The sequence below is a fragment of the Streptomyces sp. HD genome (assembly GCF_028369295.1).
In the GTDB taxonomy this organism is placed as follows: domain Bacteria; phylum Actinomycetota; class Actinomycetes; order Streptomycetales; family Streptomycetaceae; genus Streptomyces.
Genome location: NZ_JAQMYP010000062.1, coordinates 1 through 56,857, shown reverse-complemented (window position 1 = coordinate 56,857; position 56,857 = coordinate 1). Strand labels below are relative to the sequence as shown.

The 56,857-nt window shown below is 70.8% G+C and carries 55 protein-coding genes and 1 tRNA gene (1 of these 56 cut by a window edge); 26 read left to right on the top strand and 30 right to left on the bottom strand.

Annotated elements, in window-relative coordinates; genetic code table 11:
* Both POF73_RS39720 and POF73_RS39715 read left to right on the top strand, forming a co-directional pair.
* Positions 1 to 511, top strand: the final stretch of a protein-coding gene (locus POF73_RS39720) for a penicillin-binding transpeptidase domain-containing protein (protein WP_272124244.1). Its footprint begins 1,130 nt before the window's first position; 511 of the gene's 1,641 nt are visible here — the last part of the coding sequence; its start codon lies off the left edge, out of view; its stop codon occupies positions 509 to 511.
* Between the two features lie 103 nt (positions 512 to 614).
* Entirely contained in the window at positions 615 to 2,297 is a 1,683-nt protein-coding gene (locus POF73_RS39715) for a penicillin-binding transpeptidase domain-containing protein (RefSeq protein ID WP_272124243.1), read from the top strand.
* A 106-nt stretch (positions 2,298 to 2,403) separates the two neighbouring features.
* Here the strand turns inward: POF73_RS39715 and POF73_RS39710 are convergent, their stop codons facing one another.
* Positions 2,404 to 2,766: an SsgA family sporulation/cell division regulator gene (locus tag POF73_RS39710; RefSeq protein ID WP_272124242.1), complete on the bottom strand. Its 363-nt coding sequence runs from the start codon at positions 2,764 to 2,766 to the stop codon at positions 2,404 to 2,406.
* Between the two features lie 169 nt (positions 2,767 to 2,935).
* Between POF73_RS39710 and POF73_RS39705 the strand changes: the two genes are divergently transcribed.
* From POF73_RS39705 to POF73_RS39680, 6 genes are all read left to right on the top strand, one after another.
* Positions 2,936 to 3,994 (top strand): energy-coupling factor ABC transporter permease, encoded by a 1,059-nt coding sequence (locus tag POF73_RS39705; RefSeq protein WP_272124240.1) that lies wholly within the window; start codon positions 2,936 to 2,938, stop codon positions 3,992 to 3,994.
* A gap of 1 nt (position 3,995) precedes the next feature.
* Complete coding sequence (cbiQ, locus tag POF73_RS39700; protein ID WP_272124239.1) at positions 3,996 to 4,757, top strand: cobalt ECF transporter T component CbiQ; 762 nt, start codon at positions 3,996 to 3,998, stop codon at positions 4,755 to 4,757.
* Positions 4,745 to 5,512 carry an energy-coupling factor ABC transporter ATP-binding protein gene (locus POF73_RS39695; RefSeq protein WP_272124238.1) on the top strand — a complete coding sequence of 256 codons (768 nt, stop codon included), beginning with the start codon at positions 4,745 to 4,747 and terminating at the stop codon, positions 5,510 to 5,512. Before cbiQ ends, POF73_RS39695 begins: the two co-directional genes overlap by 13 nt.
* A complete protein-coding gene (locus POF73_RS39690; RefSeq protein WP_272124237.1) occupies positions 5,509 to 5,970 on the top strand; it encodes a MarR family winged helix-turn-helix transcriptional regulator in 462 nt (153 codons plus the stop codon). Before POF73_RS39695 ends, POF73_RS39690 begins: the two co-directional genes overlap by 4 nt.
* Positions 5,971 to 6,102: 132 nt before the next feature.
* Complete coding sequence (locus tag POF73_RS39685) at positions 6,103 to 6,552, top strand: organic hydroperoxide resistance protein (protein ID WP_272124236.1); 450 nt, start codon at positions 6,103 to 6,105, stop codon at positions 6,550 to 6,552.
* Between the two features lie 102 nt (positions 6,553 to 6,654).
* Positions 6,655 to 7,812 carry a serine hydrolase domain-containing protein gene (locus POF73_RS39680; RefSeq protein WP_272124235.1) on the top strand — a complete coding sequence of 386 codons (1,158 nt, stop codon included), beginning with the start codon at positions 6,655 to 6,657 and terminating at the stop codon, positions 7,810 to 7,812.
* Positions 7,813 to 7,845: 33 nt separating this feature from the next.
* Here the strand turns inward: POF73_RS39680 and POF73_RS39675 are convergent, their stop codons facing one another.
* Complete coding sequence (locus POF73_RS39675) at positions 7,846 to 8,121, bottom strand: DUF1876 domain-containing protein (protein WP_272124234.1); 276 nt, start codon at positions 8,119 to 8,121, stop codon at positions 7,846 to 7,848.
* 234 nt (positions 8,122 to 8,355) lie between these two features.
* Between POF73_RS39675 and POF73_RS39670 the strand changes: the two genes are divergently transcribed.
* The 3 genes from POF73_RS39670 (at position 8,356) to POF73_RS39660 (ending at position 11,354) form a co-directional block, all read left to right on the top strand.
* A complete protein-coding gene (locus POF73_RS39670) occupies positions 8,356 to 9,864 on the top strand; it encodes a purple acid phosphatase family protein (protein ID WP_272124233.1) in 1,509 nt (502 codons plus the stop codon).
* Between the two features lie 19 nt (positions 9,865 to 9,883).
* Positions 9,884 to 10,600, top strand: a complete 717-nt coding sequence (locus POF73_RS39665; protein ID WP_272124232.1) for a class I SAM-dependent methyltransferase — start codon at positions 9,884 to 9,886, stop codon at positions 10,598 to 10,600.
* A 226-nt stretch (positions 10,601 to 10,826) separates the two neighbouring features.
* Positions 10,827 to 11,354 (top strand): DUF1062 domain-containing protein, encoded by a 528-nt coding sequence (locus POF73_RS39660; protein ID WP_272124231.1) that lies wholly within the window; start codon positions 10,827 to 10,829, stop codon positions 11,352 to 11,354.
* A gap of 91 nt (positions 11,355 to 11,445) precedes the next feature.
* Here the strand turns inward: POF73_RS39660 and POF73_RS39655 are convergent, their stop codons facing one another.
* The 8 genes from POF73_RS39655 to POF73_RS39620 form a co-directional block, all read right to left on the bottom strand.
* Positions 11,446 to 11,724, bottom strand: a complete 279-nt coding sequence (locus POF73_RS39655; protein ID WP_272124230.1) for a hypothetical protein — start codon at positions 11,722 to 11,724, stop codon at positions 11,446 to 11,448.
* 1 nt (position 11,725) lies between these two features.
* Positions 11,726 to 12,868: a type VII secretion target gene (locus tag POF73_RS39650; protein WP_272124229.1), complete on the bottom strand. Its 1,143-nt coding sequence runs from the start codon at positions 12,866 to 12,868 to the stop codon at positions 11,726 to 11,728.
* A gap of 18 nt (positions 12,869 to 12,886) precedes the next feature.
* Positions 12,887 to 13,297, bottom strand: a complete 411-nt coding sequence (locus POF73_RS39645; RefSeq protein WP_272124228.1) for a hypothetical protein — start codon at positions 13,295 to 13,297, stop codon at positions 12,887 to 12,889.
* A 174-nt stretch (positions 13,298 to 13,471) separates the two neighbouring features.
* A complete protein-coding gene (locus POF73_RS39640) occupies positions 13,472 to 14,317 on the bottom strand; it encodes a DMT family transporter (RefSeq protein WP_272124227.1) in 846 nt (281 codons plus the stop codon).
* Positions 14,314 to 14,814, bottom strand: a complete 501-nt coding sequence (locus POF73_RS39635; protein ID WP_272124226.1) for a YbaK/EbsC family protein — start codon at positions 14,812 to 14,814, stop codon at positions 14,314 to 14,316. Before POF73_RS39635 ends, POF73_RS39640 begins: the two co-directional genes overlap by 4 nt.
* Positions 14,815 to 15,160: 346 nt before the next feature.
* Entirely contained in the window at positions 15,161 to 15,805 is a 645-nt protein-coding gene (locus POF73_RS39630) for a hypothetical protein (RefSeq protein ID WP_272124225.1), read from the bottom strand.
* A 120-nt stretch (positions 15,806 to 15,925) separates the two neighbouring features.
* Positions 15,926 to 18,160, bottom strand: coding sequence for an MMPL family transporter (locus tag POF73_RS39625; RefSeq protein ID WP_272124224.1), 2,235 nt, complete (start codon positions 18,158 to 18,160; stop codon positions 15,926 to 15,928).
* A gap of 263 nt (positions 18,161 to 18,423) precedes the next feature.
* Positions 18,424 to 19,026 carry a TetR/AcrR family transcriptional regulator gene (locus POF73_RS39620; RefSeq protein WP_272124223.1) on the bottom strand — a complete coding sequence of 201 codons (603 nt, stop codon included), beginning with the start codon at positions 19,024 to 19,026 and terminating at the stop codon, positions 18,424 to 18,426.
* A gap of 169 nt (positions 19,027 to 19,195) precedes the next feature.
* Between POF73_RS39620 and POF73_RS39615 the strand changes: the two genes are divergently transcribed.
* Positions 19,196 to 22,537 carry a S41 family peptidase gene (locus POF73_RS39615; RefSeq protein WP_272124222.1) on the top strand — a complete coding sequence of 1,114 codons (3,342 nt, stop codon included), beginning with the start codon at positions 19,196 to 19,198 and terminating at the stop codon, positions 22,535 to 22,537.
* Positions 22,538 to 22,576: 39 nt separating this feature from the next.
* On the opposite strand, the gene POF73_RS39610 is transcribed toward POF73_RS39615, so the two are convergent.
* The 5 genes from POF73_RS39610 to POF73_RS39590 form a co-directional block, all read right to left on the bottom strand.
* Positions 22,577 to 22,894 carry a DUF6980 family protein gene (locus tag POF73_RS39610; protein ID WP_272124221.1) on the bottom strand — a complete coding sequence of 106 codons (318 nt, stop codon included), beginning with the start codon at positions 22,892 to 22,894 and terminating at the stop codon, positions 22,577 to 22,579.
* 98 nt (positions 22,895 to 22,992) lie between these two features.
* The gene (locus tag POF73_RS39605) at positions 22,993 to 23,190 is read right to left on the bottom strand and encodes a hypothetical protein (RefSeq protein WP_272124220.1); all 198 of its coding nucleotides are present in this window, start codon (positions 23,188 to 23,190) and stop codon (positions 22,993 to 22,995) included.
* A gap of 88 nt (positions 23,191 to 23,278) precedes the next feature.
* Positions 23,279 to 24,172 (bottom strand): SDR family oxidoreductase, encoded by an 894-nt coding sequence (locus tag POF73_RS39600; protein ID WP_272124219.1) that lies wholly within the window; start codon positions 24,170 to 24,172, stop codon positions 23,279 to 23,281.
* On the bottom strand, positions 24,169 to 25,104 hold the full coding sequence (locus POF73_RS39595) for an alpha/beta fold hydrolase (RefSeq protein WP_272124218.1): 936 nt from the start codon (positions 25,102 to 25,104) through the stop codon (positions 24,169 to 24,171). The genes POF73_RS39600 and POF73_RS39595 overlap by 4 nt, the downstream gene beginning before the upstream one ends.
* Positions 25,101 to 26,765, bottom strand: a complete 1,665-nt coding sequence (locus POF73_RS39590) for a flavin-containing monooxygenase (RefSeq protein ID WP_272124217.1) — start codon at positions 26,763 to 26,765, stop codon at positions 25,101 to 25,103. The genes POF73_RS39595 and POF73_RS39590 overlap by 4 nt, the downstream gene beginning before the upstream one ends.
* Before the next feature lie 140 nt (positions 26,766 to 26,905).
* On the opposite strand from POF73_RS39590, the gene POF73_RS39585 reads away from it, so the two are divergent.
* Positions 26,906 to 27,550, top strand: a complete 645-nt coding sequence (locus tag POF73_RS39585; protein ID WP_272124216.1) for a MerR family transcriptional regulator — start codon at positions 26,906 to 26,908, stop codon at positions 27,548 to 27,550.
* Between the two features lie 172 nt (positions 27,551 to 27,722).
* Positions 27,723 to 29,102 (top strand): recombinase family protein, encoded by a 1,380-nt coding sequence (locus POF73_RS39580; RefSeq protein ID WP_334313656.1) that lies wholly within the window; start codon positions 27,723 to 27,725, stop codon positions 29,100 to 29,102.
* A gap of 61 nt (positions 29,103 to 29,163) precedes the next feature.
* Here the strand turns inward: POF73_RS39580 and POF73_RS39575 are convergent, their stop codons facing one another.
* On the bottom strand, positions 29,164 to 29,967 hold the full coding sequence (locus POF73_RS39575; protein WP_272124215.1) for an exodeoxyribonuclease III: 804 nt from the start codon (positions 29,965 to 29,967) through the stop codon (positions 29,164 to 29,166).
* Positions 29,968 to 30,044: 77 nt separating this feature from the next.
* Between POF73_RS39575 and POF73_RS39570 the strand changes: the two genes are divergently transcribed.
* On the top strand, positions 30,045 to 30,521 hold the full coding sequence (locus POF73_RS39570; RefSeq protein WP_272124214.1) for a GNAT family N-acetyltransferase: 477 nt from the start codon (positions 30,045 to 30,047) through the stop codon (positions 30,519 to 30,521).
* Positions 30,522 to 30,525: 4 nt separating this feature from the next.
* Here POF73_RS39570 and POF73_RS39565 read toward each other — a convergent pair whose 3' ends face one another.
* The 8 genes from POF73_RS39565 to galU all read right to left on the bottom strand — a co-directional run bounded on the left by POF73_RS39565 (position 30,526) and on the right by galU (position 37,456).
* Positions 30,526 to 31,683, bottom strand: a complete 1,158-nt coding sequence (locus tag POF73_RS39565; RefSeq protein WP_443049719.1) for an MFS transporter — start codon at positions 31,681 to 31,683, stop codon at positions 30,526 to 30,528.
* A 142-nt stretch (positions 31,684 to 31,825) separates the two neighbouring features.
* Positions 31,826 to 31,899, bottom strand: a tRNA-Ala gene (locus tag POF73_RS39560).
* Between the two features lie 91 nt (positions 31,900 to 31,990).
* A complete protein-coding gene (gene sepX, locus POF73_RS39555) occupies positions 31,991 to 33,241 on the bottom strand; it encodes a divisome protein SepX/GlpR (RefSeq protein ID WP_272124212.1) in 1,251 nt (416 codons plus the stop codon).
* A gap of 206 nt (positions 33,242 to 33,447) precedes the next feature.
* Entirely contained in the window at positions 33,448 to 34,095 is a 648-nt protein-coding gene (locus tag POF73_RS39550; RefSeq protein ID WP_272124211.1) for a GNAT family N-acetyltransferase, read from the bottom strand.
* Positions 34,096 to 34,115: 20 nt separating this feature from the next.
* Positions 34,116 to 34,616 (bottom strand): MogA/MoaB family molybdenum cofactor biosynthesis protein, encoded by a 501-nt coding sequence (locus POF73_RS39545; protein WP_272124209.1) that lies wholly within the window; start codon positions 34,614 to 34,616, stop codon positions 34,116 to 34,118.
* Positions 34,613 to 35,140 carry a cyclic pyranopterin monophosphate synthase MoaC gene (gene moaC / locus POF73_RS39540; protein WP_272124208.1) on the bottom strand — a complete coding sequence of 176 codons (528 nt, stop codon included), beginning with the start codon at positions 35,138 to 35,140 and terminating at the stop codon, positions 34,613 to 34,615. Before moaC ends, POF73_RS39545 begins: the two co-directional genes overlap by 4 nt.
* Positions 35,141 to 35,226: 86 nt before the next feature.
* Positions 35,227 to 36,549 (bottom strand): molybdotransferase-like divisome protein Glp, encoded by a 1,323-nt coding sequence (glp, locus tag POF73_RS39535; RefSeq protein ID WP_272124207.1) that lies wholly within the window; start codon positions 36,547 to 36,549, stop codon positions 35,227 to 35,229.
* Positions 36,550 to 36,553: 4 nt separating this feature from the next.
* Positions 36,554 to 37,456 (bottom strand): UTP--glucose-1-phosphate uridylyltransferase GalU, encoded by a 903-nt coding sequence (galU, locus tag POF73_RS39530; protein WP_272124206.1) that lies wholly within the window; start codon positions 37,454 to 37,456, stop codon positions 36,554 to 36,556.
* Between the two features lie 94 nt (positions 37,457 to 37,550).
* Between galU and POF73_RS39525 the strand changes: the two genes are divergently transcribed.
* The gene (locus POF73_RS39525; protein ID WP_272124205.1) at positions 37,551 to 38,165 is read left to right on the top strand and encodes a 5-formyltetrahydrofolate cyclo-ligase; all 615 of its coding nucleotides are present in this window, start codon (positions 37,551 to 37,553) and stop codon (positions 38,163 to 38,165) included.
* Positions 38,166 to 38,223: 58 nt separating this feature from the next.
* Here the strand turns inward: POF73_RS39525 and POF73_RS39520 are convergent, their stop codons facing one another.
* Positions 38,224 to 40,992 carry a penicillin acylase family protein gene (locus POF73_RS39520; RefSeq protein WP_272124204.1) on the bottom strand — a complete coding sequence of 923 codons (2,769 nt, stop codon included), beginning with the start codon at positions 40,990 to 40,992 and terminating at the stop codon, positions 38,224 to 38,226.
* A 273-nt stretch (positions 40,993 to 41,265) separates the two neighbouring features.
* On the opposite strand from POF73_RS39520, the gene POF73_RS39515 reads away from it, so the two are divergent.
* From POF73_RS39515 to mscL, 6 genes are all read left to right on the top strand, one after another.
* A complete protein-coding gene (locus tag POF73_RS39515; RefSeq protein WP_272124245.1) occupies positions 41,266 to 42,759 on the top strand; it encodes a potassium/proton antiporter in 1,494 nt (497 codons plus the stop codon).
* A gap of 249 nt (positions 42,760 to 43,008) precedes the next feature.
* Positions 43,009 to 44,304 carry an MFS transporter gene (locus tag POF73_RS39510; RefSeq protein WP_272124203.1) on the top strand — a complete coding sequence of 432 codons (1,296 nt, stop codon included), beginning with the start codon at positions 43,009 to 43,011 and terminating at the stop codon, positions 44,302 to 44,304.
* 67 nt (positions 44,305 to 44,371) lie between these two features.
* Positions 44,372 to 44,704: an FmdB family zinc ribbon protein gene (locus tag POF73_RS39505; protein ID WP_272124202.1), complete on the top strand. Its 333-nt coding sequence runs from the start codon at positions 44,372 to 44,374 to the stop codon at positions 44,702 to 44,704.
* A gap of 101 nt (positions 44,705 to 44,805) precedes the next feature.
* Positions 44,806 to 45,648 (top strand): S-methyl-5'-thioadenosine phosphorylase, encoded by an 843-nt coding sequence (locus tag POF73_RS39500; protein WP_272124201.1) that lies wholly within the window; start codon positions 44,806 to 44,808, stop codon positions 45,646 to 45,648.
* A 370-nt stretch (positions 45,649 to 46,018) separates the two neighbouring features.
* On the top strand, positions 46,019 to 46,498 hold the full coding sequence (locus POF73_RS39495) for a hypothetical protein (protein WP_272124200.1): 480 nt from the start codon (positions 46,019 to 46,021) through the stop codon (positions 46,496 to 46,498).
* A 129-nt stretch (positions 46,499 to 46,627) separates the two neighbouring features.
* A complete protein-coding gene (gene mscL / locus POF73_RS39490; protein ID WP_272124199.1) occupies positions 46,628 to 47,086 on the top strand; it encodes a large conductance mechanosensitive channel protein MscL in 459 nt (152 codons plus the stop codon).
* 52 nt (positions 47,087 to 47,138) lie between these two features.
* On the opposite strand, the gene POF73_RS39485 is transcribed toward mscL, so the two are convergent.
* Positions 47,139 to 47,321 carry a hypothetical protein gene (locus POF73_RS39485; RefSeq protein ID WP_272124198.1) on the bottom strand — a complete coding sequence of 61 codons (183 nt, stop codon included), beginning with the start codon at positions 47,319 to 47,321 and terminating at the stop codon, positions 47,139 to 47,141.
* A gap of 91 nt (positions 47,322 to 47,412) precedes the next feature.
* Here POF73_RS39485 and POF73_RS39480 point away from each other — a divergent pair, with 91 nt between their 5' ends.
* The 4 genes from POF73_RS39480 to POF73_RS39465 all read left to right on the top strand — a co-directional run bounded on the left by POF73_RS39480 (position 47,413) and on the right by POF73_RS39465 (position 52,052).
* A complete protein-coding gene (locus POF73_RS39480) occupies positions 47,413 to 48,651 on the top strand; it encodes a low temperature requirement protein A (RefSeq protein ID WP_272124197.1) in 1,239 nt (412 codons plus the stop codon).
* A 65-nt stretch (positions 48,652 to 48,716) separates the two neighbouring features.
* Positions 48,717 to 49,745, top strand: coding sequence for a P1 family peptidase (locus POF73_RS39475; protein ID WP_272124196.1), 1,029 nt, complete (start codon positions 48,717 to 48,719; stop codon positions 49,743 to 49,745).
* 171 nt (positions 49,746 to 49,916) lie between these two features.
* Positions 49,917 to 51,128: a L,D-transpeptidase gene (locus POF73_RS39470; protein ID WP_272124195.1), complete on the top strand. Its 1,212-nt coding sequence runs from the start codon at positions 49,917 to 49,919 to the stop codon at positions 51,126 to 51,128.
* A 177-nt stretch (positions 51,129 to 51,305) separates the two neighbouring features.
* Positions 51,306 to 52,052, top strand: a complete 747-nt coding sequence (locus tag POF73_RS39465) for a DUF6227 family protein (protein ID WP_272124194.1) — start codon at positions 51,306 to 51,308, stop codon at positions 52,050 to 52,052.
* Positions 52,053 to 52,067: 15 nt separating this feature from the next.
* On the opposite strand, the gene POF73_RS39460 is transcribed toward POF73_RS39465, so the two are convergent.
* The 4 genes from POF73_RS39460 to POF73_RS39445 all read right to left on the bottom strand — a co-directional run bounded on the left by POF73_RS39460 (position 52,068) and on the right by POF73_RS39445 (position 56,556).
* Positions 52,068 to 52,322: a hypothetical protein gene (locus tag POF73_RS39460; RefSeq protein WP_272124193.1), complete on the bottom strand. Its 255-nt coding sequence runs from the start codon at positions 52,320 to 52,322 to the stop codon at positions 52,068 to 52,070.
* 143 nt (positions 52,323 to 52,465) lie between these two features.
* Positions 52,466 to 54,574 carry a PTS fructose transporter subunit IIABC gene (locus POF73_RS39455; RefSeq protein ID WP_272124192.1) on the bottom strand — a complete coding sequence of 703 codons (2,109 nt, stop codon included), beginning with the start codon at positions 54,572 to 54,574 and terminating at the stop codon, positions 52,466 to 52,468.
* A 250-nt stretch (positions 54,575 to 54,824) separates the two neighbouring features.
* Positions 54,825 to 55,772 (bottom strand): 1-phosphofructokinase, encoded by a 948-nt coding sequence (gene pfkB, locus POF73_RS39450; RefSeq protein ID WP_272124191.1) that lies wholly within the window; start codon positions 55,770 to 55,772, stop codon positions 54,825 to 54,827.
* 22 nt (positions 55,773 to 55,794) lie between these two features.
* Positions 55,795 to 56,556 (bottom strand): DeoR/GlpR family DNA-binding transcription regulator, encoded by a 762-nt coding sequence (locus POF73_RS39445; protein WP_272124190.1) that lies wholly within the window; start codon positions 56,554 to 56,556, stop codon positions 55,795 to 55,797.
* Positions 56,557 to 56,857 lie beyond the last annotated feature (301 nt).

The window sequence follows — 56,857 nt, the reverse complement described above, 5'->3', positions numbered from 1 at the left end:
GGCCGAGCTGCGGTTCGGGCTGCGCGGGGGCAACTGGAAGACCGGCATCAGCTCCTTCGACGGCCGGGTCCCCGCCTCCACCGGCCCCGACCGCGCGGCCAACGCCATCGGCCAGGGCCAGGTCCAGATGAACCCGCTGACCATGGCGTCGGTCACGGCCACCGCGATGACCGGCGAGTTCCGGCAGCCGTATCTCATCTCGCCCCAGCTCGACGGCCGCCCGCTCGCCACCGCCGAGGGGCTGCGGGCGAGCACCGCCGCCCAGCTGAAGCAGATGATGCGGCTGACCGCGACCGCGCCCAAGGGCACCGCGGTGAACATCATGTCGGGGCTCGGCGGCGACATCGGTGCCAAGACCGGTTCCGCCGAGGTCGACGGCAAGGCCACCTCTGACAGCTGGTTCACGGGTTTTCGTGATGATGTGGCCGCCGCGGCGATGACCCAGCAGGGCGGCCACGGCGGCGACGCGGCCGGGCCGATTGTCGCAGCCGTGCTACGAGCGTCCGGCTGAACTTATCCCTCGCTGCGCGGGACTCTAGGGTGGGCGTCGTCGTTGGTATGCGTGAGGTCGGCGGGGCGGCGGGGGCCCCTGAATACGCGAGGGAACGAAAGCAGTGGGCAACAGAAGACGCGTCGCCGAGCGGCGGAGGACCAACCCCGCCGTGCTCGGCGGGATGATCGCCGTGGTCGTCGGTGGCGCCGGGTTCGGCGCCTACGCGCTGTTCGGCGGCGGTGCCGTCGCCGACAGCCGTACGCAGTCGACGTCGGCGAGCAGCGACGACAAGGCGAAGCCGGTCAAGACCGGCCCGCTGTCGGCCGAGGAGGTCACCTCCGCGGCCGAGGCATTCCTCACCGCCTGGCAGCAGGGCAAGGTGACCGAGGCGGCCGCCGCCACCGACGACACCGCCGCGGCCAAGGCCCTGCTGACCGGCTACGGCAAGGACGCCCACATCAGGGACGTCACCCTCACCAAGGGCACCCGCACCGGCGACAAGGTCCCCTTCTCCGTGAAGGGCACGGTGTCGTACGACGGCACCAGCAAGCCGCTCGCGTACGACAGTTCGCTGACGGTCGTCCGGCGCGCCGAGGACGGCAAGCCGCTGGTCGAGTGGCACTCCGCGGTCGTCCACCCCGATCTGGAGGACGGCGACACCCTGGTCACCGGCGAGTCCGGCACCCCGCCGGTCAAGGCGCTGGACCGGGACGGCGGCGAGCTGACGGAGAAGGAGTACGCCTCGCTGGGCTCGGTCCTGGACGGGCTGCGGGAGAAGTACGGCGACAAGGCCGGCGGCAAGGCGGGCATCGAGCTCCAGGTCATCCGGGGCAAGGAGTCCAAGAAGGCCGAGCTGTCCGACAAGACGCTGCTGGAGCTGAGCGAGGGCACGCCGGGCACGGTGAGGACGACGCTGAGCCCGGCGCTGCAGGCCGCCGCCGAGAAGCAGGTGTCCGCGAAGCCGAAGGCGTCGGTGGTCGTGATGCGTCCGTCGACCGGCGAGATCCTGGCCGTCGCCAACTCCTCGCACGGCTTCAACACGGCCTTCCAGGGCTCCCTCGCCCCCGGCTCCACGATGAAGGTCATCAGCTCCTCGCTGCTGATCGAGGAGGGCCTCGCGTCGGCGGACAAGCAGCACCCCTGCCCGAAGTACTTCACGTACGGGCACTGGAAGTTCCAGAACGACGACAAGTTCGAGATCAAGAACGGCACCTTCAAGGCGAGTTTCGCCCGTTCCTGCAACACGGCCTTCATCAGCCAGGCCGGCGAGCTGGACAACGACAGCCTGACCAAGGAGGCCCAGCAGGTCTTCGGCCTCTCCCTCAACAACTGGTCGGTCGGCGTCCCCACCTTCGACGGCTCGGTCCCGGTCCAGTCCCAGGCCCAGATGGCGGCCTCGCTCATCGGGCAGGGCGGGGTGCGGATGAACCCGCTGAACATGGCGTCGGTGTCGGCGACGATCAAGACGGGCACCTTCAAGCAGCCCTATCTGGTGTCCCCGACGGTCGACAACCGCACCCTCGCCACCGCGTCCCGCACCATGTCGGCGTCCGCGCTGTCACAGATGCGTGAGCTGATGGCCTACACGGCGGCCTACGGCACGGCGGCCGAGGCGATGTCCGGGGTCACCGGTGACGTCGGTGCGAAGACCGGCTCGGCGGAGGTCGACGGCCAGAAGAAGCCGAACGGCTGGTTCACCGCGTACCGGAACGACCTGGCCGCGGCGGGCGTGGTCCAGTCGGGCGGCCACGGCGGCGACACGGCGGGCCCGATCGTGGCGGCACTGCTGAAGATGGGGGCGTGAGACGGCGCGGCGGTGACCGGCGAGGACATCTTCTTCGTCATCACGTGGCCGGACGGCAAGAGGGGCCGCCAACGGGGCCGCCGAGGCGCGGCCCCCGAGCTGTCGGCTAGCGAGCCACGGGCTGAGTCGCCGCGAGGTAGGTGCGGCGCAGGAACCTCATCAGGGCCTTCGACTCGAACTGGACCACCGACACCCCCTGCGCGGAGTGGAACTCCACGACGGCCTGCACCCTCCCGCACGGCCAGACCCGTATCTCGCCGCTCTCTGCCGGAGCCCGCAGCCCCTGCTCCAGCAGGGAGCGCGAGAACGTCCACTCATGGGCCTCACGCCCGGGCAGCCGCACCCGCACCGAGCGGGGATCGGTGTCGGGGTCGTACCGCAGGACCACCGGTACGGCGTCCTGCTCCTCGGTCAGGATGTCCGCGTCCGTGACGATGTGGGCTTTCGCGTACTGCTCGACTACAGACATCGGACGGCCCCTTACCCTGCGTGACCTGTGCGGAAGCTGTGCCTTCGCTCCCCCTCCAATGTCGCATATCTTCCTGATTGCGCCCCCTTGGGCGGGCTTATATCGCATGTGCGATACACAAGCTCCTCGCTCTTGCAAGTGGTTCGCATTAAGCCACTATCATCGAACGGTGCACGTACCTGACGGATTCATAGACGCTCCCACCTCGGTCGCGACCGGCGTGGTCGCCGCTGCCGCGGTAGCCGTGAGCCTGCGCGGCGCGCGCCGTGAGCTCGACGAGCGGACCGCGCCGCTGGCCGGTCTGGTGGCCGCGTTCATCTTCGCGGTGCAGATGCTGAACTTCCCCGTGGCGGCCGGCACCAGCGGCCATCTGCTCGGCGGCGCACTCGCGGCGATCCTCGTCGGCCCGTACACGGGGGTGCTCTGCGTCTCCGTCGTCCTGCTCATGCAGGGCATCCTCTTCGCGGACGGCGGTCTGACCGCGCTCGGCGTGAACATCACCAACATGGCGATCGTCACCACGGTCGTCGCCTACGCCGTCTTCCGCGGCCTGGTGAAGGTGCTGCCCCGCAGCCGCAGGTCGGCGACCGTCGCCTCCTTCGTCGCCGCCCTGCTGTCCGTACCGGCAGCCGCGCTGGCCTTCACGCTGATGTACGCGGTCGGCGGCACCACCGATGTCTCCATCGGCAAGGTCGCCACGGCCATGGTCGGCGTGCACCTGCTGATCGGCATCGGTGAGGCCGCGATCACCGCGCTGACCGTCGGCGCCATCATCGCCGTACGCCCGGACCTGGTGCACGGCGCCCGCGATCTGCGTCAGCGCCTGCAACTGCGGGTCAACGGCGGGCTGGTGGACGTGCCCGCCGCCGAGCCGGCCGTCCCGGTCGCCGCCCGCTCCCCGCGCAAGGTGTGGGCCGTCGGCCTCGTCACCTCCCTCGTCCTCGCCGGGTTCGTCAGCTTCTACGCCTCCGCCAGCCCGGACGGCCTGGAGAAGGTCGCCGCCGACCACGGCATCGACAAGAAGGCCGAGGGCCACACGAACGCCGACTCCCCGCTCGCCGACTACGGCGTCAAGGACATCACCGACGCCCGACTCTCCGGCGGCCTCGCGGGCGTGATCGGCGTCGGCGTGACCGTGGTCGCGGGCAGCGCGGTGTTCTGGACGGTGCGCAGGCGCCGTACGGACAGCGTCTCGTCCACGAGCACCACCGCCGGCACGAGCGCCTGACATGGGCGCAGGGCACGCACACCGGCTCTACCGGCACGGGCACTCGCCCGTGCACGCCCTGCCTCCGCACACCAAGCTCGCGGCGGTCTTCGCGTTCGTGGTGGTCGTGGTGTCGACGCCGCGGGAGGCGATGTGGGCGTTCGGCCTGTACGCCGTGCTGCTCGGGCTCGTCGCGTACGCGGCCCGGGTGCCCGCCGGGTTCCTGCTGAAGCGCCTGCTGATCGAGGTGCCGTTCGTCGCGTTCGCGGTGCTGATGCCGTTCGTGGCGGAGGGCGAGCGGGTCGAGGTGCTGGGCATGTCGCTGAGCGTCGGCGGACTGTGGGGCGCCTGGAACGTCCTGGCCAAGGGCACCCTGGGCGTCGCCGCCTCGGTCCTGCTGGCCGCCACGACCGAGCTGCGCGAACTGCTCCTCGGCCTCCAGCGGTTGAAGCTGCCGCCGCTGCTCGTACAGATCGCGTCGTTCATGATCCGGTACGGCGATGTCATCACCGACGAGATGCGGCGGATGCGCATCGCCCGCGAGTCGCGTGGCTTCGAGGCGAAGGGCGTACGCCACTGGAGTGTGCTCGCGAAGTCGGCGGGCGCGCTGTTCATCCGGTCCTACGAGCGCGGCGAGCGTGTGCATCTGGCCATGGTCAGCCGCGGCTACACCGGTTCCATGCCGGTGATCGACGAGGTGACCGCGTCCCGGGCGCAGTGGTCGTACGCCCTCGCGCTCCCCTTCGCCGCCCTCGTCGTCTGTCTGCTGGGATGGTCGCTGTGACGGAACCGAACCTCTCCCTGGAAGTGGCCGGCCTGGCCTTCGCCTACCCCGACGGCCACCAGGCCCTGTTCGGCGTGGACTTCTCCATCGCGCGCGGCGAGCGGGTCGCGCTGCTCGGGCCGAACGGCGCCGGCAAGACGACCCTCGTGCTGCACCTCAACGGCATCCTGACCGGCGGCACGGGCACCGTGAAGGTCGCCGGGCTGCCCGTCGGCAAGCAGCACATGGCGGAGATCCGGCGCCGGGTCGGGATCGTGTTCCAGGACCCGGACGACCAGCTGTTCATGCCGACGGTCCGGGAGGACGTGGCGTTCGGGCCTGCGGCGGCCGGGCTGAAGGGGCCGGAGCTGGAGGAGCGGGTCGACCGCGCGCTGGAGCGGGTCGGCATGGCGGAGTTCAAGGACCGTCCGCCGCACCACCTCTCCTTCGGCCAGCGGCGCCGGGTGGCCGTGGCGACGGTGCTCGCGATGGAGCCGGAGATCCTCGTCCTGGACGAGCCGTCCTCCAACCTGGACCCGGCCTCCCGCCGTGAACTGGCCGACATCCTGCGCTCGTTGGACGTCACCGTGTTCATGGTCACGCACGACCTGCCGTACGCCCTTGAGCTGTGCCCGCGTTCGCTCGTCCTCAGCGAGGGCGTGATCGCGGCGGACGGCAGGACCGGCGAGCTGCTCGCGGACGACGCGCTGATGAGCGCGCATCGGCTGGAGCTGCCGTTCGGCTTCGATCCGCGGTCCGTGACAATGGGCGCGTGACGCATCAAGAGGACGCGGGCTCGCTGCTCCTGGACGACCAGCTCTGTTTCGCGCTGTACGCCGCCCAGCGCGCCGTGACGGCCGCCTACCGCCCGCTCCTCGACGAACTCGGCCTGACGTACCCGCAGTACCTGGTCCTGCTGGTCCTGTGGGAGCGCGGCGAGACGACCGTCAAGGAGCTGGCCGCCGCGCTGCGGCTCGACTACGGCACGGTGTCGCCGTTGCTGAAGCGGATGGAGTCGGCGGGGCTGGTCCGCCGGGAGCGCGCCGCGCGGGACGAGCGCTCGGTGCTGGTCGCGTGTACGGGGCGGGCGGAAGAACTGAGGGAGCGTGCGGCGCACGTACCCGGCAGGCTGCTCGCGGCCACGGGGCTCGGCGGTGCGGAGGTCGCCCGGCTGCGTGCGGAGCTGTGGCAGTTGGCCGAGAAGGCGCAGGGCAGGGCGGACCACGACCGCTGATCTCGCATTACCCACAGTTACTACCCCCGGGTAACAGCGGCCTCGTCACCGGCAAGTACCTTGTGCACGATGTAATTGTGTGCGCCCACGCGGCGGAGCCGCACATTGATACAGCCTGGGGGAGGGCCCACCATGACCGACGACGGCATCGCACTCGACACCCGTCCGACGAAGATCATGTACGTCGCCGAGGCCACCGCGCACGGCGGCCGGGACGGCTATGTCACCAGCCTGGACGGCCAGATCGACCTCAAGGTCGCGATGCCGCCGGAGCTGGGCGGCGACGGCCACGGCACCAACCCCGAGCAGCTCTTCGCGGCCGGCTACAGCTCCTGCTTCCACAATGCGCTGATCCTGGTCGGCAACCGCGAGGGCTACGACCTCACCGGATCCACGGTCGCCGCCAAGGTCGGCATCGGCCCCAACAAGCACCGCGGCTACGGCCTCGCGGTCGCCCTCAGCGTCTCCCTGCCGGTCCTGGACGCGGACCTCGCGGCCAAGCTGGTGGACGCCGCGCATGAGATCTGCCCGTACTCCAACGCGACCCGCGGGAACATCGACGTCACGATCCTGCTCGGCTAGCGAGACGTCGGCCACACAACGGAATCCAAGGCCGCACCCCCGTGTTGGGATGGCTGTCGAAGGCGTACGAGACGCGCGAGACGGTCGCAGAGGGAGCACGGCGTGGACGTGAACGGCACAGTGGCCGAGGGCTTCGAGCCGGTCAGGGAGGCGTTCGCGCGGAACTTCGACGCGCTCGGGGAGCGGGGCGCCGCCGTCGCCGTCTATCGCGACGGGCGCAAGGTCGTCGACCTGTGGGCCGGGACGAAGGACGTCGACGGCACGGAGCCGTGGCAGCACGGCACCGCGCAGGTCGTGCGCTCGGCGACCAAGGGCGTCGCCGCCGCCGTACCGCTCATCCTGCGGCAGCGTGGGGAGCTGGACCTGGACGCGCCGGTCGGCGAGTACTGGCCGGAGTTCAAGGCGCACGGCAAGGAACGGCTGCTGGTCCGGCACGTGCTGAACCATCGCGCCGGGCTGCCGGTGCTCGACCGCCCGCTCACGCCCGAGGAGGCGCTGGACCCGCACCGCGGTCCGGCGGCGGTGGCCGCGCAGGCGCCCGCGTGGGATCCCGGCACCGACCACGGCTATCACGCGCTGACGTACGGCTGGATGCTCGACGAGCTCGTGCGGCGGGTGACCGGACGCTGGGCCGGCGAGTGGCTCGCGGCGGAGGTCACCGGGCCGCTCGGTGCCGACCTGTGGCTGGGGCTGCCCGAGTCGGAGGCCGGCCGGGTGGGCCGTACCGGACGGGTCGAGGGGCCCGAGCCGGCGGGGGCGCTGCGGGCACGTCCGAAGCGTTCGGTCACCGAGGCCTACGAGGACCCGGACTCCCTCACCCGGCGGGCGTTCGCCGCCATCACCCCCTTCCCCGACCAGAACGACCCGGCCTACCGCGCCGCCGCCCTCCCCGCGACGAACGGCATCGCGACGGCCGACGGTCTGGCCCGCGTCTACGCGGCGCTGATCGGCGAGGTCGACGGTGTACGGCTCCTCGACCCGGCGACGGTCGAACTGGCCCGCGCCGAGGAGTCGTCGGGCCCCGACCGTGTCCTGGTCGTGGGCACCCGCTTCGGCCTCGGCTACATGCTCCACGGCACCGCGTCGCCGCTGCTGGGCCCCGGCTCCTTCGGCCACCCCGGGCGCGGCGGCGCCCTCGGCTTCGCCGACCCGGAGACGGGAATCGCGTTCGGCTATGTGACGAACGGCTTCCGCAAGACGGTGACGGCGGATCCGAGGGCGCAGGCGTTGGTACGGGCGGTGCGGGCGGCGGTGGCGTAGCGCCCGGCCGGGTGGCGCGGGTGGCGCGCGGTTTCAGACGTGGATCGGGTGCGAGGTGCGCCCGGACGCCGAGTCGATCTCGCCGTGCGCCTTGGTGAGCATCTGCATCGCCAGTTCGTTCAGCGCCCTGGCGGCGGCGATCTCCTCACCGACACGTGGCTGATTCGCGTCCGTGTGGTGCCGTGTCGCGTGCCCGTGGGCCCGTACCTCGGTGCCGTCGGGGAGACGCACCAGCGCGACCGCCCTGGTGTGGGTCTCGTCCTCCTGGAACTCCATCTCGACATGCCATCCCACTGTGGTCTGCATCATGACGATCACCTCCGGAAGCTCTGCTTCCAGGGTGCGCCTCGGAGGGCGCCGCAGACCAGCCGGAGGAACAAAGACCCCAACTAGGGATCAGTGAGACTGGGCACACTCCCTTCGGTGACCGCCTTCGCCCTGCTTCCATGGAGATGTCGCGTTCCACGGAGATGTCGCGCACCGGACCTGGCCCCGCCGCCACCGTCACCTCCCCCGTTCACCGCACTGGGCCATATCGAGGACATGCGCTGCTGCTTCTCCGCTCACCTCCCCGCACTCGCGGCACTGTCGGCCTTCCCCGGCCCCTGCGAGGTGCTGCGCTCCGGTGCCCGCCTCGCCCCCGCCCTGCTGCGCTCGGCCTCCGTCGCCGTCCAGCGGGCCCGCACGCATCACCCCGACGACCTGACCGCCGTCAATCTGGAGCTGGTCACCCTCACCGAGGACAGCGCCGTCATCACCTGGTACACCGGCATCCCCGGCACCGACGACGGCCTGGGCCACCCCCTCCCCGCGATCACCGAAGGCGAGGTCTTCTACGGCACCCACCCGTCCCGGCTCAACCGCGTCGCCTCCGAGGGCCGGCCCACCGCCCACCACCAGGTCGAACTGACCGGCCTGGAGCCGGGGCAGACGTACTACTACCAGGCCCGTTCCCGGGGCATGGCCGCCACACCGACCCCGCTGCACCTGGTGCGCGGCAACGCCGTGGGCACCTCGACGTTCGGGTTCGGTTCGAAGGGCGGGCCGTACTCCTTCACCACCCCGCAGCCCCCGCCCGGCCGGCACCTGCTGTCGGTCGCGCTCTGCAACGACCTGCACCTCGGCGAGACCACCGCGGGCCTGATCGGCGGTCTGCCCCTGCCGCGCGGCGTGGTGCAGCAGCCGGGCCGCGCCCCCTATCCGGAGCTGATGAGCCGGGCCCTGGTCGAGGAGGCCCGGCGGCGCGGGGCGGACGTCCTGCTGGCCGGGGGCGACATCTCGGCGGGCGGAGGAGCGCACGACCTGCGCGAGGCCCGGCGAATCCTGGACGGGTTCGGCACCCATGGGCAGGACTACTTCGTCGTACGCGGCAATCACGACCGCTCCCGCAGCGACGGCTCGGGGGACCACGCCTTCCGCACCGCCTTCCCGGCCGGGGGCGGCGGGCCGGGCTACTTCGCCCATGACCTCGGCGGGCTGCGGATCATGGGCCTCGACACCTACGACAAGTCCGGCAACGGCGCGGACGCGGGCGGGCTCGGACCCGAGCAACTGTCATGGTTCCGGAGTCGGTTGAGCGAGGCGCCGGACCAGCCGACACTGGTCTTCGGCCACCATCCGCTGACCGTGCGGGACTCCGTGTTCCCGGTGACGCGCGGCCACTGCCTGGAGCGCCGCCAGGCCCGTGCCGTCGTCGACGCCTACGCGTCCGCGCCCGGCGTCTTCCTCCACCACGCGGGCCACACGCACCGCAACAAGCGCACGGTGCTGGTGCGCGCCCCGCACGTCGCCCAGCAGGAGGTGGCCGCCGCCAAGGAGTACCCGGGCGGTTTCACCCTGCTGCGCATCCACTCCGGCGGCTACGCCCTCAACCACTACAAGGCCGGTGATCCGGCGGCCCGGCAGTGGAGCGAGCGCAGCCGACGGGTCGCCGCCGGTCTGTGGCCGCACCACGCCCTGGGCCGTTCGGTCACCGACCGCAACAGCGTCACGGCGCACGACCTGTCCGGCGTCACCCGGCTGTCACTCGGTGCACAGAGCGCGCGACAGTGAGTGTCCGTAGCATCGGAGCATGGCGACCCTCTGGGACCTCATGCAGGACTGCATCCCCGACGACCACGCCCGTCAGGTCACCTCGCGGTACTACGTCGACGAGGTGATGGGCGCCCGTGGCGCCCCCGGGCTGGTCGTCGACCTGGGCTGCGGCCGCGGCACCTCGGCCCGGCTGTTCCGCAGGCACGACCCGCGGGTGCGCTGGGTCGGGGTCGACATCCGGGACTCACCCGAGGCCGGCCAACGCACCCCGGGCGGTGACCCGGTGGTGCACTACGACGGCGTCCACCTCCCCCTCGGCTCGGACTCGCTCCCGCTGGTCTACTCGCACCAGGTCTTCGAACACGTCGCCCGGCCACGCGAACTGCTGGCGGAGATCGCCCGGGTGCTGAAGCCCGGCGGCCGTTTCATCGGGTCGACGTCCCAGTTCGAGCCGTACCACTCCTTCAGCCTGTGGAACTACACGCCGTACGGCTTCCGGGTCCTGGTCGAGGAGGCGGGGCTCGCCCTGGAGGAGATCCGGCCCTCGCTCGACGGCGTCGCCCTGATCATGCGCAGCTATCTCGGCCGCCCGCCCGAGTACAGCCGCTACTGGGACGAGCAGTCCCCGCTGAACACCGAGATCGACCAGTGGGCGACCCGGAACGGCCGCCGCCGGACGGCCCTGGTGAACCTGCGCAAGCTGACGTACTGCGGCCAGTTCGCGTTCCGGGTGGCCAAGCCGGCGCTCCCCTGACGTCTGGCGTTTGCCCCCTGGCGTTCGAAAACCGGTGGAACGGCCGCGCTGTGCGCCATTAGCGTGCTGCCGACCCGAGTCGTCCAGGCAAGGACGTGCCGTTGTACACCGTGTGAGACCTCCCGAGAGCTGATCTGTCGCGCGTCGCGCATCCGCGCCGCGCTGCTTCCTGCTGCGGACTTCTCACTGAAACCGGTGTACTTCTGTGCTCAATGACTGGGTGGTCATGCCCACCTGCCTGCCGGCCGTCCTCCGCCGTTGCCACGCGTGCGCGTCGGAGCGTTTCCGGGCCAACGGCAAGTTCCGTGTCAACGCCAACCACAAGCTCCTCGACGCCTGGCTCCTCGCGCTCTGTGCCGTTTGCGGGGACACGGCGAAGCTCACGGTTCTGGAGCGGATGAACGTGCGCTCCGTACGGCCCGAGCTGCTGGACCGGATGCACGCCAACGACCCTGCCCTGGCAGCCGAGTTGCTCCAGGATCCGGTCGTGCGGCGGCGTAATCGGATCGCCCTCGACTGGGACGGCGCCTGGCGCCTCGACACCGGCGGGTCGGATCACCTGGACCGCGAGGTGATCGACGTGTCGGTCCGCTTCGCGGCGCGGATCCCGGTCCGGCCGGTGCGGCTGATAGCCGACGGCTGCGGTCTCTCGCGGGCCGAGGCCGGGAGGCTGATCTCGGAGGGCAGGCTCGTCTCGGCGGTCCGGCTGAGCGGCAGGCTGTCCGGCGACTTCACCTTCACGCTGAAGCGTTGAAGTGCTGAAGTGCTGAGGGCTGAGGGCTGAGCCGCCGCGGTCAGCCCTCAGCCCTCAGCCCTCATGAGCAGGGGCCTATTGGCCACGGGACCTAGAACAACGCCTCAAGCCCGCCGACCAGCGGCAGCGGGGCGATCGCCAGGACCAGCGCCGCGAAGGCCAGCCCCGGCCGGATGTCCCGCTTGCCCAGGTGGCCCGCCACCGCGGCGACGGGCGGCAGGACGCAGAACACCAGGAAGCTCCAGTGCCAGCCCTCCTCCTTGGCGAAGAAGAACATGAGGGCCAGGTATGCGGGGAGGGCTGCCGCGGACATCATCCGGGCGCGGGAGAGGAACATCTCCAGGTTCTCGCCCGAGGAGGGGAAGGACATCTCAGGCGACCACTCGGTTGTCGTAGCCGGCGGAGCTGGCCTCGGGGAAACCGTCGGCCGACGAGAAGCCGTTGACCGCCGCGGACAGCACCGCCCCGAGCGTGGTGATGGCCATCATGGTCGCGTCGAACGCCTTCACAAGAGCGGCGAACCTGTCGATGATCATGACGGCCTGGGCCGCCGCCAGGGCGAACATCGCGGCGGACGCCACCTGCCCGCCGACCGGGATGGCGTTGACCGCCGTGGCCGCGGCCATGTTGGCCATCCAGATGATCGCCATGTCGGCGATGAAGACGACTCCGGACTTCAGGAGTTCGGCCAGCTGGAAGACCTCCTGTGCCGCCGCGTGGTAGCACTGCCTCAGGGACTCGAAGGTGTCCTTGAAGTCGGCGAGTTTCTTGCTGAACTCGTCGAAGTAGACCTTCGCGGCGTCATAGGCATTGCCCTGCCAGGTCACACCGACATTCGTGGTGCCCTTTTTCAGGTTCGCGGCCACCGCGTCGCAGAACGAGCCGAGGTTCGACCAGACTTCGGCGCAGTCCTTGTACTTGGTCCAGTCACCCAGAACCCAGTTGTTGATCTCGCCGAAGATGTCGTAGCCGCAGAGCAGTTTCACCGCCTCGACGGCCACGGTCGACGGGCTGCCCAGGTCCAGGACGGTGCCGAGGGTCTTCTGGACCGGGTTCATCACGTATTCGTCGGCATGCCCCTGGCCGTACGCGATCAGAGGGTTGTCGCTGTCCCCGTCCGGCTTCTTCAGGGTGGCCGACGCGTCCTGCGCATCGGCGAAGTCACTCCCGCTGCCGCCCCCGGAGGGTGCGCCCCCGCCGCCCTTGGAGCCCGGGTAGGTGGCGTCCATCTTCGAGGCGGTCTCGGTGTCCGTCTCCCGGTAGTACTTGGCCGACTTGGACAGTTCCGACTGCGAGGAATTGAGGACGCTCTGCGCCTTCCTCAGAGCCTTCTTCGCGGATTCCACGTACTCGTCGTGGCTTCCCGCGACCATGTCCCAGAGGGCTCCTCCGACCGCCTTGTCGATCTGCGTGTTGTTGCTCGCGTAGTCGACGGCCTTCGTGGCGCCGTCGGCACCACGCGACACAAGCGAGGCGAACCCCTGGATCGCGTCCGGCTCTACTTCAAATCCCACAGTCGGCTCCTGCCCCCGTCAGTACAGTGACCAGCCCCGGCCCTCGTGCCGGGACTTGTGGCCGGCGCCCTTTTCGGGCGCCGCGCGTCGTTCCTCGTCGATCTGCTCCTGCTCGGCCGCGATCGCCCGCCTGCCCTCTGCGGCCAGTTCCTCGCGCTCGGCCTCGGAGAGCGAGACCCACTTCTCCGTCATGGGGGCTGCCTGCTCGATCAGCTGGTCGGCGTACGCGGACACGTTCATCGCGTCCCGTAGACCGGACCGCCCGGAGAGGACCTCCTGTGCCATCTCCTTCAGAGCGTCGCCGCCGTGCCCCGCGGCGAGGGTCTCCAGGGACTTGCGCAGCAGCCTCGCCTGCGCCGGGTCGCCCTGGGACATCTCCAGGAGTTCGGAGTCGTCGAACCGCTTTCCCGAATCCGGCTCCTCGGCCACATGTCCTCCCTCAGACAGATCACAGATGCCGACCATTTTGAATCTACGGTGCCTGGCGCAACACCTTCGATGCACAGGAATCACAGATCCGTCACAGGCCCCGCGCGTGACGGAAACGCGGCTCCGAACAATACGGCAGACCCAAATTGACCAATAATGCCCGACTTTGGAGGCCTAACCCGCGTGCAGCATCATCCCGATGCCCAGCACCAGCAGTGCCGCCGCCGCGATCCGGGACGCCCCGAAGCGCTCCTTGAAGAAGACGGCCCCGATGGCGGCCCCCACGATGATCGAGGACTCCCGCAGCGCGGCGATCGGCGCCAGCTCCGCCTTGGTCTGTGCCCACAGGACCAGCGCGTACGCGGCGACGGACAGCGCGGCGCCGAGCAGACCGACGGCGGCGAACGGGCGCAGGGTGGCGACGGTCCGGCCGCGCAGGCGCCAGATCGTGTACGCCGGGATGACCAGCCCCTCCAGCGCCATCAGCCAGGCGATGTAGCCGAGGGACGACCCCGAGGCCCGAACGCCGAGCCCGTCGAGGACGGTGTACGCCGCGATGCTCAGCCCGGTCGCCAACGCCGCGCCGATCGCCGCCCAGTTGGGCCGGCGCCCGCGCAGCCCCCACAGGGCGACGCCGGTGAGTCCCGCGCAGGAGACGGCGATCCCGGCGGCCGCCCATCCGTCCGGCACCTCATGGGCGACGAGGGCGGCGAGCACGGCGACGACGAGCGGCGCGGTGCCGCGTGCGATGGGGTAGGCCTGCCCGAAGTCGCCCAGCCGGAAGGACTTCATCAGCAGCGCGAAGTAGACGATGTGAACCAGGGCCGAGGCCAGCAGATACGGCCACGCCTCCGCCGCCGGGAACGCCCCGAACGGCATGAGCGCCAGCCCGATCAGCACCCCGCCGCCCGAAATGAGCGTGAACCCGACCAGCTTGTCGGTGATCTTGTGCGCGATGGCGTTCCAACTGGCGTGCGTGACGGCCGCCAGCAGGACGGCCGCGGTGACGAGCGGGGTCACGAAGTCGGCGTCTGCGTCTGCTCGCGCACGTCCACGAGGGTGGCGCCGGCGTGGACGACGAGGTCCTCGGGCGCCATGGGGAAGACGGCGTGCGGGTTGCCCGCGGCGGCCCACACGACCTCGTGCTCCAGCAGCGACCGGTCCGCGAGCACCCGGGTCTTCGTACGGTGCCCGAAGGGCGGCACGCCGCCGATGGCGTACCCGGTGGCCTCCCGTACGACGTCGGCCTTGGCCCGCGTGACCTTCTGGACGCCGAGTTCCCTACGGACCAGCTCCAGGTCGACCCGCGAGGCCCCGTCCATCAGGACGAGCACCGGCTCCCCGTCCGCCGCGAAGATCAGCGACTTGCAGATCTGGCTGAGCTCGCACCCGATCGCCGCGGCCGCCTCACCGGCGGTGCGGGTCGCGTCCGGGAAGCGGCGGATCCGAGCGTGCAGTCCGCCGAGCCCCAGCTCTTCGAGGGCGGCGGCGAAACGGGGGTGGGCGGCTGTCGTCATGGGGGCACGGTAGTGGTGCGTGCATGGGCCATGCGACCGAATACCCACTCAGGGCGAACGAGGTCGGTGAAGAGGCCGAGGTGGACGTTCCGCGACCGCGGGCCACACCGGAGCCGGCCCCGGAACGGATGCGTGTCCACCTCCCGCCGAGCACCACACCGGTGGAACGGATGCGTGTCCACCTCCCGCCGAGCACCACACCGGTGGAACGGATGCGTGTCCACCTCCCGCCGAGCACCACACCGGTGGAACGGATGCGTGTCCACCTCCCGCCGAGCACCGCACCGGTCAGGCTCACACCGGAACTGGCCGAGCCGAAGCTGCCGGTCCAGGTGATCAACGGAGGTCAGGAGTGGTACAGCACTCGCACGACCATCGTGTCGGCCGGCAGGTCCTGCAGGTAGGCGTTGAACCACTGCCGGTAGCCGGGGCCGCCGTACTCGACCCAGCGGCCGCCCAGGGTGAGCATGGCCGGCGTGGGGAGCACCTCGGCGGCCTGTTCCGCGACGTACGCCGCCCGGTCCGCGCCGAACCAGGCGTACGGGTCGCGGGTGAACCGCTCCCTCAGCTCCGGGTCCTCGGCCACGGCCCGCAGCACCGACTCCGAGCCACCGGCGTGGCGGTCGGCGAACCTCCGCCAGTCGTCCCACCGGCGCGCGGCCTCCCTGGCCACCTCGGCCCGGTCGGTGTCCAGGTCGAGCAGCCCGCGCGGCCCTCCGTGGCACCGCGACCGGGGCAGCTCCTCAGGCCGCTCCTTCCATTCGTCGTGCCGGAGGAGGCGGGGGTCGTCCTCGTGCCCGGGCAGGACGGCGAACTCACACCCGGCGCCGGAGATGAACCAGTAGTCCCACTCCCCGACCCAGTCCGGGTGGGGGCTGTCCTCGCGGTTGTAGTCGTACGGCGCCATGGCCCGTCCGATCGCCCGGCGCAGCGACTCGGGGTCGTCCTGGTCGCAGGGCGGGAGACAGACGGTGATGCGCTGCTTGGCCATGGGGTCCCTTGTCCGTGCCGGTCGGTCGGCCAGGAACTTACGGCAGGCAAGGGAAAGGCCGGTGAGGGCACCCCGTCCCCACGGGGCCCTCACCGGCCGGTCTTTTTCAGGAGTGGCGGGTCAGACGCGTACCAGCTCCCGGTCCTCGTCCTCGTTCCTGTCGGTCTGCGCCCGCAGCCCCTCACCCTCCACGTCCACGTTCGGCAGGACGCGGTCCAGCCACTTCGGGAGCCACCAGGCACGACGGCCGAGCAGGGCCAGGACCGCCGGGACGATCGCCATCCGCACGATGAACGCGTCGAAGAAGACCGCGACGGCGAGGCCGAAGCCGATCATCTTGACCATGGACTCGGAGGAGCCGATGAAGCCCGCGAAGACCGCCATCATGATCACGGCGGCGGCCGTGACGACCCTCGCACCGTGCTTGAACCCGGTCACCACCGCCTGGCTCGGCTTCTCGCCATGGACGTACGCCTCGCGCATCCGGGTCACCAGGAAGACTTCGTAGTCCATCGCCAGTCCGAAGACCACGCCGACCATGAAGATCGGCATCATGGACATCACCGGGCCGGTCTCCTCCACGCCCATGAGGTTCGCGAGCCAGCCCCACTGGAAGACCGCGACGACCGCGCCGAGGGCCGCCATCACGCTCAGCAGGAAGCCGAGCGCCGCCTTGAGCGGGACCAGGATGGAGCGGAAGACCACGATCAGGAGGAGGAAGGCGAGGCCCACGACCAGGGCCAGGTACGGCAGCAGCGCGTCGTTCAGCTTCTGCGAGACGTCGATGTTCATCGCCGTCGAGCCGGTGACCAGCACGTCCGCGTCGGTCTCGGCCTTCACCTCCGCGCCCTTGTCGCGGATGGAGTGCACCAGGTCCTCCGTCGTCACCGAGGACGGCTTGGAGTCCGGGATCACCGTGATCGTCGCCGTGTCGCCCGCCTTGTTGGGCGCGGCCGGGGTGACCGTCACGACGTTCTTCAGGCCCTTGATGTCATCGCCGACCTGCTTGAAGACGGCGTCCGCATCGGCGCTGCCCTTGGCGTCGACCACGACCATCAGCGGGCCGTTGAAGCCGGGGCCGAAGCCGTCGGACAGCAGGTCGTAGGCGCGGCGCTGGGTCGTGGACGTCGGCTGCGAACCGTCGTCGGGCAGGCCCAGTTCCAGGGAGGCCGCGGGGATCGCGGCGGCGCCGAGGCCGAGGACGCCCAGGAGGAGGACGGCGATCGGGCGGCGTACGACGAAGCTGGCCCAGCGGGTGCCCAGGTTGGGCTTGGCCGGCGCGGCCGTACCGGAGGCGGCGGCCTTCTTCTCGGCCCGGTTGCCGCCCATCCAGCGGCTCTTCCTGCCGGCGGGCTGGACCTTCCCGCCCGCGTATCCGAGCAGGGCCGGGATCATCGTCAGCGCGATCAGCACCGCGATCACGACGGTGCCCGCCGCGGCGACGCCCATCTTGGTCAGCATCGGGATGTTGACGACCGACAGGCCGACCAGCGCGATCACGACGGTCAGGCCCGCGAAGACCACCGCGGAGCCCGCGGTGCCGACGGCCCGGCCGGCCGCCTCCTCGCGCTCCCGGCCCTCGGCCAGCTCGGCGCGGTAGCGGGAGACGATGAACAGGGCGTAGTCGATGCCGACCGCGAGGCCGATCATCATCGCCAGCGTCGAGGTCGTGGAGCCCAGCTCCAGGGCGCTGGCCAGGGCGGTGATGGTGGAGATGCCGATGCCGACGCCGATCAGGGCGGTCAGCAGCGGAAGCCCGGCCGCGATCAGCGAGCCGAAGGTGATGACGAGGACGACCGCGGCGACGGCGATGCCGATGATCTCCGTGGCACCGGTCTCGGGCGTCGTCTGGAGCGCGTCACCGCCGACCTCCACGGTCAGCCCGGCGTGCCGCGCGTCCTGCGCCGCGTCCTGAAGGGCCTCCCGTGAGGCGTCCTTCAGCTCCATGCCGGAGACCTCGTACTTCACCGACGCGTACGCGATCGTGCCGTCCTTGCTGACGGCGTGCGCGGTGTACGGGTCGGCGACGGAGGCCACCTCGGAGCCGTCGGACAGTTCCTTGACGGTCTCCTCGACGGTCGCCTTGTTGGCGGCGTCCGTCATCTTCTCGCCGTCCGGTGCCTTGAAGACGACCCGGGCCGTCGCACCGTCGGCGCTCATGCCGGGGAAGCGCTGTTCCAGCAGGTCGAAGGCCTTCTGCGCCTCGGTGCCGGGGATCGAGAAGGACGTGTTGCCCGCGGTGGGCGCGCTGGCCGCACCGACACCGGCGAGGGTGAGCAGCGCGACCCATATGAGGGCGACGAAATGCCGTCGCCTGAAGGCGAGCCGGCCGAGCTTGTAGAGAAAGGTGGCCACGAGGGCGACTCCCGGTCAGGTCGTGGGTGGGGGGCCTGTGTCGGAATCCCGGCCGGATCAGCGCACGTCGTTCTGGTGCGTGCGATCGCAAGGCGCCGGAGTGCCCTCGTGGCGGAGCCACGTGGGCGGTTCGGTGACGCGGCGAGCGTGCGTGCCAGACGACGTGCGCCCGGCCGGGGTTCCGACACAGGCCCAGGGCAGGGGTGATCAGCCCGACGACATGAGCGGATACGTCAGGAGGAGGGCTTGCTGAAGGGGACTCGTCAGTGGACGGGAACGCCGAGGGCGGGGAGGACCACGGCGTCGATGTACGAGGCGAGGAAGGCGCTGGTCGGCGGCCTCTCGTCGAGGATCGTGCAGGTGACGAACGCGCCGAGCATCATGTGCACCACGAAGTCCAGCGCCGGGCAGTCCGGACGGACCTCGCCCCGGTCGACCGCGCGTTGCAGCACACGGCGGAACTCCGCGATCTCCGGCTCGATGAGCTGGCTCCGGAACTCCTGGTGGAGGTCCGGGTTCGCATGCATCGCCATGGCCAGCCCACGCATCAACGCGCTGTTCTGTTCCATCTGCGCATCGTCCGCATGCGCCATGACGGCATGGAAGTCACCGCGGAGCGACCCGGTGTCGAGCGCGCCGATGTCCTTGCCCGGCTTGGTGTGCCGGATGGCCTTCACCACCAGCTCGGCCTTGCCGCCCCACTGGCGGTAGAGCGTCGCCTTGCTGGACCGGGTGCGGGCCGCCACGGCGTCCATGGTGAGGGCGTCGTAGCCGACCTCTCGGAGCAGGTCGAGCACGGCCGCGTACAACTCGGCCTCGCGCTCGGGAGTGATACGACTGCGACGCCCCGTTGCGACCTCAGTCATGTCCATCTCCACCTTCCCGCTCCGAACGACACGGTTTCGTACACGACGAATGTAGCGCACCCAGCCATCGAAACGAAACGGTTTCGTTCGTGTCGTGTGTCACGGCGCCTCCCCGCGCCATGAAATGTCACGAGTTGCTCAGGTACGTCCGCGGGAAAAGCATGGGGAGGTGACCTATCTGCGCCTGCCGCACCTTCATGACGACCTGCTGTGCTTCGTGACCGAGGACGACCTGTGGCTGGCCCCCCTCGGTGCCCCGGGCGACACCCCGGGCCGTGCCTGGCGGCTCACGGTGGACCGCAGCAAGATCGGCCACCCCCGCTTCTCCCCCGACGGCCGGCACATCGCGTACACGAGCTGGCGCACTCTGGTCCCCGAGATCCATCTGGTCCCGGTGGACGGCGGCCCGGGCACGCAGCTCACCCACTGGGGCTCGGCGGACACCCGGGTGTGCGGCTTCACCCCGGACGGCGTGATCCTCGCCGTCGCCTCCCACGGCGAGCCCTTCTCGCACTTCACCTGGGCCTACAAGGTCCTCGTCAACGGCGACCCCGGCCGCAAGCTCCCCTGGGGGCCCTGCTCCGACATCCAGGTCGCCGACATCGACGGCGAGCGCAAGACCCTGCTCCTGACCGGCACCCCACCGCACGAACCGGCCTCCTGGAAGCGCTACCGGGGCGGCGCCACCGGCCGCCTCTGGCTGCACGGCGAACGCCTGCTCGCGGACATCGACGGCCACCTCGACTCCCCCCTGTTCGTCGGCGGCCGGATCGCCTTCCTCTCCGACCACGAGGGCGTCGGCAACCTCTACTCCTGCGCCTACGACGGCTCCGACCTGCGCCGGCACACCGACCACGACTCCTTCTACGCCCGGCACGCCGCCGGCGACGGGACCCGGGTGGTGTACCAGTGCGCGGGCGACCTGTGGATCGTGGACGACCTCACCGCGGGCTCGGAGCCGCGCAGGCTCGACGTACGGCTGAGCGGGCCGCGCGCGGGCCGCCGCACCTACCAGGTGCCCGCCGCCCAGCACGTGGACGGCGTCTCCGTGGACGAGACGGGCCGCGCGAGCGCCGTCGTCGTACGCGGCAGCCTGTACTGGCTCACCCACCGGGACGGCCCCGCCCGCACCATCACCGACACCCCGGGCGTACGGGTCCGGCTCCCCGAGATGCTCGGCTCGGTCGGCCAGGTCGCGTATGTGACGGACGCGGAGGGCGAGGACGCGATCGAGATCGCCTACCTGCCCCGGGCGACCGGCGACCACGAACCCCGGCGGCTGGCCTCCGGCGAGGTGGGCCGGGTCCTGGAGATGGTCGCCGACCCGAAGGGCGAGCGCGTCGCCATCGCCTCCCACGACGGACGGCTGCTCCTCCTCGCTGTGTCCGACAATGCGGCTGACGCCGCGGGGACGGAGGACTCCAACGGCGAGGTCACCGAGCTGATCCACTCGGTCAACGGCCCCGTCCGGGACCTCGCGTTCTCCCCGGACGGCACCTGGCTGACGTGGTCGCACCCCGGGATCGGCCGCTCCCTGCGCCAGATCAAGCTGGCCCGTATCTCCCGCATGGGACAAGGGGACACCCTGATCGTCGACGTCACGGACGGTCGCTTCGAGGACGAGAACCCGGTGTTCACGCGAGACGGCCGCTATCTGGCCTTCCTCTCCTGGCGCGGCTTCGACCCGGTGTACGACGTCCACACCGGGGACCTGTCCTTCCCGCTGGGCTGCCGCCCGTACCTGGTCCCCCTCTCCTCGGCCACCCCCTCCCCCTTCGCCCTCACCCCGGAGGGCCGCCCGGCCGCCGGGGGCCTGGACCCGGTGGAGGACGAGGAGGGCGGGGACGCGGGCGCGACGACCGTCGAGGTCGAGGGCCTGGAGAACAGGGTCACCCCCTTCCCGGTCACCGCCTCCAAGTACTCCGCGCTGCATCCGGTCGCGGGCGGCGGACTGGTCTGGCTGCGCTGGCCGATCTCGGGAGCGCTGGGCGAGACGTTCGCCAACCCGGACGACATGACCGGACGGCCGACCCTCGAACACTTCAACATCAGCAAGGCGAAGAAGACCGAACTCGTCGACCATCTGGACTGGTTCGCGGTGAGCGGCGACGGCAGCCGGCTGGTCCTGCTCGACGAGGGCGACCTGCGGGCGGTGCCCGCGAGCGAGTCCGGCGACAGCGACACCACGGTGTGGATCGACGCCCGCCGCATCCTGCACGAGGTGGACCCGGCCGCGGAGTGGAGGCAGTCGTACGCGGAGGCGGGGCGGCTGATCAGGGCGTACTTCTGGGAGCCGGACATGTGCGGCATCGACTGGGACGCGGTGCTCGACCAGTACCGCCCCCTGGTCGAACGCGTCGCCTCCCCCGACGAGTTCGCCGACCTGCTCCGCGAGGTCCTCGGCGAACTCGGCACCTCCCACGCCTACGTCACGGCCGCCCGCCGCAACGAGGGCCCACCGCACTACCAGCGCTGGCAGGGCCTGCTGGGCACCAACTTCGTACGCCGCGAGGAGGGTTGGGTGGTCAAGCGCATCCTGCCCGGCGAGTCGTCCGACTCGAAGGCCCGCTCCCCGCTGGCGGGCACGGGAATCCGCGAGGGCGCGGTCCTCACCCACGTGGACGGCCGCCCCGTGGACCCGGTGACGGGCCCCTACCCCCTGCTGGCCGGCGCGGGCGGCACGACAGTGGAGCTGACCTTCACCCGACCCGTCGCCCACCACGACCCTTCCGAGGAAGGCCCTTCGGTCCCCTCTGATTCCGCGGAGGGCGAAGCGGGCCGGGCCCGCCGCGTGGCGGTGGTGCCCCTGATCGACGAACGCCCCCTGCGCTACCAGGACTGGGTCGCCAAACGCCGTGCCGTCGTACGGGAGTTGAGCGGCGGCCGCTGCGGCTATCTGCACATCCCCGACATGGGCGGCTCGGGCTGGGCCCAGTTCAACCGCGACCTGCGGATGGAGATGTCACGCCCCGCACTGATCGTCGACGTACGCGGCAACGCGGGCGGCCACATCAGCGAGCTGGTGGTGGAGAAGCTGACCCGCACGATCCTGGGCTGGGACCTCACCCGCAACGCCCAGCCGGTGTCGTACGCCTCCAACGCCCCGAGGGGCCCGGTGGTCGCCCTGGCGGACGAGGCGACCTCGTCCGACGGCGACATGATCACTGCGGCCTTCAAGCTCCTCAAGCTCGGCCCGGTCGTCGGCCAGCGCACCTGGGGCGGAGTGGTCGGTATGACCGGCCGCCACCGCCTCGGCGACGGCACGGTGATCACGGTCCCGATGAACGCGGCGTGGTTCGACGCGTACGGCTGGAGCATCGAGAACAAGGGCGTGACCCCGGACCTGGAAATCCTCCGCACCCCCCTGGACTGGGCGGAGGGCCGCCATGCCCAGCTGACGGACGCGGTGGAACTGGCCCTGGAGCTACTGGAATCCAACCCCCCGGCAACGCCCCCGGACTACGCACACGTCCCGGACCGGTCGAGGCCGAAGCTGCCGCCGCGTTCTTGAAGGCGCGTTCCCAAGACGCGCGTTCTTGAAGGCGCGTTCTTAAGAAACGCCTTCTTGAGAGGCGAGCCAGCGGTCGTCCTGGAACTCGGCAGGGATCTCGTCCTCCCAGGGATCGATCCCACGGCGCTCCAGCTCGTCGAACCACCGGTCCCGCTGCGACTCGGGGAGGCGTCGTCCGCACCAGGGACAGAAGTCGATCGTGCTCTTCGACGTGCCGCCGTCATGGATGATCAGCCCGTACTCCTGGAACCTGGCACTGAAGCCGACGAGCGCGTCCGGGCAGGCGAAGGGGTCGTCGTGCTGGTCGCAGCGCGCGTTCACGTGGCTGGTCATCGCCTCGCAGCAGTGACTGGTCATGACCTCGGTTTCTCGTCGATCGGCCGGACGACCAGAAAAACACAAACGCGGGGCACCCCCCAAAATTCAGGGGGCACCCCGCGCTCAGCGCAAAGGACTTACCGGTCGTAGTCCTGGTCGAAGCGCTCCTCGTCCTCACGCGTCCGCCGCTCGGACTCCTCGTCCCGCTGCGGCCGCTGCGGACGACGCTCCGGCTGGCCGGGCTGACCCGGCTGGCCCGGCCGGCGCTGACCCTGCTGCTGCGCACGCTGCTTCAGCTGCTCGGACTTCTCCTGGAACTGGTCCTTCATGCCCATGTGGGTTCACTCCCGTACTGGGTGGGGGGCTGGCCCCTCGCTGGGGCCTCGACCAGATTCACACGGGCGATCACCCCACGCATGTCGATCAGTTACGCCGCGTAGTACGCCCAGTTCGCTCCTGCTCGTCGGCGACGCCGCCCGCCCCGACCAGCCCCGTCCGCATCCCTTCCAGCCGGTCCCCGAACCGCCGCATCTCCCGCTGCCCCACCGTCCCGATGAGCCCCGGCAGGTACCCGCGCACGCCCTGCATGCCGCGCAGCCACCACTGCCCGTACACATGGCTGGACCGCCGCTCGATCCCGGCCACGATCCGGTCGACCGCCGGCCCCAGCGGATAGGTCTTGTTGGACGGCCACGGCAGCCGCTGCCTCAACTCCCGCATGACGTCGTCCTGATCGGCGCCGCGCACCATGTCGGTGTCGGTCCAGGACAGATAACCGACGCCGACCCGCACGCCCTTGTGGCCGACCTCGGCCCGCAGACTGTGCGCGTACGCCTCCACACCCGACTTGGACGCGCAGTACGCCGTCATCATCGGCGCCGGAGTGATCGCCGCGAGCGAGGCGATCTGCAGCAGATATCCCCGGCTCTCCATCAGCACCGGCAGAAACGCCCGCGCGGTCACCGCGGACCCGATGAGGTTGACCTCGATGACCCGCCGCCAGGCCTCCGGGTCGGAGTCGACGAACGGCCCCCCGGTCGCGACACCCGCGTTGGCGACGACGATGTCGACCTTCCCGAACCGCTCCTTGACCTCCCGCGCCACCTGCGCCATCGCCTCGTGATCCGTCACGTCGGCGTACCAGTGGTCGCTGTCGCCGTGCAGCCGCTCGGAGACCTGCTTGAGCGCGTCCGGCTCCAGCCCGACCAGCGCCACGCTCGCCCCGCGCGCGGAGAGCTTGCGCGCGAGCAGCTCACCGACGCCCCGCGCCGCGCCCGTGACGACGGCGACCTGTCCTTCGAGGCTCACCCTGCTCATGCGCCCTCCTTCACCTGTGTGTGCGTCCTGGCCCGCGTGTACGTCATGGCGAGCTCCCGTATTCGCCCGGTCACCAGCTCGGGCGCCTCGACCGGCGTCATGTGCCCGAGGCCGGCCAGCTCGGTGACGCCGAGACAGTCCGGCAGCGCGGCGGCCAGCGCGCGGGCGTGCACCGGCGGGGTCATCCGGTCGGCCGTGCCGACGACCACCGCGGTCGGCACCGACAACTGCCGTACTCCGTGGTCGAGATCGAGCAGGTCGAGCACCTGCGACCAGGCGTAGCGCACCTTGCGCGGGCAGGCGTGCACGATCCGCGCGCACGCCTCGACCATGTGCGGGGCCGAACCGGGGCCCATCGTGGCGTACTTGAGGATCGCCCGGGCGATCGGCGTGACCGGCCCGAGCGGTGCCCGGGAGCCGAGGACGCGCCGGGTCAGCCAGGTGCGCGGCCGGCCCGCCCGCAGGGGTATGACGGTCGACTCGGAGACCAGCCGCGAGGCGCCGGTGCTGCACAGCAGGACGGCGGCGGCGTGCTCGCGCAGGGCCGGGCGCCCGGCGGCGGCCATCACCGTCATGCCGCCCATCGAGTGCCCGGCGATCACGGCCTGCTCGCCGGGTGCGAGGGTGGCCTTCAGTACGGCTTCGAGGTCGTCGGCGAGCGCGTCGGGGCTGCAAGCCGGGCTCGCCGGGCTGCGTCCGTGGCCGCGCTGGTCGTAGGCGATGACCCGGTGGTCGGCGGCCAGTTCGCGGATCTGCGCCGCCCAGAAGGCGGTCGAGCAGGCCCAGCCGTGGGCGAGGACGACGGGGGGCGCGTGCTCGGGCCCGTGCACCTCTATGTGCAGCCGGGCGCCGTCGGCGGACACGGCCGTCAGCTCACGGGCGGGGACGGGAGGGGCGTACGGCCCGGAGGCGACGCTCATGAGGCGGCTCACGCGGTGACCTCCGCGGTCTTGTCGGTGCCGGTCTTGTCAGTGCCGGTCTTGTCAGTGCCGGTCTTGTCAGTGCCGGTCTTGTCAGTGCCGGTCTTGTCAGTCTCGGTCTTGCCGGTCTCGGTCTTGCCGGTCTCGGTCTTGCCGGTCTCGGTCTTGCCGGTCTCGGTCTTGTCGTTGACGGTTTCGACGGAGGCGGCCCGCACGACCGCGTACTCCGCGAGGTCCACACGCCGTGTCGCCCGCCTGAACTCGGTCGTCGTACCGGGCCAGATGGTCGTGTTGCGGCCGGCGGCATCGAGGTACCAGCTGGTGCACCCGCCCGTGTTCCACACCGTCCGCTTCATGCGCTCCTGCACCCGCCGGTTCCAGGCGTGCACCGCGCTGGGCCGCGCGTCGAGGGCGACTCGGCCGCCGAGGACGTTCAACTGCCGTACGAAGTCGGCCATGTAGTTCAGCTGGGACTCGATCATCAGGATCATGGACGAGTTCCCGAGGCCGGTGTTCGGCCCGATGATGGTCATCCAGTTCGGGAACCCGGCGGCGGAGGCACCCCGCAGCGCCTCCATCCCGCCCTTCCACGCCTCGGCGAGCGTCCTGCCCTCCGCGCCCACGACCCGGTCGGCGATCGGCATGTCGGTGACATGGAACCCGGTACCGAAGACGATCGCGTCGACCTCGGCCTCGGTGCCGTCGGCAGCGACGACGGTCGAGCCGCGGATCTCGCTGAGCCCACTCGCGACGACGTCCACATTGGGCTTGGCGATCGCCGGGTAGTACTCGCTGCTCAGCAGGATCCGCTTGCAGCCGATGCGGTAGTCGGGGGTGAGCTTGGCGCGCAGCGCCGGGTCCTTGATGGAACGGCCCATGTTCCGCTTGGCCAGCTGCTCGATGAACCCCAGCTCGCCCGGGTGCTTGGTGAACGCCTGGACCTGCAGCTCCCGCATCCCCCACAGCAGCCCGCGGCGCAGCCGGGTGGTGAAGGGCAGGGCCCGGTGCACGGAGCGCTCGGCGTCGCTGATGGCGCGGTCGATGCGGGGCATGACCCAGGGCGGGGTGCGCTGGAAGAGGGTCAGCCGCTCGACCTCGGGCTGGACGGCGGGCACGATCTGGATGGCGGAGGCGCCGGTGCCGACCATGGCGACGCGCTTGCCGCGCAGGTCGTAGTCGTGGTCCCAGCGGGCGGAGTGGAAGACCTTGCCCGGGAAGGAGTCGAGCCCCGGGATGTCCGGGATCTTGGGGTCGGACAGCGGACCGGTGGCGGAGACGACGAAGTCGGCCGACAGATTCCCCCCACTGGTCTCGATGTCCCAGCACAGCCGCTCGCCGTTCCAGGTCATCCGCTTCACCTCCGAGTCGAAGCGGATGTGCGGCCGCAGCCGGAACACATCGGTCACATGCTCCAGATAGGCGCGGATGTGCTCCTGCCCGGAGAAGGTGCGCGGCCAGTCGGGGTTGGGCGCGAAGGAGAACGAGTACAGATGCGACGGCACATCGCACGCACACCCCGGATAGCTGTTGTCCCGCCACGTGCCGCCGACGCTGTCGGCCCGCTCCAGGACGACGAAGTCGGTGACGCCCTCGCGTCGCAGCCGCACGGCGGCTCCCAGCCCGCCGAACCCCGACCCGACCACCGCGACCCGCACATGTTCGCGTTCGGCCATGCCTCTGCCTCCACACTTGAACACACCTGAACCGGAACCTTGCCAGTATCTACTGGCGCAATGGAGCGTAGAGGAGCTCCGTACCGACCGGTAGGGGTCGAGCGAGGAAAGTTACCCCCAGTACGAATTAAGGTTCCAGGGTGACCGAGAAGCGTGAGTACCGCATGGAGGAACTGGCCCGCCAAGCCGGCATCACGGTGCGCACCCTGCGCTTCTACCGGGAACGCAAGCTGATACCCCCACCCCGCCGCGAGGGCCGTATCGCCTGGTACGACGACCACCACCTGGCCCGCCTGCGCACGATCGCGGCCCTACTGGAGCGCGGCCACACCCTCACCGGCATCGCGGAACTGGCGGAGGCCCTCGACCACGGCCGGGACGTCGCCGACGTGCTCGGCGTCGCCACCCCGACCGAGGAGGAGCCGGTCCGGCTCACCCCCGAGGAACTCGCCGCCCGCTTCGAGGGCCAGGTCACCCCGGAGAACCTCGCCGCCGCCCTGGACCTCGGCTACCTCGGCACCGACGGCGACGAGATCGTCCACGTCAGCCGCCGCCTGCTGGACGTCTCCTCGGCCCTGGTCCGCGAGGGCATCCCGCTCGCGGAGGTCCTGGCCGCGGGCAAGCGGGTCCGCGAGCACGTGGACGACCTGGCGGAGATGTTCGCCGACCTGGTACTCCGCCACACCCACGAGAACGACCTCCAACGCCTGCGCCCCCTGGCCCGGAGCGTGGTGGAGGCAGAACTGTCCCTGGCCCTGGACCGACGGCTGCGCAAGCAGTCGTAGCCGGTCGGGCCACTGGTCCACCCCGGCCAGAAGCCTGTCCCTTCCTGGGTGTCTCGCATTCGATGAACCTTCACTCCATCGAGGCAGATTCCGGGAGACCTTGCACGGAATCACGTTCGCGCTCCGAGAGTGAGATCGAAAAGGCCCCGGCGACTGTGCCACCAGCCCCGGGGTGTGGCCGACACTGCCAAGGAGCGTCAACGTGCCCAAGCGTAATGATCGAGCAACCCTGTGCACTCCCTCTCCCTCGACGTCCGGTGGGCGACGACCGAGGGCCCTTGCCGCGCTGCGTCTCAGTTGCGTCACCAGCGTGACAACCTCGCCAGACCGACAGCGGTCCGTCATCCGGCTCTCGGCCGAGCGGCTCGGCTTCACCTTGATCGCCGAGACGTCGGACCTCGGAGTCTCAGCCCGCCGGACGTCCCCGTTCGAGAGGCCCTCCCTGTCGTCCTGGCTGCACCGGCCTCACGAGTACGAAGTTGTCGTTTGGTCACACGTGGATCGCGCTGTGCGTTCCGTGGCACACATGGCCGAGTTGATCGCATGGGGGCGACAGCACACTCGAACACTCGTGTTCGGCATGCCGGAGGAAGATCACCCGCTCGTCGTGACACCGCAGGCCGACGGCTCGGCCATCCGCCGGTGCATGGACCTCGCTCACGACGCCGAGCAGGAAACCCACGCCATCTCCGCCCGGCTCATCAGCAGTCATGAAGCACTACGCGCAGCCGGTCGCTACGGAGGCGGGCTGATCCCCTTCGGCTACCAGAGGGCGCCGCACCCCTCGGGCCGCGGGTGGTGCCTCACTCCTGATCCCGAGACCGCCACGGTCGTCCGCATGATCGTGGAAGACGTACATGCGGGCCTCTCGTTGACCGCCGTCGCACGCGCACTGAACGACTCGGGTGTGCTGGTGCCGCGTGACCGTCACGCCGAGCTTCAAGGGCGCCCGACAGGTGGCCGCCGCCACGGACGGGACTTCGAACGATTCCGTTGGACCTCAGGAACGCTTTCCAAAGTGCTGCGCAGCCCCTCGCTGATGGGGCACCGGACTCATGGAGGCCAGACCGTTCGCGACACCATCGGCGCCCCGGTGCTGATCGGACAGCCGCTGCTGTCCGACCAGGAGTTTCAGGCGCTGCAACACGTCCTCGATACCCGTTCCAACAACACCTGTCGACCCAGGAGTCGGACGACTGCGCTGCTCACCGGCATCGCACACTGTTCGGGCTGTGATGGACGCATGTACTTCGCAACCCGTAAGAGCCATCCGTACGGCGACTACATGTGCCGAGCAACCGCGCGGGGTGAAGTGTGCCCCGCTCCAGCCGGGATGCGATCCGACTGGCTGGAGGCGTACACGCTCGACCGTTACCGCGCGGCCACGGCGACGGACGCCACCATCTCCCGAGAGCTTCTCCTCGAAAGCGGCGCCCGTGTCGTCGTCGCCAAGGGCCGCTGCGGCGGTGGCCCGGCCCGGCTTGCCGGTCCAGACGCCTCACGCCTGGCCTTCACGCTCGGTGAACACGTCGGGGCGTGTCGGAGCAGCTGAGTTCTGACGGGCCGACCGAGCGGGACATGCCGCGCTCTCTCATCGCCTCGCTCGGTCCGTGTCACATCTCGAAGACCACAGTCACGGGAGCATGGTCCGACCACCGCTCCTCGTGACTGGCCGCCCTTTCCACGACTCCCTTGACGGCCCGTGCCGCGAGGCCGGGGGTCGCCACGGCAAGATCAATCCTCCACCCTGCATCGCTGTCGAAAGCCCGCCCCCGATACGACCACCAGGTATACGGCCCCTCCACATCCGGGTGCAGCTCCCGCACGACGTCGACGTAGCCGCCGTCGGCCGGGTCGAGCACCCGGCCGAGCCAGGAGCGCTCCTCCGGCAGGAACCCGGAGTTCTTGGTGTTGCCGCGCCAGTTCTTCAGGTCGGCCTGCTGGTGGGCGATGTTCCAGTCGCCGCAGACCAGCACCTCACGGCCGTCGGCGGCGGCACGTTCGCGCAGGCCCTTCAGGTAGGCCAGGAACTCGCCCATGAAGCGGACCTTCTCGTCCTGCCGCTCGGTGCCGACCTCGCCGGAGGGGAGATAGAGCGAGGCGACCGTCACACCCGGCAGGTCGGCCTCGACGTAGCGCCCGCTGCCGTCGAACTCACTCGACCCGAAACCGACCTGGATCCGGTCGGGCTCACGGCGGGTGTAGAGCGAGACACCGGCGCGCCCCTTGGCGGCGGCGGGCGCGTGCACGACATGCCATCCGTCGGGCGTCCGCACCTGCTCCGGCAGCTGCTGCGGCTCCGCGCGCACCTCCTGCAGACAGAGCACATCGGCCTCGGTACCGGCGAGCCACTCCACGAAGCCCTTCTTCGCGGCGGCCCGCAGCCCGTTCACATTCACAGAGGTCACAGTGAGCACTCGGGCACCTTACCGGCACACTGGACGGAGTCCGGCTTTGGAACCTCTTGATCTTGAATTGGTATACGGTATCTAGCATGTATATACGCCCGGTCTCCTTCGACCACCCCGACGCCGTCAAGCTGAACGACCAGGTCCAGGCCGAGTACGGCGTCCGCTACGGCGACGGCGGCGACGCCACGGCCATGGACCCGGCGGACTTCGTCCCGCCGAACGGCCTGTACCTGATCGCGTACGACGAGCTCGGCGCCCCCGTGGCCTCCGGCGCCTGGCGCGTCCAGGACGAGAACGGCGAGGGCAACGCGGACGGCGACGCCGAGATCAAGCGGATGTACGTCGTCGAGCAGATGCGCGGCCGGGGCCTGGCGCGCCGCATCCTGGCCACGCTGGAGGAGGACGCCCGGGCGGCGGGCCGCATCCGCATGGTGCTGGAGACCGGCTCCAAGCAGCCGGAGGCGGTGGCGCTGTATCTGTCCAGCGGATACGAGCCGTGCGAGAAGTTCGGCTACTACCGCCACCACGAACTGAGCCTGTGCTACGCGAAGGCGCTCTGAGCGGTCACTTCCGGACCGCGTTGATGCGATACAGGTCCCGCACACAGAGGTTGAGGACGACCGCGACGACGACGAGCCCGGCACACGCCACCAGCACCGTCCGGTCGTCCCACAGCCCGGCCGCGAGGGCGGTCAGCAGATAGCCGAGCGGAATCGCCAGCCGCTCGCCCACACTGTTGAACGCGCTCATCCGCCCCAACTCCCCGTGCGGCACATGCTGCTGAAAGGCGGTCGTCCAGGTGACGATCGCCACGTCCAGCCCGACCCCCGCGAGCAGCGTGGCCAACAGCACCCAGGGCAGCGGCAGTCCCCCTCCCATGACGAGCAACGGCGCGGCGAGGGGCACACCGGCCACGACGGCCACGACCAGCAGCCGGTACGGCCGCCAGCGCAGGCACACCACCGTCCCGGCCAGCAGCCCGGCCGAGAACGCCCCCTGCACCAGCCCCCAGTCACGCGCTCCCGCGTACCGCTCCGCCGCGACGACGGGCCCCAGCAGCTGGAACCCGGCCAGCCACGCGGCGACCAGCACGGTCCCGGCCGCCGTATAGGTCCACAGCCAGGTCCGCGACCAGAAGCCCGCCCAGCCCTCGCGCAGATCGGTCAGCACGCCGGTGACGGCGACGGGCGCGTCCAGGCGCAGCCCGAGCAGCAGCAGGGCGGCCACGGCGAAGGAGAGTGCGTCCCAGGCCAGCGCCCAGGCCGGGCCACTGACCGCGACGACGACTCCGCCGACGGCCGGGGCGAGCACCTTGACCACGTTGACCGGCAGCCTGAGCAGGGTGTTGGCCTGCTGCAGCTGCTCCGCGGGCACGATCTGGGCGACGGCCCCCTGGGTGGCGGGCACGGTGAAGGCCACCGCCGTACCGGAGATGAACCCGCAGACCGCGATGGAGGTGGTCGTCGCCTGGCCGGTGCCGACGACGACCGCCAGCGCCCCCTGCGCGACGGCCGCCAGCAGGTTGCCGAGGAAGAGCAGCCGGCTGCGGGACATACGGTCCGCGAGCACGCCGCCCATGAGGAGGAAGACGACGGTGGGAACGGTGTTCGTGGCGAGCACCACACCGAGGGCCCCGGCCCCGCCGCCCTGCTCGATCACGGAGTAGGCGAGCGCGAGCGGCGCCATCGCGGATCCGGTGGCGGATATCAGACTGGCGGTCACAAACCGCCGGAAGGCCACGTTCCGTAGCGGCGCCACGCCCTTCAACAGATGCCGCCCCTCGGACAAAACAAAGATCCCGCCCGATCAACCGATCGGACGGGATCTCGCCAACTCCCCAAGTTCCCTTGAAAAGTCGTTGCGGTGGACCTGAGGGGATTTGAACCCCTGGCCCCCTCGATGCGAACGAGGTGCGCTACCGGACTGCGCCACAGGCCCTTGCAACGAGTGAAACTTTAGCACCCCGATCGGCCTGCTCGGAAATCCGTTCCTGGTCGGCCGCCCGGCCCGCCTCCAGGGAGGCGGGCTGCTACTCGTTGGCCGCGCGCGGCCGGTCGCCGTCCTCGTACTGGTCGAACAACGGCGTACGGCCCCGCTCCCGCGCCCGGCGAGCGGAAGCGGCCCGGCGGGCGTCGCTACGACCGCTGCCCTCGCCCTTCTCCTCGCCGTGCGCCGTATCCGGCGACTGAGCGCCCCGCGCGGCACCGTCCCCGGCGTCGGCACCCGCGTCCCGGTCCCGCCCGACGGCGCTCGACCGGGCCGAGCTCCAGGTGTCCGGCGCCCCGAGATCCACGTCGGAGGTGGCCCGCGGCGCGACCGGCGCGGTCACATACGTCGGCAAGGGCACCGGGACCGGATCCCAGCTGTCCCCGTGCCCGGGCCGCCGCTGCCGCTCACGCTGCTGGTCGACCCACTCGGCGTGGTCGGTCTGCTCGACGAGGGCGCGCCGGTCCGCGGCGAGCGCGGACATCCCGGTGCCGGTGCCTGGTTCGGCCCCCTCGTCGGACTCGTCGACGCCGTCAGCGCCGTCGGCGGCGCCGCGCCGGCGCGACTGACGGGCGTGCTCGCGCACCCGCTGGGCGGCCACCTCGGCCTGGCGCCGGTCCATCTGGTACGCGAAGCGGCGGCGCTCCTGGGTGCGCAGATACGCGATGTATCCGCTGAGGAGCACGGCCGGGACCCCGGGCGCCCACAGGAACGCGAGCCCGCCGACGGCGGCGACGATCGCGCCGAGCGTGAAGGCGAGGAAGAGGACGACGGTGGTACGCCTGCGCCGTGCCAGCACCTTCGAACGCCGGGCGCGTGCCGCGGCCGCCTCGTCCGAGGGGGCGCGCCGGGCGGCGGGAACGCGCGCGCGTGCCTTGCGCGCCGGGCCCGTCGGGGCGGAGCCCGGTTCGGGTGCGGACGCGCTGCCGCGTTCGGGTGCCGGCCTGGACGCCTGTTCAGACGTCGGTTCCGGGCGTCCCGGCGGCTGTGCCTGGACCGTCGCCTGGGTCTGCGGACGGGTCGGGGGTACGGCAAAGGCCCGGACGTCCACCGACTCGGTGACATCGCCCGGGTCATCGGCGCTGGGCTCCCCCTCGTCGGTGGAGCGCGCACGCTGGTCCTTGGCGTACCGACGCTCCATCCCCGCCCGTCCGGACAGCAACCGGATGGCTGTGCTGAAGCGTTCCGTCGGACGGGCCTCGTTCAGCTCGTCCTGCCTACGGAGCCACATCGGCACCAAGTAGGCGGCCCAGGCCCCGACAATGACTGCGTAGATGAGGCCGCTGCTGCTCACGCCTCACACGGTAGAGGGGTTTGCTTGAGGCCATCTGCCAATTGAGCCGGTGTGTCGCACGATCTGGCTGATATTTCGAACTTTTTTTGTGACCGATGCGATCAGCAGCCCGCTCGGGCGCGAATTTAATGCCCTGAGCCGGTCATCCGGCGATCAATTTCGAACACTTATTCAATTTCCGAGCGGCTCAGGGGGCGACTTCCGGGCTACGCGGGATTCCCCTGCGGGTTCTGCCGGGTGTTCTGCGGCTTCGAGTGCGGCGTCTTCTGGGAGCGTGCCCGCTGCCACCGGCTCAGCAACCCCTCCGGCACCTCTTCCGCCGTCAGCGCGAAGACGAGATGGTCCCGCCAGGCTCCGTCGATGTGGAGATATCGCGGACGCAGCCCCTCCTCACGGAATCCGAGTTTCTCCACGACCCGGCGGCTGGGCCCGTTCTCGGGGCGAATGCAGACCTCGATGCGGTGCAGACCCACGGTCCGGAAACAGTGGTCCACGACGAGCGCCACGGCCGTCGGCATCACCCCGCGGCCCGCCACCGCCTCGTCCACCCAGTAGCCGACGTGGCCCGAGCACATCGAACCCCAGGTGATCCCGGCGACCGTCAACTGCCCGACCAGCCGCCCCTGGTACTCGATGACGAACGGCAGCATCCGGCCCGCGTTCGCCTCGGAGCGCAGATGCCGGACCATCTGGCGGTAGGTCGGCCGGTGCGCGATCGGCCCGCTGGGCGTGGGCGGCGGAATCGTCGCCTCCCACGGCCGCAGCCAGTCCCGGTTGCGCCGGTTGACCTCGCGCCAGGCCCGCTGGTCGCGCATCTTTATCGGCCTCAGGACGATGTCGCCGTCCCTCAGCACGACGGGCCAGGATGGGGTGTTCAGCTCGCACCCCCGCTGCTGGGTCTGGGGTGGTCGCCGCCGCGGATCTGGTCGACGGCGTGGATCAGGAGGGGCTCCAGGACGGCCAGCCCGTCCTTCACCCCGCCGCTGGAGCCGGGCAGGTTCACGATCAGCGTGCTTCCCGCCACGCCGGCCAGCCCCCGGGACAGTGCCGCGGTCGGCACCTTCTGCCGGCCGAACGCCCGGATGGCCTCCGCGATGCCCGGCACCTCGTGGTCGATCACCTCACGGGTCGCCTCGGGGGTGCGGTCGGTGGGCGAGATTCCGGTGCCGCCGGTGGTGACGATGACGTCGTACCCGGCGTCGACACCGGCGCGCAGGGCGGCGGTGACCGGGTCGCCGTCGGGCACGACCTGCGGGCCCTCGACGTCGAAGCCGAAGCCCTTGAGGCCATGGGCGATCAACGGGCCACCCTTGTCCTCGTAGACCCCGGCGGCGGCCCGGTTGGAGGCCGTGACCACGAGTGCGCGATACGTCATGCCCGGCTCCAGTCGCCCGACTTGCCGCCCGTCTTCTCCTCGACCCTTACGTCCGTGATGACCGCTCCCTTGTCGACCGCCTTCACCATGTCGATCACGGTGAGCGCGGCGACGGAGACCGCGGTGAGGGCCTCCATCTCGACGCCCGTGCGGTCCGTGGTCTTCACGGTGGCCAGGATCTCCACGGCGTCGTCCGCGACCGACAGATCCAGTTTCACACCGGACACCGACAACGGGTGACAGAGCGGGATCAGGTCCGGGGTGCGCTTGGCGCCCATGATGCCCGCGATGCGCGCGGTGGCGAGGGCGTCGCCCTTGGGAACACCCTCGCCACGCAGCAGCTCCACCACGCGGGGCGAGACGAGGACGCGTCCGCTGGCGCGGGCCGTGCGCGCGGTGACGTCCTTTTCGGAGACGTCGACCATGCGGGCCGCGCCCGCGTCGTCGATGTGCGTGAGTCGGCCCTGCGTGGGTCGGTCCTGCGCAGCGGGTCCGGGGGTCTCCCCCCGGGAAGGCACAGTCATGATCGTGTGGCGCTCCCGGTCCGGGCCCGTCGCGGTGCGGCGCACGGGCCGTGTGTGCGCGACACGGTACCGCCAACCAGGGCCGCTCAGCCGAGCAGGACCACCTCGACCTCGGCGCCGGGCTCGACGCTCTCCACGTCCTCGGGGACGACGATCAGCGCGTCCGCCTGCGCGAGGGCCGCGATGAGGTGGGACCCGGCACCGCCGACCGGCCGGACCTCGCCCTCCGTGTACGTCCCGCGTAGGAACTGTCTGCGTCCCTTCGGCGAGGTCAGCGCCTTGTCGGTGGTCAGCGTCGCGGTCGTGCGGGGCCGGTGGACGTCCTCCAGGCCCATCAGCGTGCGGATCGCGGGGCGCACGAACATCTCGAAGGAGACGTACGACGACACCGGGTTGCCCGGGAGGGCGAGCAGCGGGGTGTGGTCGGGGCCGATGGAGCCGAAGCCCTGGGGCTTGCCCGGCTGCATGGCGAGCTTGCGGAAGTCGATGCCGCTGCCGGCCTCGTCCTCGTCGGCCACGTGGGACAGGGCTTCCTTGACGACGTCGTACGCCCCGACGCTCACGCCGCCCGTGGTGACCATCAGGTCGGCGCGGACGAGCTGGTCCTCGATGGTGGAACGGAGCGTCTCGGCGTCGTCGGCGACGGCGCCCACGCGGTAGGCGATGGCGCCGGCGTCGCGGGCGGCCGCGGTGAGGGAGAAGCTGTTGGAGTCGTAGATCTGGCCGCTGCCCAGGGCCTCGCCGGGCTGGACGAGTTCGCTGCCGGTGGACATCACGACCACGCGCGGGCGCGGGCGGACGCGTACCGTGCCGCGGCCGATGGCGGCGAGCAGGGCGATCTGCGACGGCCCGAGGACCGTGCCGGCCTGGAGCGCCCGGTCGCCGGCCTTCACGTCGCTGCCCATCGCGCGTACGTGCGCGCGTGCCTCGGCCGGCCGGTGGACCTGCACCTCGCCGCCGGCGCCCTCGGGGGCGAGGCTGCGGGCGCGCATGCCGGTCGCCGGGCCCTCGCCGAGGCCTCCGTCGGTCCATTCCACCGGGACGACGGCCTCGGCCCCGGGCGGCAGGGGTGCGCCGGTCATGATGCGGGCGGCCTGGCCGGGGCCCACGTGGAGCAGTTCGGCCTGGCCCGCCGCGACGTCCCCGACGACCTCCAGGACGGCGGGGAACTCCTCGCTCGCGCCCGCGACATCCGCGACCCGCACCGCGTACCCGTCCATGGAGCTGTTGTCGAACGGCGGCAGGGAGACCTGCACCGTGACGTCGTCGACCAGGACACAGCCCTGGGCGTCGAGCAGTTGCAGCTCGATGGGTTCGAGGGGGCGGACGGTCGTGAGGATGTCCTCCAGGTGTTCGTCCACCGACCAGAGGTGGTCCTGGTCGGCGGGGCGCGGCGCGGCGGTGCTCAAATCCCTACATCTCCTCGGCTACGTAACTGCGAAGCCAGGTCCGGAAGTCCGGGCCCAGGTCTTCACGTTCGCACGCGAGTCTGACAATGGCACGCAGGTAGTCGCCACGGTCGCCGGTGTCATAGCGGCGGCCCTTGAAGACGACGCCGTGCACCGGGCCGCCGACCTTCTCGTCCTGCGAGAGCTGCTGGAGGGCGTCGGTGAGCTGGATCTCGCCGCCGCGGCCCGGCTCGGTCTTGCGCAGTATGTCGAAGATGGCCGGGTCCAGGACGTAGCGGCCGATGATCGCGTAGTTCGACGGGGCGTCCGCGGCGGCGGGCTTCTCGACCAGGTCGTGGACCTTGACGACGTCGCCGTCCTCGGTGGGGTCGACGGCCGCACAGCCGTAGAGGTGGATCTGCTCGGGCGCGACCTCCATCAGCGCGATGACGCTGCCGCCGCGCTGCTCCTGCACCTCGACCATCCGCTTGAGCAGCGGGTCGCGCGGGTCGATCAGGTCGTCGCCGAGGAGGACGGCGAAGGGCTCGTGGCCGACGTGCGGGGCGGCGCACAGGACGGCGTGGCCGAGGCCCCTGGGGTCGCCCTGGCGGACGTAGTGCATGGTGGCGAGGTCGCTGGACTCCTGCACCTTCGCGAGCCGGCTGGCGTCGCCCTTCTTCTGAAGAGCGGATTCCAGCTCGTAGTTGCGGTCGAAGTGGTCCTCAAGGGGGCGCTTGTTGCGGCCGGTGATCATGAGGACGTCGTCGAGACCGGCGGACACGGCCTCTTCGACCACGTACTGGATCGCCGGCTTGTCGACGACCGGCAGCATCTCCTTGGGAGTGGCTTTGGTGGCCGGCAGGAAGCGGGTACCGAGACCCGCTGCGGGGATGACAGCCTTGCTGATCCGAGGGTGGGACTGAGTCATGCCCGCCACCTTATCCGGTGCCTTTGTAAGGAATCTGAGGCTCCGGTTATTTGGCTCTCTTATGAGCACATTGGGAACGGAACGGGAGCGACCCATGAGTCACGCCGGACGTGCGGCCGAGCCTGACAAGCGAATGTTGCGGCGAGAGCTCCTCGCGGTAAGGGGCAGGTTGACGGCGGATGACGTGCGGGCGTCCGCGACCGCGCTGGCCGGGCGGGCACTGGAGCTGCCCGAACTGGCGCGGGCGCGCACGGTGGCGGCGTACGTCTCCGTCGGCGGCGAGCCCGGCACGCTCGCGCTGCTGGACGCGCTGCGCGCGCGTGGCGTGCGCGTCCTGCTCCCCGCGCTGCTGCCCGACAACGACCTCGACTGGGGCGCGTACACCGGCGGGGACTCCCTCGCGCGCGTCCAACACGGCGGAAAGATGGCCCTCTTCGAGCCCGCCGGGGAGCGCCTCGGCCCGGGCGCCGTGACCGAGGCGGACGTCGTGCTGCTGCCGGGTCTGGCGGTCGACGCGCGCGGGATGCGGCTGGGGCGCGGCGGGGGGTCGTACGACCGTGTCCTGGCACGTCTGGAACGCGCGCGGGCCCATCCGGCGCTCGTGGTGCTGCTGTACGACTCCGAGGTCGTCGAGCGCGTCCCCGAGGAGCCGCACGACCGTCCGGTGCACGCGGTGGTGACGCCGTCGGGTGTGCGGCGGTTCGGCTGAGGAACGCGGAAGCGGCCTCCACGCGTGCGTGGAGGCCGCTTCCGTCAGAAGCCCGGGGTCAGGGCTTGAGGACGAGCGTGTCGCTCGTACCGTCGTCGACCGACTTCTTCGAGAAGGACCAGTCGAGCAGTTCGCCGTCGGCCCATTTGTCCGTCTGGTCGGTGTAGTGGGCGTTGTAGGCGTGCCCGGAGGCGCCGGTGAGGTTGATCCACTTCGACTTGTCGAGGTCGCCGAGGTTCACCACCATCCGCATCGACGGCACCCAGACGACGCCGTAACCGCCCGCCGCGTTCCAGCCGGTGGCGTTGACGGTGGCCTCGCCGCCGCTGAGCTTCCAGGGGCCGCGGTTGAGGACGTACTGGAGGAAGCCGGGCCCCTCGGTGCCGAGGGTCTGGTTCTTCAGGAACAGGCGGTGCAGCCGGCCCCAGCTCCAGGTGTCGATGTCCTTGCCGAGCTTGGCGGTCAGCTCCCAGCGGGCGTCGATCATCGCGCGCTTGAACAGCCCGTCGCGGTCGGTGGCGCCGGGGCGGGTGCCCGACCTCGGCGTGGTCCACCAGTCGCTCTTGCGGTCGTCCATCAGGCTGCGCACGACCTCGAACCAGCGGTCGCCGCCGTCCGGCTGCGCCTGGTCGGCGTCGCGCTCACCGCACTCGCGCACCTTGTCGGTCTGGTCCGCGGGGCCGGTGGTGTTGACGGGGTCGACCCACAGGCACTGGCCCTTGACCCGCAGCTCCTTGGGCAGTTTGTTGCCGAAGGCGAGCTTGAGGATGTTGCGCCAGACGGAGTTGAAGTAGGCGGCCGCCGCCGAGTCGGCGTCCTGGGTGTAGTCCCAGCCCTCCAGGAGTTCCTGCGCGTCCCGGACGTCCTGGTCTTCGATGTCGATCTTCAGCAGCTGGGGCACGAGCAGCTTGGCGATCTCGCTGCTGTTGTCGAGCTGCATCTGACGCATGTCGTCGGTGGAGATCTTGCCGCCGTCGTCGATCTTCGACTGGATCAGGTCGGTGATGCGCTGGCTGCGGGTCCCGTAGCCCCAGTCCGTGGTGAGCGTGTAGGGGTACTTGGCCTTGTCGATCACGGCCTGGTTGGCGGTGACGATGTAGCCGCGGGACGGGTCGTACTCGTAGGGCAGCTCGTCGTCGTCGATGTAGCCGGTCCAGCGAGACTTGGAGTCCCAGCCCGGCGCCGGGACGGAGCCGTCGTAGCCCTTCGCGCGCGTGGGGATCTTTCCGGGCAGCGTGTAGCCGATGTGGCCCTCGGTGTCGGCGTAGACCAGGTTCTGCGAGGGCACGTCGAACAGGGTCGCCGCCTTGCGGAAGTCGCTCCAGTCGGACGCCCTGTCCATGGCGAAGACGGCGTCCATGGAGGTGCCCGGGTCCAGCGCGGTCCAGCGCAGCGAGATGCCGTAGCCGTCGCCGCGGTCGGGGGCGGCGGTGTCGACGGTGGCCTTCTTGCCGACCTTCACCAGCTCGGAGCTGCGGTCGGACAGCAGGGGGCCGTTGTCGGTCTCGCGGACGACGATCTTCTTGGCGGTGCCGCCGGCGACCTTGATGGTCTCCTCGCGCGTCTTGAAGGGCACCGTCCTGCCGTCGGACAGGTAGCCGTCGCCGGAGAGCTTCTCCAGGTAGAGGTCGGTGACGTCGACGCCGGAGTTGGTCATGCCCCAGGAGATGTTCTGGTTGTGGCCGATGACCACGCCGGGCATGCCCGCGAAGGTGTAGCCGCTGGCGTCGTACTGGCACTTGCTGGAGACCGCGCGGCAGTGCAGGCCCATCTGGTACCAGACGGACGGCAGCGAGGCCGACAGGTGCGGGTCGTTGGCCAGCAGCGGCTTGCCGGTGATGGTGTACTTCCCGGCCACCACCCAGGAGTTGGAGCCGATGCCGTTGCCGTTCACGCCGACGGCCGTGGGGAGGTCGTCCAGGACGTTCTGCAGGCCCGCCAGCTGGCTCTGCAGGCCCGCGGCGGTGCCGGACGAGGAGGACGTGCCCGCGGTGCCCGCCGTGCCGCCCGTGGAGGAGCCCGCGGCGGACGAGGAGCCCGCCGGGCCGAACGTCTTGGTGGTCGCGTCGTACCGGCCGGCCTGGACGATCGCCTTGTTACGGCTGTACGGGTACTGCGGGTAGAGGTCCGCGATCTCCTTGGGGCCGAGGCGGCTGGTCATCAGGGCGCGGTCGATCTCGTCCTGCATGTTGCCGCGCAGGTCCCAGGCCATCGCCTTGAGCCAGGCGATCGAGTCGACCGGGGTCCACTGCTCGGGCTTGTAGTCGTTGGTGAAGCCGAGGGCGGCGTACTCCAGGGAGATGTCCTTGCCCTCCTTGCCGTCCAGATAGGCGTTGACGCCCTTCGCGTAGGCCTGGAGGTACTTCTTGGTGGACGCCGACAGCGTCTTGTCGTACTCCTCCTGCGCGATCCGGCCCCAGCCCAGGGTGCGCAGGAACTCGTCGTTGTCGACCTGGCCCTGGCCGAACATCTCCGACAGGCGCCCGGACGTCATGTGACGGCGTACGTCCATCTCGTAGAACCGGTCCTGCGCCTGGACGTAGCCCTGCGCCATGAACAGGTCCTCGTCGGAGGAGGCGTAGACCTGCGGGATGCCGTAACCGTCGCGCTTGACGTCGACCGGACCGGACAGGCCCGCGAGCGTGAGCGAGCCCTCGGTCTGCGGGAAGGAGGCGCGGACGGTGCTGATGGACCAGTAGGCACCGCCGGTGACGCCTGCGATCAGGCCCAGTACCAGCACGAGCAGGAGCAGACGGGCTTTGCGCCCCTTCTTCCTGCCGGACTTGCCGGGCTGCTGACCCGTGGAGGCGGTGGTATTCGGGGGCATCGCTGTCCTTGCTGTCCTAACGCGAGCGGCAGGGCTGGCTGTCCTTTTGAATGAGCGCTGGAGCAACCATAGGCGCAGGGCCTGGCCCCACTTGACGCGGAGTGGTGAACCAGCACGGACGGACGTTCGATCATGCCTTCCGAAGCGTCAAGAAATCGTCAAGAGTTAGGTAAGGTAACGAAGTAGTTGGGTGCGGAGAACCGCCACTTCGTGTCCTATGTACATGAGCTCACGCGCGCGTGAGCGCGTTGAGCCAGGGAAAGGGAACGGCCGCTGACTGTCCACGACCTCAACCAGCTCCTGCTCGTCTGCTCGCTCGTCCTGCTCGTCGCCGTCGCAGCGGTCCGGATCTCCTCGCGCAGCGGGCTCCCCAGCCTGCTCGTCTATCTGGGCATCGGCGTACTCATGGGCCAGGACGGCATCGGTGTCCGCTTCGACGACGCCGAGCTGACGCAGGTCATCGGCTACGCGGCGCTGGTCGTGATCCTGGCCGAGGGCGGTCTCGGCACGAAGTGGAAGGAGATCGAGCCGGCTCTCCCGGCCGCCTCCACGCTGGCGCTGCCCGGGGTCGCGGTGAGCGTCGGGGTCACCGCGACGGCCGCGCACTACCTGGTCGGGCTGGACTGGCGGCAGGCGCTCATCATCGGGGCGGTCGTCTCCTCCACCGACGCCGCCGCGGTCTTCTCCGTCCTGCGCAAGATCCCCCTCCCCTCGCGCGTGACGGGCACCCTGGAGGCAGAGTCCGGCTTCAACGACGCCCCCGTGGTCATCCTGGTGGTCGCCTTCTCCGAGCACGGCCCGATCGAGCACTGGTACCTGCTGGTCGCCGAGATAGCCCTGGAGCTGGCCATCGGCGCCGCCATCGGGCTCGCGGTGGGCTGGCTGGGCGCCTGGGGCCTGAGACACGTGGCGCTGCCCGCCTCCGGTCTCTACCCGATCGCCGTCATGGCCATCGCCGTCACCGCGTACGCCGCGGGCGCCATGGCGCACGGCAGCGGCTTCCTGGCCGTTTATCTCGCCTCGATGGTGATGGGCAACGCCAAGCTGCCGCACTGGCCGGCCACGCGCGGGTTCGCCGACGGGGTCGGCTGGATCGCCCAGATCGGCATGTTCGTGCTGCTCGGCCTGTTGGTCACCCCGCACGAGCTGGGTGACGACATCCTGCCCGCGCTCGTCATCGGGCTGGTGCTGACCATGGTGGCGCGCCCGCTGAGCGTCGTGATGTGCCTGACGCCGTTCGGGGTCCCCTGGCGGGAGCAGGCGCTGATGTCCTGGGCCGGGCTGCGCGGCGCCGTGCCCATCATCCTGGCGACGATCCCCATGGTGGGCGGCGTGGAGGACAGCCGGCGCATCTTCAACATCGTCTTCGTCCTGGTCGTCGTCTACACGCTGGTCCAGGGTCCGACACTGCCCTGGCTCGGCCGCAAGCTGCGCCTCGGCGGCAGCCCCGAGCCCTCCGACCTCGGCATCGAGTCGGCGCCCCTGGAGCGGCTGCGCGGGCATCTGCTGTCCTTCGCAATCCCCGAGGGCTCGAAGATGCACGGCGTCGAGATCAACGAGCTGCGGCTGCCCGCCGGGGCCGCCGTGACCCTGGTCGTCCGCGACGCAAAATCGTTCGTTCCGCTGCCGACGACGGTGCTGCGGCGCGGGGACGAACTGCTCGTCGTCGCCACGGACCCGGTGCGGGACGCCGCCGAGAACCGGCTGCGCGCCGTGGGCGCCGGGGGCAAGCTGGCCGGGTGGCTGGGGACGAACGGGACAAGCTGATCGCAGGCAGAGCACGGCATGGTGCTCATTTTCACAAGGTCAGAGCCCCCTGTTCCCTGTACTATGCAGGCGTAACCCCAGATCGAACCAACTCTGCCTGACGCAGAGCTGGCGCGACCGTATGGCGGCCGGGACGTCCTTCCTCACGTGGACGCCGGTATCTACCGCAGTTCCGCGCAAGAGGACAGCTCTCGGCGCCGCCCCCCACCCGCAGGGGCCGTGCTACCAGGCGGCAGAAAGGCACGGGCCGTGGCATCCACGGTCACCCGCGAGCCGTCGAAGGTCTCGTCGGAACCCTCCTCCCGCCCGGGATACGGACAGCTGCTGCGCACCCGCGGCGCCTGGACGTTCCTGCTGCCCGGCTTCGCGGCGCGCCAGCCGTTCGCGATGCTGACCATCTCCATCGTGCTGCTGGTGCAGCACACCACCGGTTCCTACGGTGCGGCGGGCGCCGCCGCGGCCGTCACCGGCGTCTCCATGGCACTGTTCGCCCCCTACAGCGGCCGCCTCGCCGACCGCTACGGGCAGCGCGTCGTCCTGATCCCCGGCGTCCTCGTGCACACCCTGTCCGGCCTGACCCTGACCGCGCTCGCCCTGGCCCACGCACCCCTGTGGGCCCTGTTCGTGGCGGCCGTGCCGACCGGTGCCTCGGTGCCGCAGGTCGGCCCCATGGTGCGGGCCCGCTGGGGCGTGAAACTCCAGGGCTCGCCCCTGATGACGACGGCCGCCGCCTTCGAGTCGGTCACCGACGAGCTGACCTTCGTCGTCGGCCCGCTGCTGGCCACCGCCCTGTGCACCGCCGTCGACCCGGCCGCCGGCCTGGTCACCGAGGCCGCGCTCACGCTGCTCGGCGGTCTGCTGTTCGCCGCGCAGAAGAGCACCCAGCCCTCGGTCACCGTCGGCGGGCACGCGCGCGTGGAGCACGCTTCCGCGCTGCGCGTCCCCGGCGTGCGCGTGCTGATCGTGACCTTCCTCGGCATCGGCTCCGTCTTCGGTGGCATGCAGGTCTCGCTGGCCGCCTTCTCCGAGTCCATCGGCGAACCCGGCCTCAACGGCGTCCTCTACGGCACCTTCGCCGCGGGCAACATGCTCTCCGGCATCGCCTGCGGAGCGATCGCCTGGAAGGTGGCCCCGCAGCGCCGCCTCGTCCTCGGCTACGCCGCCCTCGCGTTGGCCGCGTCCGGACTGTGGGCCGCACACTCGGTGCTGGTCCTGGCGGGCCTCGGTCTGCTCGTCGGCATGTGCATCGCGCCCGCCCTGATCACCGGCTACACCCTGGTCGAGGACCTGGTCCCGGCCGGTGCCCGCACCGAGGCCTTCACCTGGCTGACCGGCGCGGTCGCGCTCGGCCAGGCCGGCGCCGTCACGGTCGCCGGACAGCTGGAGGACCGCTTCTGGGGCGGCGCCGGATTCCTGGTGCCGATGGGCGGGACGCTGCTCGCCCTGGCGACCCTGCTGGCACTGCGTTCCCGGCTGGTCTCCCGGCCCCGCGGCCGGACCGTCGCACGTGGCGTGGGTCACCGAGTGCCGGTGGCAGTGGACTGAGCGGCTGGAATACGTCACTATGGACCGTCGTTAGCACTCATCGAGTGAGAGTGCCAGGAGGAAGACAGTGCCCACCTATCAGTACCAGTGCACCGAGTGCGGCGAGGGCCTTGAGGCGGTGCAGAAGTTCACCGACGACGCCCTGACCGAGTGCCCCAGCTGCCAGGGCCGCCTCAAGAAGGTGTTCTCCGCGGTCGGCATCGTCTTCAAGGGCTCCGGCTTCTACCGCAACGACAGCCGCGGCGCCTCGTCGAGCAGCTCGCCGGCGTCGTCCAAGCCGTCGACGACCTCCTCGTCCGACTCGTCGACCTCTGCGTCTTCGTCGTCCACTTCGTCTTCGTCGTCCTCGGACTCGAAGTCGTCGAGCGCCGGCACCTCCTCCAGCAGTTCCGCCGCGTAGGGCTCGTCTCCTACGGGCACGGAGGCCCCACTCCTTACGGGACCCTGTCGTCATCCGGCGACGGGGTCCTCGGCGTTTCCGGGGGCGGTTAGGGTGCGGGCATGGCGAACAAGGCGAACGTCGAACTCGGCGTGATCGGCGGATCCGGTTTCTACTCGTTCCTCGACGACGTGACCGAGATCCAGGTGGAGACCCCCTACGGGCCGCCCAGCGACTCCCTCTTCCTCGGCGAGATCGCCGGCCGGCGGGTCGCCTTCCTGCCCCGGCACGGACGCGGCCACCATCTGCCGCCGCACCGGATCAACTACCGGGCCAACCTCTGGGCGCTGCGCTCGCTCGGCGTGCGCCAGGTCCTCGGCCCGTGCGCGGTGGGCGGCCTGCGGCCCGAGTACGGGCCGGGCACACTGCTCGTGCCGGACCAGCTGGTCGACCGTACGAAGTCCCGGGTGGGCACGTACTTCGACGGGCTGCCGCTGCCCGACGGCACCGTGCCGAACGTGGTGCACGTCTCGCTGGCCGACCCCTACTGCCCCACCGGTCGTGCGGCCGCGCTGAAGGCGGCGCGCGGGCGGGACTGGGAGCCGGTGGACGGCGGCACGCTGGTGGTCATAGAAGGCCCGCGCTTCTCGACCCGTGCGGAATCGTTGTGGCACCAGGCACAGGGCTGGTCGGTGGTGGGCATGACCGGCCACCCCGAGGCTGCGCTCGCCCGTGAACTGGAGCTCTGCTACACGTCGTTGACGCTGGTCACCGACCTGGACGCGGGCGCCGAGACCGGCGAGGGCGTCTCGCACGACGAGGTCCTGCAGGTGTTCGCGGCGAACGTGGACCGGCTGCGCGGGGTGCTGTTCGACGCGGTGGCCGCGCTGCCGGCGAACGAGGAGCGGGACTGCCTCTGCACCAAGGCGCTGGGCGGGATGGATCCGGGGTTCGAGCTGCCGTAGCGGGCGCGCTGGGGCGGGCGCCCCGGGGCGGGTGCCCTTCAGCTGGTGCTCTTCAGCTGGTGCCCTTCAGCTGGTGCTCTTGGGGGCGGGCGGAACGCCCCGTTCGGGTGGGGGAGTTGTTCACAACCGGCCGGTAGTCCACGGGCTCCGGCGGGCGGCGGCGCGATGTCGGATCGTGGCTTCGCAAGCCGTTCCGTCGTCGCTGGTGGTGGTCCTCTTGTCCGTTGTCCCGTCGTTGCCTTCCCCTTCTTCCTCCCCCGCTTTCCCTTCCTCCCCTGCCTCCCCCGCCTTCCCTTCCTCCCCCGCCTTCCCCGATTCCCGTGCCGTCGCCCCGCTCCCGGCGGGCACGGACACCCCGGCCACCTGCGAGGTGCCGCACTTCGCCCCGGTGCGGGTGCGCGGTGGGCGGTATCGGCTGGGGCGACTCGTACGGCACCGGAGGCGGGCCGTGGCGGCCGGGCTCGCGGTGACCGCGGCGGCGCTCGTGGCGGCGGGGCCACGGGAGACGGTGCCGCGGGAGGCCGACCGGGCGCGTGGGCATCCGGTGGCGGAGCCGGTACGTCAGCACCGGGCCGTGCAGCGGGTGTCCGCGCCGGTGCGGATCGCCGACGGGGCCACGGTACGGCTGCTGCGGCCCGGTGACCGGGTCGATGTGATCGCCGCGGAGGAGACGGCCACGGGCGGTGCCGCCGAGGTCGTCGCGCGCGGGGCTCGGGTGTCGAAGGTGCCGGAGCCCCTGGACGCCGCGGGCGACAGCGGGGCGCTGGTGGTGCTGTCGGTGCCGCGTTCCACGGCGGCGCGGCTCGCGGGGGCGAGTGCCACGGCGCGGCTGGCGGTGACGCTGTGCTGAGCCGGATCAGGCATGGCGCGCGGTCAAGTCGCTCGATGGAGGGCTCCGATTGGACAGGATGGCCGAGAGCTGACGTAGGTTGCGGAGCGGTCTGTTCCACAACCTGTGTGTGCGAGGGGTGGCTCCGAAGTGAGCGAGAAGAAGGATCCGAGCCTGTGGGAGGGCTTCAAGGCCTTCCTGATGCGCGGGAACGTAGTCGATCTGGCGGTCGCGGTGGTCATCGGCGCCGCGTTCACCAACATCGTCAACGCGGTGGTGAAGGGGATCATCAACCCGCTGATCGGCGCGATCGGCACCAAGAATCTCGATCACTACAGCTCGTGTCTGAGCTCGACGTGCAAGGGCGAGCAGGGCATCCAGATCCTGTGGGGCTCGGTGCTCGGCGCAACCCTCAGCTTCGTGATCACCGCGGCCGTCGTCTACTTCCTGATGGTCCTGCCCATGGCGAAGTACCTGGCCCGGGTGGAGGCCCGCCGCAAGGCCAAGGAGGGCGCGCAGGAGGTCATCGAGGTGACCGAGCTGGAGGTCCTCAAGGAGATCCGCGACGCACTGGTGGCCCAGCGCGGCTCGGGGCACGACCAGCGGTAGCGGCTCGGACCTGCCCTCAGGTGTGGTCGGGGCCTCGGATGTGCCGGGGCCCTCAGATGTGGTGGGGCGGCTTCTCGTCGAGGAAGCGCTTCAGGTCGGCCGCGCTGTCGCCGTCGCGGCCCGGCCGCTCGCCCCATCCCCGGTCCGTGTCGTCCGAGGACTGCTGGTCCAGCGGGTCGTCGAAGATCAGCGCGGGCTTCGGCTCGCGCGGCTCGGGGGCGGGGGCGGTACTCATGCGTCCAGGGTACGGCCCTCCTCACGACCGCCCTCCCCTCGACGGCCTTCCTTCACAGCAATTCCCGGCCCCGTCTGCTGTGCTTGACCTCATGACGTCCAGTTCCACTCCCGCGCCCGACCCCTCCCACGCGTTCGCCGGCCATCGCCCGTTGCGCAGGCTCATGGCCCGTGGTCGTGGTGAGGCGCACCGGGCCTCCACTCCGCTGGAGCTCTTCTTCGACCTGTGCTTCGTCGTGGCCATCGCCCAGGCGGGCATCCAGCTGGTGCACGCCGTCGCCGAGGGGCACGCGGGCGAGGGGATCCTCGACTACGCGATGGTGTTCTTCGCCATCTGGTGGGCCTGGATGAACTTCACGTGGTTCGCCTCGGCCTACGACAACGACGACGTCCTCTACCGGGTCGTCACCCTGATCCAGATCGCCGGTGTGCTGGTACTGGCGGCCGGGATCTCCCGGGCGTTCGAGGACCACGAGTTTCTGGCGGTGTGGCTGGGCTATGTGATCATGCGGCTCGCCATGGTGACGCAGTGGCTGCGCGTGGCCAGGTCGAGCGAGGCCCCGGAGAGAACGATGGCCCTGCGGTACGCCGGCGGTGTGCTGCTGTGCCAGATCGGCTGGCTGGGGCTGGTGGTGCTGCCCGAGGGCGCCAGGGCGTGGGTGTTCCTGGTGATGGCGGTCCTGGAGATGTGTGTGCCGCTGTATGCGGAGAAGGACCACCCCACGTCCTGGCACCCGCGCCATATCGCCGAGCGGTACGGCCTGTTCACGATCATCGTGCTCGGCGAGACCATCGCCGCGGCCACGGTCGCCGTGAAGAACGGCATCGACGAGAACGACGAGCTGGGCGAGCTGCTGCCGATCGCGGCGGGCGGGCTGCTGATCATCTTCGCCGCCTGGTGGATCTACTTCGTGGTGCCGATCCATGTCCACCTGCGCTCCAACAAGCAGGCGTTCCTGTGGGGTTACGGCCACTATCTGGTCTTCGCCTCGGCGGCCGCGATCGGCGCCGGCCTGGAGGTGGCGGTCGAGCAGGCCGTCGGCAAGGCGCACATCTCGACGCTGGCCGCGTCGGCGGCGGTGACCCTGCCGACGGCGCTGTATCTGCTCACCGTCTGGGCGCTGCACTCCCGCCACTTCAAGTTCGGCATCACCCAGCAGCTGGTGCTGCCGAGCACGGCCCTGTTGGTGATCTGCTGCACGTTCCTCGGTGAGTGGGCGGTACTCGCGGCCGGACTCGTCTCGGCGCTGGCGGTGGCGACCGGGACGACGCTGACGGCGCGTATGTCGGGCCGGGAGCACAGACAGCCGGTGAGTGCGCCGGCCTCCTGAGGCTCCCGGGCCGAACGGCAGACGGGGTCCTGGGAGGGAGCGGGTGTCTGGACGAGACTTGGGGCATGACAGTTGACGCTCTGACAGATGTCGCCGGGCTGCGGGTGGGGCACGCGACGCGCACCGGCGACGGTTGGCTCACCGGCGCGACGGTCGTCCTCGCCCCGCAGGGCGGGGCCGTCGCCGCCGTGGACGTACGCGGCGGGGGCCCCGGCACCAAGGAGACCGACGCGCTCGATCCGCGCAACGTCGTACAGAAGGCCGAGGCGATCGTGCTGACCGGCGGCAGCGCCTACGGGCTCGACGCGGCGTCCGGCGTGATGGCCTGGCTGGAGGAGCAGGGGCGCGGAGTGCGGGTGGGGGCGGATCCGGCACATGTCGTGCCGGTGGTGCCCGCGGCGTGCGTCTTCGACCTCGGGCGGGGCGGCGACTTCCGCGCCAGGCCGGACGCGGCCACCGGGCGGGCGGCGGTCGAGGCGGCCGCGGCGAGCGAATCCGGCGCTGCCGTGCAGGAGGGATGTGTGGGCGCCGGTACGGGGGCCGTGGCCGGGGCGGTCAAGGGCGGGGTCGGCACCGCGAGCACCGTTCTGGACTCGGGGATCACGGTGGCCGCCCTGGTGGTGGCCAACTCGGCGGGCGCGGTGGTGGATCCGGAAACGGGGGTGCTGTACGGGGAGTTGTTCCAGGGGCGGGTGGACTACCCGGAGGAGCAGGTGCACGAGGCCGCGTGCCGGCGCCTCGCCGAGATCACGGCCAAGAACGCACCGCCCCCGCTGAACACCACGCTCGCGGTGGTCGCCACCGACGCCCAACTGTCCAAGGCGCAGGCCCAGAAGCTGGCCGGCACCGCCCACGACGGCATCGCACGCGCCGTGCGCCCGGTGCACCTGCTCCACGACGGCGACACGGTCTTCGCCCTGTCCACCGGGGAACACCCCCTCGACCCCGACCATCCCCTCGCCCTGAACCCCCTTCTCGCGGCGGGCGCGGACACGCTGACCCGGGCGATCGTGCGGGCCGTACGCGCGGCCGAGTCGGTGGACGGGCCGGGTGGATCGTGGCCGTCGTACCGGGAGTTGTACGGGGAGCGCTGACGACGCCTCGACGCGTACCGGCGGGCTGCACCTGACTCGGGTGGGCGATTGTCGCGGTTCTGTCACGTGATGGCGTTCATCGCGCACGGTGGGAACCCGGTCCCGTGGCGGTGGACTCTCTCACCGTGGAACGGAACGGATCCCGCAGACCGCATGAAGATGGAGCAGATCGTGACAACGCCGGACATAGCAGCGCGGCGCGCACTGGGGGCCTGTGCCGCCCTGGTGATCGGCGCCCTGACGCTCACCGCCTGTGGTGGGAGCGCCAAGGCCGACAACGGGGACGACAAGGGTTCGTCGAAGTCGTCCGCCGCGGAGATCGTGATCTCGGCGAAGGACGGTTCGACGGGGGCGTCGATCAACTCGACCGGTGTGAAGGTCAGCGGCGGCAAGCTGACCGGCGTGAAGATGACGGTGTCGGAGAGCGGGCAGGCGGTGCCGGGTTCGCTGTCCTCCGACGGCGGTAGCTGGAAGCCGAAGGAGCAGCTGGAGCGGGGGACGAAGTACCAGATATCGGCCACCGCGAAGGACGAGGACGGGCGCACCAGCGCCGCCGACTCCACCTTCACGACGGTCAGCTCCGCCAACAGCTTCATCGGGACGTACACGCCCGACGACGGCACCACGGTCGGCGTCGGCATGCCGGTGTCGTTCAACTTCGACAAGGCGATCAGCAACAAGAAGGCCGTGCAGTCGCACATCACGGTCACCTCCAGCAGCGGCCAGAAGGTGGTCGGGCACTGGTTCGGCACGCAGCGGCTCGACTTCCGGCCCGAGGAGTACTGGAAGGCCGGTTCCAAGGTCACGATGAAGATCGACCTGGACGGCGTCGAGGGCGCGAACGGCGTCCACGGGGTGCAGAAAAAGACGGTCACCTTCGCCATCGGCCACTCGCAGGTGTCGGCGGTCGACGTCAACACGCAGACGATGACGGTCGTACGGGACGGCAAGACGATCAAGTCGGTGCCGATCTCGGCGGGCAGCTCGGAGTTCACCACGTACAACGGGCAGATGGTGATCACCGAGAAGTTCGAGAAGTTGCGGATGGACAGCAGGACGGTCGGTCTCGCCAACGCGTACGACATCCCGGATGTGCCGCACGCGATGCGGCTGACGCAGTCGGGGACCTTCATCCACGGCAACTACTGGTACAACAAGGGCAACCCGCCCTTCGGCCGCCAGGGCACCAGCCATGGCTGCGTCGGCCTGCAGGACGTGCAGGGCGGGCAGGGGGACACGCCCTCCAAGTGGTTCTTCGACAACTCGACCGTCGGCGACGTGGTGATCGTCAAGAACTCCCCCGACAAGACCGTGACGCCGGAGAACGGGCTCAACGGCTGGAACATGGCGTGGAGCGAGTGGGTCGCGGGCAGCGCCGCGTGATCCGCTGAAGTAGCGTCCCAGCAGGGTTTCTGACGTTCCATCGGGCCGCGCGGGAACTTCTCGCGCGGCCCGAGCGTATTACCGGACGTACGTTTTCTCGGTTCCCGGACATGATGTCCGACCGAGGGGCTACGGTATGCACCCACAAGGTGACATGCAGCAACGCCGGGAGAAACCTTGAGCGTTCCGTACGAGACGGCAGCGTACGAACCACCCGAGTCGCCGGAGTCTCCGGAGGAGCACCTCGCGCGACTCCTCGGCCGCGCCCTGAACTCCTTCGAGCTGCCCGACGAGGCGATACGGCGGCTCGACTGCGCGCTGGCTCACGACAGTTCGCTGCACTCCGCGCACCACAGCGCGGGGCTGCACCGCGAGACGTACCGGCACACCTGGCTGCTCGCCGACGGCTCGGCGCTCACACTGTGGGAGCTCGTCCACAACACGGCGCGGGGCAGGATGCCGCAGCACGAGGTGTACGCCGACGAGGAGGAGCTGCGCGCCGCGACCGCGCGGCTGCCCCTGCCGCCGGACGCACCGGACTTCGAACTGCCGGTGACGGTGCAGCTGTCGCCGATCCCCGCCCCCCGGCACGCGTATGTGCCGGACGACTCGGCGGACCACGCGCGCCGGCTGCTGCGCCGGGCGGAGAACGCCGACCGGCCGGACACGGAGATGGCCGAGTTACTCGCCACTGCGTTCGCGCACCAGATCACCCAGGCGTTCGGGCGCCCGTCCCGGGCGGGGCGCGCCGGGCTGTGCTTCTCGCTCTACGAGCACGCATTCCTGCTGCGCGACGGCAGGGAGGTCTCCCTGTGGGAGGTCGAGCACACGGCGACGCCGGACGGGCGGCACATGTGCGAGGTGTACGTCGACGAGGACATGGCGCGCGATGCGATGGAGCGCCGGGCGGCGCAGGTGTCGTAACGCCGGTCACGCCGCTCAGTGGCCGCCGTTGAGCTGTCGTACGAGTCCCGCGAACGCGTCCCGTTCCGCCGGGGTGAGTTCGACGGCCTCCAGGTCGGGGGCCGGCTGCCGCTGGTGCGGAAGTGCCGAGAGGTCCGTGTGCCGGCGCCGCGACGGCTGTTCGGCGCGGAAGGCGCGCAGGACGCGGGCCAGGCCGATCACCCAGAGCACGGCCGCCAGGGCGAGGACGGACGCGCCCAGCATCTGGAGGAACGAGACGTGCTCAGGCATGGGCCCCAGTAGACACCACGGTCCGGGCCTATGGGCCCGGACCGTGACGTATCTCGCAGGTGCCGTGAACAACTCACAGCGCCTCAAAGGGACAAGCGGGAACCTGCGCCGCTACCGGCTGCCCTTCACCGCTGCCGACTGCCCTACGCCGCCACCGGCTGCTTCGCCTGCGCGGCTTCCGCGGCCGGGGACTCGGCGGCGGCCGTGCCCTCCGGTGCCGTCTTGCGCATGCCCTTCAGGACGATGACCAGGCCGGCCGTGACCGCCGTACCGACCGCGATGGCCAGCAGGTAGAGGAACGGCTTGCCGATCAGGAAGGTGACCCAGATGCCGCCGTGCGGGGCGCGCAGGGTCGAGCCGAAGGCCATGGTCAGCGCACCGGTCACCGCGCCGCCCGCCATGGAGGCGGGGATGACGCGCAGCGGGTCGGCCGCGGCGAACGGAATCGCGCCCTCGGAGATGAAGGAGGCACCCAGCACCACGGCGGCCTTGCCGTTCTCGCGCTCGGCCGTGGTGAACAGCTTCTTGCGGACAAAGGTCGCCAGGGCCATGCCCAGCGGAGGCACCATGCCCGCGGCCATCACGGCGGCCATGACCTTCATCGCGGAGTCGCTCGGATCCTGCACCGTGATACCGGCGGTGGCGAAGGCGTACGCGACCTTGTTGACCGGACCGCCCAGGTCGAAGCACATCATCAGGCCGAGCAGGATGCCGAGCAGGACGGCGTTGGTGCCGGAGAGACCGCTCAGCCAGTCGGTCATGGCCTTCTGGGCCTCGGCGATGGGCTTGCCGATCACCACCAGCATCAGGAAGCCGACGATCATCGATGAGATCAGCGGAATCACGACCACCGGCATGATGCCGCGCAGCACTGGCGGGATCTTGATCCGCTGGATTCCGAGGACGACGCCACCGGCGATCAGACCGGCGACAAGACCGCCGAGGAAACCAGCGTTGATGTTGGAGGCGATCATGCCGCCGACGAAGCCGGGGACGAGACCGGGCCGGTCCGCCATGCCGTACGCGATGTAACCGGCGAGGACGGGGATCAGGAAGCCGAACGCGACGACGCCGATCTGGAACAGCAGCGCCGCCCAGCTGTGGATCTGGAGCCAGTCGAAGTGCTCGGTGACCGGCTGGGCCTTGTTGATCTCCCAGCCGCCGATCGCGAAGCCGAGGGCGATCAGCAGACCGCCGGCCGCGACGAACGGGACCATGTAACTCACGCCGGACATCAGCCACTTGCGCAGCTTGGAGCCGTAGCCCTCGCCGGGCTCGCCGGCCCGCTCCACGGGGGTGCCCCCGCCGGGCCGGGCGGCGGCCGTGGCCTCGCCGCGGGCCGCCTTCTCGCGGACCTCGGCGATGAGCGCGCCGGGGCGGTTGATGCCCGCCTTCACACCGACGTCCACGGTGGGCTTGCCGGCGAACCGGTCCTTCTCGCGTACGGCCACGTCGTGGGCGAAGATCACGCCGTCCGCCGCCTCGATCACGGCCGGGTCGAGCCGGGTGAAGCCGGCCGAGCCCTGGGTCTCGACGACGAGTTCGACGCCCGCCTCGCGGCCCGCGTTCTCCAGCGACTCGGCCGCCATGTACGTGTGGGCGATGCCGGTCGGGCAGGAGGTGACGGCGACGATACGGAACGGGCGCTCGCCGTCGCCGGAAGCCGCGGCCGGGGCGCCCGGCGCCGGGGCGTTCGCGCCCTCGGCGTGCGCGCCCGGCACCGGGGCCGTGGTTCCCGTGGCGTCGTCGGCGGAGGCCGCCACCGACGACGCCACGGAATCTGCGGAGGCGGCCGGGGCGGCCGCCTGGGGCTCCTCGCCCCGGATCAGCGCCGCAGCGGACGCCGCGTCGCCCGCCGACCGCAGCGCGTCCGTGAACTCGGCGTTCATCAGCTGACGGGCCAGCGACGACAGGATCGTCAGATGGGCGTCGTCCGCGCCGGCCGGGGCGGCGATCAGGAAGATCAGGTCCGCGGGACCGTCCGCCGCGCCGAAGTCGATGCCGGCCGCGCTGCGCCCGAAGGCGAGCGTCGGCTCGGTGACGTGCGCGCTGCGGCAGTGCGGGATGCCGATGCCGCCGTCGAGGCCGGTCGGCATCTGTGCCTCACGGGCGGCCACGTCGGCGAGGAAGCCCTCCAGGTCGGTCACCCGACCCAGGGCGACCATGCGCTCTGCGAGGGCGCGCGCCGCCGCTTCCTTGGTATCGGCGGACAGGTCGAGATCGACCAGGTCCGCGGTGATCATGTCGCTCATCGCGGGCTCCTTCGCACGCGTATCGCCCGGGGAGTCTGGTGGGCGGAGAAGGGGACGGGGGTGCCATGGGGGGTGGCGGGACTGCGGTGGGGGGTGGCGGGGGTGGAGGAGGCGGGGTCGGGGAGGGCCCGCGTCCTCCGGGCGGCAGAGCGGCTCAGGAGGCCCTGCCGTCCGTCGGCGGCCGTGAGTAAGTGCGAGCTTCGCCGCTCGACGGACCGATCGGCAAGAACTGTGACAACCACGACATTCGTCATGACACCGGCTCCTTCAGTACGCGATCCACCGGCACCTCGGCCGTGACCGTCACCGCCGCCAGGTCCAGGTCGCCCGGGGACGGCATCACGCTGCCGGGCAGCTGTACGGCGGCCGCGCCATGGGCGACCGCCGAGGCGAGCGCCTCCGGGCCGCTGCCGCCGGCTATGAGGAACCCGGCGAGGGAGGAGTCGCCGGCGCCGACATTGCTGCGTACGACGTCCACGCGCGCGCTGCCGAACCAGGCGCCCGAGCCGTCCACCAGCAGCTGTCCGTCGGCGCCCAGGCTCGCGAGGACGGCGTGCGCGCCCATCTCGCGCAACTCCTCGGCCGCCTTCATCGCGTCGCCCACGGTGGACAGGGGACGCCCGACGGCCTGCGCGAGCTCCTCGGCGTTCGGCTTCACCACGTCGGGGCGGGCGCGCAGGGCTTCGAGGAGGGCGCGCCCGGAGGTGTCCAGCGCGATCCGTGCGCCTCCCGAGTGCGCCCGGGCGACCACGTCGGCGTACCAGGACGGTGCGAGCCCGCGCGGCAGGCTGCCGCAGCAGGCGATCCAGCCGGCGTCGCGGGACTGCTCGCGCACCGTCTCCAGGAGCAGTTCCTGCTCGGCCGCGGACAGCTCGGGGCCGGGCGCGTTGATCTTCGTCAGTACCCCGTCCGACTCCGCGAGGGCGATGTTCGAGCGGGTGGCCCCGGCGACCGGCACCGGCGCGACCTCGATGCCCTGCGCGTCGAGCAGGTCGGCGACGAGGGCGCCGGGCGCGCCGCCCAGGGGCAGGACCGCGATCGTGCGCTGCCCCGCCGCCGCCACGGCACGTGAGACGTTCACGCCCTTGCCGCCCGGGTCCATGCGCTCGCCGGTGGCGCGGATGACCTCGCCGCGGTCGAGGGACGGGACCTCGTAGGTGCGGTCCAGGGACGGGTTCGGGGTGACGGTGAGGATCATGCGCACTCGTTTCTGAACACTTCTAAACACACAGCACTTCAGTGCCGCCGCGCTCTATGGCGGTGGCGTCTTCGGGGCTCAGCCCGCTGTCGGTGATCAACAGGTCCACGTCGCCCAGGTCGCCGAAGCGGGCGAAGTGCTCCTGGCCGTGCTTGGAGGAGTCGGCGAGCAGCACCACCCGGCGGGCCGCGGCCACCGCCGCGCGCTTGACCGCGGCCTCGGCGAGGTCGGGCGTGGTCAGACCGTGCTCGGCGGAGAAGCCGTTGGCCGCCACGAACAGGACGTCGGCGCGGATCTCGCCGTACGCCCGCAGCGCCCAGGCGTCCACGGCGGCGCGCGTACGGTGCCGCACGCGGCCTCCGATCAGGTGAAGCTGGATGCCCGGGTGGTCCGCCAGACGGGCCGCGATGGGCAGGCTGTGCGTGACGACGGTGAGGGACGCCTCCAGCGGGAGCGCCGCGGCGAGGCGGGCCACCGTCGAACCGGCGTCGAGGATCACCGTGCCCTCGGTGGGCAGCTCGGCGAGAGCCGCCTTCGCGACGCGGTCCTTCTCGTCGGCCGCCGTCGACTCGCGCTCGGCGAGGTCCGGCTCGAAGTCCAGGCGCCCTGCCGGGATCGCGCCGCCGTGCACCCGGCGTACGAGCCCGGCGCGGTCGAGGGCCTTCAGGTCCCGGCGGATCGTCTCCGCCGTCACCTGGAACTCCTCGGCCAGCGACAGGACGTCCACTCGGCCGCCGTCACGGGCGAGCCGGAGGATCTCCTGCTGCCGCTCCGGTGCGTACATGTCCGTTCGCCTCCGAACTGTGCCCGAACTTGTGGTTTCGCAGGGAGGCTACGCCCGGATTTCCGGAAAGTAAACAGGTTCGGGCTCAATCGGGCATGAACGGGCTCGCGACACGGAGAGATGCAGGAGGAGGTGCGGGAGGGAGGTTCACGAGGAGGTGCGGAAACGGCGAGGGGGGGGGGCGCCCCCCCCCCCCCCCCCCCCCCCCCCCCCCCCCCCCCCCCCCCCCCCCCCCCCCCCCCCCCCCCCCCCCCCCCCCCCCCCCCCCCCCCCCCCCCCCCCCCCCCCGCGCCCCCCCCCC

Coding starts and splice junctions, on each gene's coding strand:
- POF73_RS39710 (WP_272124242.1), bottom strand. CDS start 2,766: ATGTCTGTAGTCGAGCAGTACGCGAAAGCCCACATCGTCACGGACGCG.
- cbiQ (WP_272124239.1), top strand. CDS start 3,996: ATGGGCGCAGGGCACGCACACCGGCTCTACCGGCACGGGCACTCGCCC.
- POF73_RS39695 (WP_272124238.1), top strand. CDS start 4,745: ATGGTCGCTGTGACGGAACCGAACCTCTCCCTGGAAGTGGCCGGCCTG.
- POF73_RS39685 (WP_272124236.1), top strand. CDS start 6,103: ATGACCGACGACGGCATCGCACTCGACACCCGTCCGACGAAGATCATG.
- POF73_RS39675 (WP_272124234.1), bottom strand. CDS start 8,121: ATGATGCAGACCACAGTGGGATGGCATGTCGAGATGGAGTTCCAGGAG.
- POF73_RS39670 (WP_272124233.1), top strand. CDS start 8,356: ATGCGCTGCTGCTTCTCCGCTCACCTCCCCGCACTCGCGGCACTGTCG.
- POF73_RS39665 (WP_272124232.1), top strand. CDS start 9,884: ATGGCGACCCTCTGGGACCTCATGCAGGACTGCATCCCCGACGACCAC.
- POF73_RS39660 (WP_272124231.1), top strand. CDS start 10,827: ATGCCCACCTGCCTGCCGGCCGTCCTCCGCCGTTGCCACGCGTGCGCG.
- POF73_RS39655 (WP_272124230.1), bottom strand. CDS start 11,724: ATGTCCTTCCCCTCCTCGGGCGAGAACCTGGAGATGTTCCTCTCCCGC.
- POF73_RS39635 (WP_272124226.1), bottom strand. CDS start 14,814: ATGACGACAGCCGCCCACCCCCGTTTCGCCGCCGCCCTCGAAGAGCTG.
- POF73_RS39630 (WP_272124225.1), bottom strand. CDS start 15,805: ATGGCCAAGCAGCGCATCACCGTCTGTCTCCCGCCCTGCGACCAGGAC.
- POF73_RS39620 (WP_272124223.1), bottom strand. CDS start 19,026: ATGACTGAGGTCGCAACGGGGCGTCGCAGTCGTATCACTCCCGAGCGC.
- POF73_RS39610 (WP_272124221.1), bottom strand. CDS start 22,894: ATGACCAGTCACTGCTGCGAGGCGATGACCAGCCACGTGAACGCGCGC.
- POF73_RS39605 (WP_272124220.1), bottom strand. CDS start 23,190: ATGGGCATGAAGGACCAGTTCCAGGAGAAGTCCGAGCAGCTGAAGCAG.
- POF73_RS39600 (WP_272124219.1), bottom strand. CDS start 24,172: ATGAGCAGGGTGAGCCTCGAAGGACAGGTCGCCGTCGTCACGGGCGCG.
- POF73_RS39590 (WP_272124217.1), bottom strand. CDS start 26,765: ATGGCCGAACGCGAACATGTGCGGGTCGCGGTGGTCGGGTCGGGGTTC.
- POF73_RS39570 (WP_272124214.1), top strand. CDS start 30,045: ATGTATATACGCCCGGTCTCCTTCGACCACCCCGACGCCGTCAAGCTG.
- POF73_RS39545 (WP_272124209.1), bottom strand. CDS start 34,616: ATGACGTATCGCGCACTCGTGGTCACGGCCTCCAACCGGGCCGCCGCC.
- moaC (WP_272124208.1), bottom strand. CDS start 35,140: ATGACTGTGCCTTCCCGGGGGGAGACCCCCGGACCCGCTGCGCAGGAC.
- galU (WP_272124206.1), bottom strand. CDS start 37,456: ATGACTCAGTCCCACCCTCGGATCAGCAAGGCTGTCATCCCCGCAGCG.
- POF73_RS39525 (WP_272124205.1), top strand. CDS start 37,551: ATGAGTCACGCCGGACGTGCGGCCGAGCCTGACAAGCGAATGTTGCGG.
- POF73_RS39520 (WP_272124204.1), bottom strand. CDS start 40,992: ATGCCCCCGAATACCACCGCCTCCACGGGTCAGCAGCCCGGCAAGTCC.
- POF73_RS39500 (WP_272124201.1), top strand. CDS start 44,806: ATGGCGAACAAGGCGAACGTCGAACTCGGCGTGATCGGCGGATCCGGT.
- POF73_RS39485 (WP_272124198.1), bottom strand. CDS start 47,321: ATGAGTACCGCCCCCGCCCCCGAGCCGCGCGAGCCGAAGCCCGCGCTG.
- POF73_RS39480 (WP_272124197.1), top strand. CDS start 47,413: ATGACGTCCAGTTCCACTCCCGCGCCCGACCCCTCCCACGCGTTCGCC.
- POF73_RS39475 (WP_272124196.1), top strand. CDS start 48,717: ATGACAGTTGACGCTCTGACAGATGTCGCCGGGCTGCGGGTGGGGCAC.
- POF73_RS39460 (WP_272124193.1), bottom strand. CDS start 52,322: ATGCCTGAGCACGTCTCGTTCCTCCAGATGCTGGGCGCGTCCGTCCTC.
- POF73_RS39455 (WP_272124192.1), bottom strand. CDS start 54,574: ATGAGCGACATGATCACCGCGGACCTGGTCGATCTCGACCTGTCCGCC.
- pfkB (WP_272124191.1), bottom strand. CDS start 55,772: ATGATCCTCACCGTCACCCCGAACCCGTCCCTGGACCGCACCTACGAG.
- POF73_RS39445 (WP_272124190.1), bottom strand. CDS start 56,556: ATGTACGCACCGGAGCGGCAGCAGGAGATCCTCCGGCTCGCCCGTGAC.